The organism is Mesorhizobium sp. M1365, from assembly GCF_040317865.1.
Taxonomy (GTDB): Bacteria; Pseudomonadota; Alphaproteobacteria; order Rhizobiales; family Rhizobiaceae; genus Mesorhizobium.
Genome location: NZ_JAMYLG010000015.1, coordinates 56777 through 113579, shown reverse-complemented (window position 1 = coordinate 113579; position 56803 = coordinate 56777). Strand labels below are relative to the sequence as shown.

Sequence of the window (56803 nt, the reverse complement as noted above, 5' to 3'; positions counted from 1 at the left end):
CCAAGACGGCTCGGCCTGACAGCAGGACAGGCACATGACAGTCAGATCGCTGATCGGCTTCTCGATCATCTTGGCCAACGCACCATTGTGCTGGCCGACAAGGCCTACGACGCCGACCGCATCCGGGAATTGATCCAGGAGCAGGGTGCCACGCCCAACATCCCGGCCAAGAGCAACCGGAAATGGAAGCCCTGCTTCAGCAAGCGGCTCTACCGCGAGCGCAACCTGATCGAACGCTTCTTCTCCAAGTTGAAGCATTTCCGTCGCGTCTCAACCCGCTATGACAAGCTCGCCGACAACTTCCTCGCCATGGTCCAGCTCGCGTCAATGCGCCTGTGGCTGCGCGTTTATGAGTCTACGACCTAGAAGTCATCCACGAAATAGAAAACCTCGCCTCACCGCAACGAAGTTGCTGTAGTGGAAAAACTCTCGAAATTTGTCATAACGGAATTCCCGCAGCCCATCAGGGAGAAGAACGGACACATCGTAGCCATGGCGCTGAAGCAGAGAAATTGCCCCTCCCAATGTCGATCCGGCATCTGCCCACGGATAATTATACTCAAACTGGATGACGTCAATTGCCCCACGAGCGATGTAGCCGATGGCGCCGCGCAGGACATGATAATCAAACCCCTCCGCGTCGATTTTTAACAGATCGACATGCGGTATACGCCTTTTTCCTAGCTCTTGATCCAAGGTGGAAACTTGGACTTGCACGCAATTCGCGTCACTTCGAGCATGGCCGACGATCAGGCTGGAAGTCTCGCCCGTGTCAGGCTCCGCGAAGAAGCTCGCTTCCCCGGGGGCGTCGCTTACGGCGATCTCGACCACTTCCAATCCAGGATACTGACTCAAATTTTCACGCAGCACTGCCGCCGTTGCTGGGGACGGCTCAAATATCATCCCCCGCGGATTCGACATGCGGCCAGCCATTGCGAGTGACCAGGCCCCGACGTTGCCGCCCACATCGACGAAATAACTGCACGTTGGGGCAAGTCGCTCAACGAGCCATCCTTCCCCGTTGCGCTCGTGATCAATGCCGGCGCTCAAGCTCAGTCCGATTATTCTCTCGCACTGATGGCGGACTTTATTCGCCACAGAAATCAGCGTTGGGCGGCGGGACGCCCAGAGCGCGACCAAGCCCACGACCTTGTCTAAACGCATTTGCATCCTCTCAGCTTTGGAACAAAAGACCGCGGCAGTAAGCGGGTTGGGTTGCATATAACATAAATCACCCAGAGCAACACAATCACCCGAGCCGACGCCCCGACGCTCAGGGCGCGCGGTCGTCGCGTGGGAGGACGCATCAAATCGGCGTGTATGGACCACGCCGACGGTCTGCCCCTCAAACATCCGCTAGAGCGGCTCGCGCTCTGGTTGAATGTCGTCCTTAAGAATGAGGAAATCAGACTCGATATTCTGACCGTTGCGATCGAGAGATATCGCGAAGCCTCGTTCGACAGATTTGCGGTAACTGGCGACGGCCGGACTTGGACCAGGCAAGTCGAGTTTTGAGGGTGTGCCAGCCTTTGAAGATGGCAGGGCGGTGTGCGGGCGTGCAGCTGCACAGTTCTTCTTGCTAACTTCGGCCGATGCCGCCAGGTCCAGGTCCAGGCGCTTTCCGTCCGTCTCCCGCCTTGGTGATGCCGCCCATGCTAACTTTCTCGCCAGTTGACTGCTCTCCAGAAAAACGGGGCCGAGATACCCAAAACTGGCGCGGCTTTCGAATCTGCAATCGCCAGTCTCGGTAGCGAATTTCAAGACTACAATTGGTCTACACTGTTCAAGTTGAACAACTCTTCGACCACGCATTCAGCCGCTCGACCCGTTCTGTCGAACTCCCAATGCTTCGGCCACTTGCTAAAGCGTGATCTGGTCCGCAGGACGATCGGCATTGCCAATCGCTCGCTCGCCTGCTCCAGATAAGCCAAGGTCGCACGGGCGATTGCGATCGGCTCGCGGTAGAGTTGGACCCGATTGGGTTGACCGCGCGTGAACTGGATCTTGCGAGCCCGCTTCTTGGCTGCGCGGCAATGATTGCGCCATGCCGAGCCGACACTGCCGACTAAGATGTCAGCCCGCTTCAGCAGGCGCACCATGACCCGCACGGCCCCAAAGCAGGCTGCTGTCGCTCGGCTCGTGCATAAGTGCCGAGGTCACGTGCTGTCCAGCCGCACGACTGCGCCGTCTTCGAGCTTCGCCTGCCGAGCGCTCGACAGCAGTACCCGATTGACCTGCTCCCAAGTCTCGGACCGGATCTCACTGATGGTCCTTTGCAGCACCGCCTTGTGCGGGCTCCATGGCAAAGGCAGGCGAGCAAAGGCGCGAAACGAGGCGGAGTCCTCAAGATGGAACGCCAGCTCGTTGCGGTACTGCTTGAGGATCGCACAGCGCAACGCCGCTTCGGCAGGCAGGCCCTGCCGTCCGGTGGCATTGACGTCGACCGCACGAGATCGCGCGCCACCAAGCCAAGCAGGCCCCGACACTCATCCAGCCACTGCGACATCGCCTTCAACTCGTGACCGATCTCGTGCGTGGCGAAAAGATCGAATATGCTGGCTTGGACGGTGCGTTCTTGGCGCATTCTCGGCTCCGACGATGGCAAGGCCTTGGACACAGTCGTATGATCCAAGACATCTGAAACCGCCGGGCCTTGCTCGCGCACAGCCACGATTTACCCGACAGGATCAAGCGTTTGCCGCTTATGGATGGAAACTAGGCTCGGCTAGCCTCACTCTCTGAAAAAACGGCTGATCACGACACCAATTCAGGGCCAAGATTGACAAGCCCCTGCGCGGAACATAAGCACGAGCAAATTGCGTTGGTGGAGAACGAACTTTTAGGAGAATTCATTGAAGGGCATCATCCTGGCCGGGGGCAGCGGAACCCGGCTCTATCCGCTGACACTGGCGGTTTCCAAGCAGATCTTGCCGATATATGACAAGCCGATGATCTATTACCCGCTAAGCGTGCTGATGCTCGCCGGCATTCGTGAAATTCTGGTCATCTCGACCCCGCGCGACCTGCCGGTTTTTCAAGCCTTGCTCGGCGACGGCTCGGTATTCGGGCTCGATCTGTCTTACGCGGAGCAGTCGCATCCGAACGGCCTCGCGGAAGCCTTCATTATCGGCCGCGATTTCATCGGCAGTGACGGCGTCTCGATGATCCTGGGCGACAACATCTATTTCGGCGAAGGGCTGTCGCAGCTTTGCCGCAGTGCCTCATCGCGCCAATGCGGTGCATCGGTGTTCGCTTATCATGTCGAGGATCCGGAACGGTATGGCGTGGTCTCGTTCGATAAGACCACCGGCGCGGCCTTGACCATCGAGGAAAAGCCGCCGCAGCCCAGATCCAACTGGGCCATCACCGGCCTTTATTTCTACGACAATGACGTGGTGAATATCGCCCCTACCATCCGCCCCTCGGCGCGTGGCGAGCTCGAGATCACGGCCATCAACAACGTCTACCTCGAACGCGGGCAGCTGCAGGTTCATCAACTCGGCCGCGGCTATGCCTGGCTCGACACCGGCACACATGACAGCCTGCATGAAGCCTCTTCCTTCGTCCGTACGATCGAGCACCGTCAGGGTATCAAAGTGGCCTGCCCGGAAGAAATCGCTTTCGAACAGGGCTGGCTGACGGCGGACAAGGTCTTGCTGCGCGCCACCCACCTGGGGAAAAACGAATATGCCACCTATCTGCGCAGGCGCGTTGCCGAGTTGACGGAGAACAGGTAGGTGCTTGAGATCAGACCGCTCAGTCTCGCAGGCGTGCTGGAAATCATGCCAAAACGCATCGGAGATGCGCGGGGATTCTTCGTCGAAACCTACAATGAACAATGGTTTTCGGACGCAGGGATAGAAGTGCGTTTCGTTCAGGACAATCACTCTTATTCCGCCGCCACCGGTGTGTTGAGGGGGCTTCATTATCAAGTTCCGCCCCGTGCTCAAGACAAGCTGTTGCGCGTCGTCCGAGGCAAGGTGCTTGATGTAGCGGTCGATATTCGCCGCAGTTCAAAGACATTCGGAAGATGGGTGGCGCTTGAGATCTCTGCCGAAAAGGGCAATCAGGTCCTGGTGCCGAAGGGCTTTGCCCACGGTTTCCTCACGCTCGTACCCGAGACGGAGGTGCTGTATAAGGTCAGCGACACCTATTCACCGGAGCATGATCGATCAATTCGGTTCGACGACCCCGTCATCGGCATTGAATGGCCCTCAACGGTCGGTGGATTTCAGCTTTCGGACAGGGACCTTAAAGCGCCAATTCTCGCCGCTGCCGAGGTGTTCGCATGACGATCTCTGTCCAAGGTGATTGTGTCAGGAGAGTGGTATGAACTTTCTGGTGACGGGAGGAGCGGGCTTCATCGGCTCGGCGGTGTGCCGGCATTTGTGCGGCAACCCGGCTTACCGAGTGACCAACTTGGACAAGCTCACCTATGCCGGTAATCTCGCGTCGCTGCGAGCGATTGAGAATTCCCACAATTACAGGTTCGAGCACGCCGACATTTGCAACGACAAGGCAGTCCTCGAGGTGTTGCATCGCGATGAGATAGACATCGTCATTCATTTGGCTGCTGAAAGTCACGTTGACCGGTCGATCGACAAGCCTGATGTCTTTGTCGAGACCAACATCGTTGGAACCTACCGAATGCTCAATTCGGCGCTGGAATACTGGCGCAGGCTGCCCGGCGAGAGAAAAAGCCGGTTTCGTTTTCATCATGTCTCCACCGACGAGGTGTTCGGCGATCTGCCTTTCGACAGCAGTGTCTTCACCGAGCAGACACCCTATGCGCCATCCTCGCCCTATTCGGCATCGAAAGCGGCCTCGGATCACCTGGTGCGTGCATGGCATGACACTTACGGTCTGCCGGTGGTGCTATCGAACTGTTCGAACAATTACGGGCCTTTCCATTTTCCCGAAAAGCTGATCCCGCTCGTCATTTTGAACGCGCTCGAGGAGAAGCCGGTGCCGGTATACGGCGCCGGCAGCAACGTACGGGACTGGCTCTTCGTCGAAGACCACGCTCGCGCCCTGGCCATGGTCGGGACCCGAGGCGTGGTCGGAGAGAGCTATAATGTCGGCGGCGGCTCGGAACGCACTAATCTGCAGGTGGTCGAGTCGATCTGCAACGTTCTCGACAACAAGCGGCCGCGTTCCGGTGCTCGGCGCTATCGCGATCTCATCGCCTTTGTCGCCGACCGCCCGGGCCACGATCGCCGGTATGCGATCGACGCCTCCAAGATCGGGCGCGATCTTGGTTGGGCTCCGCGCGAGAGCTTCGATAGTGGCTTGGCGAGGACGATCGACTGGTATCTCGAGAACGAATGGTGGTGGGGGCCGATCCGCCGCGAGCGCTATGCGGGCGAGCGGTTGGGCGAAGTATACGAGGGAGCAGCATGAGACTTGTCGTCACGGGGCGCGACGGTCAAGTCGTTAAGAGCCTCGTGGAACGAGCGGGTGCCTGGCCGGGCTTCGAGGTCATAGCGGTCGGCCGGCCTGAGCTTGATCTGGCGAAGCCGGAATCAATCGCCCCAGCGCTGGCAGCCGCCCGGCCGGATCTCGTCGTTTCCGCTGCAGCGTACACCGCCGTCGACCGGGCCGAGGACGAACCCGACCTTGCCTTCGCCGTCAACGGAGCCGGAGCTGGTCATGTCGCCGCTGCCGCTGCAAGGCTCGGCGCGCCGGTGATCCACCTGTCGACCGATTATGTTTTCGACGGCAGCGGTGAGGGCGCCTATACGGAAGCAGACGAGCCTCGCCCGCATAGCGTCTATGGCGTCTCGAAGCTCGCCGGCGAGCAGGCGGTCGCCCACGCCAACCCGCGCCATCTGATCCTGCGCACGGCGTGGGTCTACAGCCCGTTCGGAAGGAATTTCGTCAAGACGATGCTGGGCCTGGCAGCCGGTCGAGACGAGGTAGCGGTGGTCGCCGACCAGTGGGGAAATCCAACTTCGGCATTGGATCTTGCCGACGGGATTTTGCAAGCTGCTCTGAAGCTCCGCGACAACAGCTTTGCGCCTTTTGGCGTCTACAATTTGGCCGGAACCGGCGAAACCAACTGGGCCGATTTTGCCCGCGATATACTGGACACGAGCCGGGCGCTGGGTGGCCCCTATGCACGAGTGCGGGATATCCCCACCGCCGTTTATCCGACCAAGGCGAAGCGCCCGGGCAATTCTCGTCTGTCGACGGCAAAATTTACCGCCACCTTCAAATGGATGGCGCCGGACTGGCGGAAGTCAACGAGAGAATCGGTACGCCGTCTCCTGAGCTGAAAGACGAGACGGGAGTTGACAACATGACCAGAGGTGCTCCACCGGAACATGTTGCGGAGTGCCAGACCGACTCCGCGCTCGCCGGTGAGGTGGCACTGAAGCACAAAGCAAGATAGCCATCACGAAACCTGTTCTTGTGGTACTCGGCTGCATCGCGACAGATTTGGCCGGCAGGCAATCCGTTGCGCTCAGCGAAGACATACACATACAACGGCTCAGGCGGTCGTCTTCCCTTGTCCGGGCAATATTTTCCTGTCCTTAAAAGACGCAACTTGTCTCTGAGCAGGAATTTCCCGATTTTGCCGGCTGTATGGAAAATTCATTCCCGAACCATTCGGCCGCTGGCTTGTCTTGCATTGTTCTGGGCGGGAACGATCTGCTAGAACGCCCGCACGAGAATAGATTGTCCAGAAGTGCAGCTTGAACCGGCGGCTGACGATCGCGCCCGTTGATGATACAGGCCCTTCCGTGGATCGGTACGAAAGAACGCTTACAGTCCATGAACATCGCACTTACGCACCTTCAGCGGCTTGAGGCTGAATCCGTCCATATCTTTCGCGAGGTGGCCGCGGCGTTCGCCAAGCCGGTGATGCTCTATTCGGTCGGCAAGGATTCGTCCGTGCTCATGCACCTGGCGATGAAGGCATTCTATCCGGCCAAGCCGCCCTTTCCCTTTCTCCATGTCGACACGACCTGGAAATTCCGCGAGATGATCGCCTTTCGCGACCAGATGCAGCAAAAGCTCGGCTTCGACCTCCTGGTCCATGTCAATGAAGACGGTGTGCGCGACAACATCAACCCTTTCGACCACGGCTCCAACACGCACACGCATGTGATGAAAACGGTGGCGCTGCGGCAGGCACTCGACAAATACGGGTTTGACGCAGCCTTCGGCGGCGCGCGGCGCGACGAGGAGAAGTCGCGCGCCAAGGAGCGCATCTTCTCGTTCCGCAACGCCCAGCACGTCTGGGATCCGAAGAACCAGCGGCCGGAGATGTGGAAGATTTTCAACACCCGCGTCGCTGCCGGTGAATCGATCAGGGTGTTCCCGTTGTCGAACTGGACCGAGCTCGACATCTGGCAGTACATTCTCCAGGAAGACATCCCGATCGTGCCGCTGTATCTGGCCAAGGAGCGGCCGGTCGTAGAGCGCGATGGCATGCTCATCCTGAGGGATGATGAGCGCATGCAGCTGCGGCCCGGCGAAGCAGTGGAGAACCGGATGGTGCGGTTCCGCACGCTCGGCTGCTATCCGCTGACCGGCGCGATCGACTCGGAGGCCGACACTCTGGAGGCGATAGTCGGCGAAATGCTCACGGCGCGTACTTCCGAGCGGCAAGGTCGCCTGATCGACCGCGACGAAGCCGGCTCGATGGAAAAGAAGAAGCGCGAGGGGTATTTCTGAGTATGCGCCATATCATGGCCAAGAGCCTCGCCCCGACCGACGGCGTCCGCGACTATCTGGCGGCGCAGGAACGAAAGTCGCTGCTGCGCTTCCTGACCTGCGGCTCGGTCGACGACGGTAAGTCGACGCTGATCGGGCGCCTGCTTTCCGATACCAAGCAGATTTTCGAGGACCAGCTGGCCACGCTCGAGCGCGATTCGCGCAAGCACGGCACCACCGGCGACGACGTCGACTTCGCGCTGCTGGTCGACGGCCTCGAGGCCGAGCGCGAGCAAGGCATCACCATCGACGTCGCCTATCGCTTCTTCGCCACGCCAAAGCGCAAGTTCATCGTCGCCGACACGCCCGGCCACGAACAATACACGCGTAACATGGCGACGGGTGCATCGACCGCAGATCTCGCCATCGTACTGATCGATGCCCGCCAGGGCGTGTTGCGCCAGACCAGGCGGCATTCGATCATTGCCTCGCTGCTTGGCATCCGCCACATCGTGCTCGCCGTCAACAAGATCGATCTTGTCGGTTTCGACGAGGCGGTTTTTGAACGGATCGTCGCCGATTACGCACAGTTCTCACGTGAACTCGGCTTCCAGACGATCGTCCCCATCCCTATGTCGGCCCGCTATGGCGACAACGTTACCGGCCGTTCCGACAGGACGGACTGGTATTCCGGCCCGACGCTGATCGAACATCTCGAAACCGTGTCGGTTGACGAGGCCGCGGTCGAATTGCCGTTCCGGTTTCCTGTCCAATATGTGAACCGCCCCAATCTCGATTTCCGCGGTTTCGCCGGCACCATAGCCTCCGGGTCGGTTGCGCCGGGCGACGAGGTGGTCGTCGCCAAATCCGGCAAATCCTCCCGTGTCAGGCGCATCGTTTCGCATGGCGGCGATCTTCAGCAGGCTATTGCCGGCCAGGCCATCACTCTTGTCCTCGACGACGAGGTGGAAGTCTCGCGCGGCAATATGCTGGTGTCGCCGGCAGCGCGGCCGCAGGTGGCCGACCAGTTCGCCGCCAACATCGTCTGGTTCGACGAACACGCGCTGCTGCCCGGCCGCTCCTACATCCTGCGCACCGAGACCGACCAGACCAGCGCCACCGTCACCGACCTGAAATACCGCGTCAACGTCAACGACTTTGCCCATGAGGCGGCCAAGTCGCTTGAAATGAACGAAGTCGGCATCTGCAACATCTCGACCCGGTCGCCGATCGCCTTCGATCCGTTTGCCGAGAACCGCACCACCGGCGCCTTCATCCTGATCGACCGCATCACCAATGCAACGGTCGGCGCCGGCATGATCCTGCATTCGTTGCGCCGCGCCGAAAACATCCACTGGCAGTCGCTCGATGTCGGCAAGCGCGCCCGCGCCGATATGAAGAACCAGCGGCCGGCCGTGTTCTGGTTCACCGGGCTTTCGGGCTCGGGCAAGTCGACCATCGCCAATTTGTTCGAAAAGAAGCTGTTCGCAACTGGGCGCCATACCTACATTCTGGATGGCGACAACGTCCGTCACGGCCTCAACCGCGATCTCGGTTTCACCGACGCCGATCGTGTCGAAAACATTCGCCGCGTCGCCGAAGTGGCACGCCTGATGGCCGACGCCGGGCTGATCGTCATCGTGTCGTTCATTTCGCCGTTCAGCGCCGAGCGGCGCATGGCGCGCGAACTGATGGCCGACGGCGAATTCGTCGAGGTGTTTGTCGATACCCCCTTCGAGGAATGCGCCAGGCGCGATCCGAAGGGTCTCTATGCGCGGGCGTTGAACGGCGAGATCAAGAATTTCACCGGCGTCGATTCACCGTATGAGGTGCCGGAAAAACCCGAAATTCACCTCAAGACACTCGGCAAATCGGCCGAGGAGATGGTGGACGCCCTGGAACACTGGCTGAACGAGCGGGACATTGCCGAAGACCAATATGACAGCGGCGGCGGTATCTGACGACGAAGCGATGCTCGCCGTCTTCGAGCACCTTGCCTTGGCGGCAGGGCGCGAGGTGATGCGTGTCTTTCGTGCCGGCTGTGCGGTCGACCAAAAGTCGGACAGTTCGCCAGTGACGGAGGCGGATCGCGAGAGCGAAAAGATCATCCTTGCCGGGCTGCGCGCCGCATTTCCAGAGATTCCATGCGTGGCAGAGGAGGAAGCCTCTGCCGGCATCATGGCGCCGGATCTCGGCGACGCCTTTTTCCTGATCGATCCGCTCGACGGCACCAAAGAGTTCGTCAACCGCAGGACCGATTTCACTGTCAACATTGCGCTGGTTCGCCATGGCGTGCCTGAGATCGGCGTTGTCTTCGCGCCTTGCACCGGCCGCTTCTTTTCCGGCCGGCCGGGCAAAGCGGAAACGATCGAGATCAATGAGGACTATGAAATCGTCGATCGCCAGCCGATTTCGGCAAGGGCCGGTATGGTGCCGCTGACCGTCGTTGCCAGCCGGTCCCACAACACGCCGGAAACTGAAGCCTATATCCGCGCGCTTGGCACCGCCGAGATCGTCTCGGTTGGCTCGTCGCTGAAATTCTGTCTCGTTGCCAGCGCCGAGGCGGACGTCTATCCGCGCTTCGGCCGCACCATGGAGTGGGATACGGCCGCGGGTGACGCGGTGCTGCGCGCGGCCGGCGGCATGACGCGCACGCTGGATGGTGAGCCGCTCGCCTACGGCAAGCGCAACCAGAGTGACGACGAGGATTTCGCTAACCCGCATTTCGTCGCCAGCGGCAAGGCTGCTCAATCCCCATAGACCTTGGTTGCGCAAACCAAAGGACCGCGTCAGACCTGACCGGCGTTCTTCGGATGCACGACCTATCGCCTCCGGTAAGCGCAGTTCCAGACCGGTGTGAAAGCGCAGGTGTGACGGTGTGACAGTAACTGCTGGCCGCGATCAGAGCTTCTCGGATCGATGATCGAATAGGGAAATTGGCTGTCGGAATGTGCAGCGTGACGCGATCCGCGATGCGCTTGCCCACAATAGCGATGATCGGCACCAAGGATGGCGTCGGGAACTTCGCGCTCTCAATCCGAATTGTGTTGCTCGGGCCGTTCGGCGATAAAGAGAGTATCGGGGAGAAGCCCAAGACGCTCGCGATCGGCGGCAGGTATACGGTCTGAATCTATTCGAGCGACCGTAAAACCCACGTCCTCGATACGTTCCTTGATATCGGGTCCGTAGGCTCGCACGTGATCTGATCCGCCGAAGCGCTCGTCGCGCTCGCTCCGTGACATGGATGGCGTGGCTTCGAGCGTTTGACGATAGATAAGCGGTACTTGGATCCAGACCTGTCCTCGAGGCTTAAGGGATGACCAAACTTGCCGAAAAACGTGCCGATCGTCAGGTACGTGCTCCATGACATGACACAAGACGACAACATCGAGATCGCTGATGCCGTTCATGTTCATTAGGTCAACCTGCACGGTATCGGGGCCGTACCGTCCGGGCTCGATATCGCCTTTAATGAGGTTGCCCGCCTGAGATAGTCTCTTTGAAAGCCCCTTCTCGCTCGGCGCAATCTGGAGAATTCTAAGCGGTCCCGCCGGAAGCCCGAGAAGCTTACGGTCTAGAGCACAAATCAAAAACCGCTCACGATCCAGAGCATGACAAAGCGGGCAAATAAGCGTGTATCCCCCGAAACGGTAAAAAGCCGCCACACCGCGATCGCAGGCATTGCAGTGATGAGCCTTCCTCGTCGGGAGTAGTGTCAGGGTAAGGGCTCTCAGCCAATCTCCGTACGAATCAAGTTTGCGTGTGACCCGCCGCGTTGTGATACGATCAGCATAGCTGCGAAAAAGAGATAGAAGTCGGCTTCCTCGAGCGTTGTTCCACGATGGTTTCAGCATGTCGGCCTTCTAAGGTTTTTGACCCGAGGACCGATAATTAGCGCCCCCTGATATAACGTCGAGTCAGCGGAGCAGCAGGAGATTCGCCCCGTCATGGCATCGACCGTGATATCGAGCAGACCGGCCATCTCAGCCAGCGACTCGTCGAGCCCCGGTCAAATCCAGACCCAAGCCGATCTCCCATCCCAACACAGGATCGGCAACCTCACAGATCGCGGCCACTCCCGAAAGGTATCCGGAAACGCCGCTTACCATCACATATGCTCGGGGTCTGTAAACAACAGGGTTACGGTCCCCATCCAGCCTGCGGCAAGCGAGGCGCAGCCACCAACTCGGTCGGTTGGCGTGGCCGATTCCGTTGGTGCCCCTTCCGGTTCGACGCTCCCCGGACCTTCACACGGTGTGCCATATACCGATACACTTGAACGGCTATACGAGGCAGTGATGGCGTTCCACATCAAAAATCCCGAGACCGACGCACTGGCCCGCCGGCTCGCCGCACTTAAGAGGACTGGTCTGACAGAGGCCGTCCATGCCGCGCTCAAGCATGAGCTTGAGCGCGAACAGGCTAGACCGTCCCTCGTAGAGATCGGCGTCAGGCTCTGCCGTGATCTGCGAGCCCGGGGCAAGCCTGATCACGGCAGGCCCGCCGACAAGGCGTTTCGCGACAGCCTGTACGACTGATGTTCATCGACGCCTCGGCCCTGACGGCGCTGATGACCAACGAGGATGATGCGCGCGAACTCCTGGCCGGGACCCGGCGCGCCTGAACGGTGTTGAACCGGACTTTACTTGGCTGGCCACGGTCCAGACTGCATCACGTTCAAGAACCTAAAGTGCGGCGGGCTTGCTTCGGATGGTTAAAGCCAGGAGCGCCTCCGAAAGTCGTTTCTTCGCCCGCTCCACCCCGTTCTCGTCGATTGCCTCAACATCGAGGAACAAGTCGAGACCAGTCGCATGCTCGCTGATGACCTGAGGGCGCTGGGCGAGTTCACCCAGGAGGCCCTCGACTTCGTAGGGGACAACCTCTCGGCTGATCCCCTTCATGGCTATCGGTGCCAATGGACGCGCCCGGACAAGGTCGCGCACGAGCGCGTAAGTCTCATAGCTGAGGCAGATGCCGCCGGGCTCGGCAATCGACTGCAGCCGGGCCGCCAAGTTCGCCTCGGCTCCAATGATCGTGTAGTCCATCCGATCATCGGAACCGAAGTTCCCAACATTGCAATAGCCCGTATTGATGCCCATGCGAGCTCGGAAGGGCCGTTCAACTCCGCGGTCATGCCACACCCTGTTCAACTGCTCCAGCCGACGCTGCATGTCGACAGCCATGCGCAAGCAGGCTCTCGCGTCTTCCTCGACGCCTTGCGTCTCGGGGTCTCCGAAGAACACAAGAAGCGCGTCGCCGATGAACTTGTCGACGGTGCCGCCTTGTTTGAGCGCGATCGTCGACATCTCGGTGAAGTACTCGTTGAGGAGAAGCGTCAGGTCCTCGGGCTGGAGCCGTTCCACGATCGCGGTGAAATCCTTGACGTCGGAGAAAAAGATTGTGAGCTTCTTGCGCTCGGTTGCGATGGTGACGTCCTTCTGGCCGCTGAAGATGCTTTTGTAGATTTGAGGCGAAAGGTATTTGGCGATCTTCAATGAAATTGCGGCCAAGAAGTCGTTTGCCTCCGAAAGCTCCTTGTTGATGCCCTGAATCAACGCGGACTGCCGACGCTGCAGGAGAATGAACGTCAGGCCCGCCGCCGCCGCGAAACCGAAATATAGGAGCAGATACTTGAAGGTCAGCACGTTCGCAGCGATAGGCTGATTGATTGATATCTCCTGGATCCCTCGGACATCCCCTACCTTCCAGTCCGTCTTGGGGCTGTCCGGGTGCGAGTTATGGCAGGTCACGCAGACTTGTCCCATTATGACAGGGGCCGCGGCGCGGACCTGCCGGTCAAACAGTGAACCCGAGACCTCGATGATCGGCTCCTTCGGGTTGGCGCGCAAAGCCAAGATTGCATTCCGCTCGAACGCATCGAGCTGGTGTGGCGCGCGGCCTTTGAAAGGCAGATCCGAGACGAACCGATATTTGACCGAGCCGTCGTGAGCGCTGATGCGCTTGCCGAGTTCGATCGAGAGGGTTGCTGGAATAGGGATCGCGCCTGGCACGTCCCGGTAGTTGTGCGTCGCAGTCACGGCGCCGTTAGCTTGCAGCACGCGTCCCACGACGTCGCTGCCGTAAAATCCGCGCATTTCGTCGATGATGCGGCTGATTTCGCTGGCTTGCCTGCGCAGCATCCGTTCCGATAGGTCTCGGAGGTCGAGCCAGGCTGCGACGGGCAGACCGATAAGGCCGATGACCACTGCCGCCACCAGGAGCGGTCCCATGGTGCGCTGCTGACGCGCAATCTGTTCACCCAGTCCAGCCATTGTGCAAGCGCCCGGCCGTCTTAGTATGTGAACTATAGCTCATTCCCGGCACGGTACCAGAGTCAGTCTTGGCTCGATGAAAACACGTCAGCCCTGCAATGTCGGAACGACCTTGAGCGGTGTTGCTAAGCCCCGACCCTCACAGCGGATTTCACATTCTGGTGCTAGACGGGCAGTGAATCAGTGAAGGGATGTCGCAAAGTCGGTTGTGGCCAGGGAATGCGCTCCGCGATAACCGCTCAGGGCCCAAAAATTCACCTCTTGCAAGGTTGAGACTTCTGCGGTCGGAGAGCGGGTCAGAAAAGAAAGCGTCCCGCAAAACGTATCCGCGCGTCGGCCGCACTATGGAATGGGACCCTGCGGCGGGTGACGCGGTACTGCGCGCTGCCGGCGGCATGACGCGTACGCTGGACGGTCAGCCGCTCGCCTGCAGCGCAACCAGAGCGACGACGAGGATTTCGCCAATCCGCATTTCATTGCCAGCGGCAAGGACTGCCAGGCCGCTTAGGCACCATGATGAACTCGGATCCCGTCCCGGCTCGTCCCCAAATGACGCCGTCGCGCATGCGACGCCTAGGTGAAGCATTTATTTTCAGGCGAACCGTTGCGCGAGGAATAACCCTACGGTGTGGATCGTGGCAGCGTGGCAGCGGCGCTTTCGCGTGTTAAACTGCTTGCATGGAGATCGACACCGACAAGATCGACGATGCCGTTATGGGCCTGCTTTGGCTGACGCTGCATGAAGAGAGGCGCGCCTGGAAGGGGTTGGATTGGAATGCTCTGGATCGCTTGCACGAGAAGGGGCTGATTGCGAAGCCGGCAAACAAGGCGAAGTCAGTGGCTCTGACAGATGAAGGACTGCGGCGTGCTGAGGAGCTATTCCGAACCCTGTTCACTCGCCCGGCGCTCTGAGCCAGAGCGCTGGACGGGCGCCTAGGAGCTGAAAGCGCACATGGCTGAATTTCGACACCGGCAGCGCGCTGACCGCAGGCGGGACGGGCAGTGCTATCGCCGTGGCGGCCAAACTCGTCTTCGTCACCTACGCCCAACGGGCGCATCCAGTCTGTTAAGGCAGTGGCAGGGAAGACCGCAGCCGCGACATGCTTCTCCCGTCGAATGGGCGCTCCCGGGCCGAGTTGCAGCCAGCAGCGGGTCGGCGCCGCTGCTGACACATGGGATGTTAGTGGGGCAGATTGCCACTGGCGATGCGAAATCTCTATGGCTGCGGATTTCCAAGGGTGGGTTTCTCAAGCACCAGCACATGACTGCCAAGAGGCGATGTGTGAGTGCTCTTAACCTGGAACCCCTCGTCAGAAAGCGTTTCGATGAATTCGCCATCCGTTCCAGGCGGAACGCGGGCAACGACGTTCGAGGTGCGCCTCACAATATTGGAAAGCACCCTTCGCGCCTTGCCTGGGCCGATGTTGCGCTGCATGTGCTGATAGACGGCCAGCAGCAGGACGATATCGTATTTCGGTAGAAGGATATTGCCGAGGCGCCGGCTGCCAAGATTCAGGCGATCGAACCTGGCATGCACCGGGGAGCCACTCAACAACATCTTTGCAGTCTCGATATGCGGCTTGGCAATGTCGATCCCGTGGATCGAACTGGGTTTCAGCTTGGATATCTCATAGGCGACCACACCCATATTGCAGCCAACATCGAGAATGGATTTTCCGGCGTAGTCGACCTTTGCGGAGAATAGCCCGTCAAGTCTGTCGTCCCACGTTCCGGCAAAACCCCTTTTGAATCTTGACCACCACAAATCATCAGCTCCTTTGAGAAGAGCCCCCTTGAGCGCCTCCTACCACGAGAGAATTAACGGTCGATACCCGTTCAACTGGAATTGATGACATTGTCGAACCACGGCAGGGACGTGTGCGGCGGCGTCACAATCCCATCACCTTGAGTGCCGCGGGAACCGGATAGCGGCTGCCGTCATAGCGCATCCGGTAGGTCCGCTTCACAGGCTTGCCAGGATGGGACTGGCATTCGCCATTCTGGTCGGGGGAGGGATTATCGGTATTCGTCCGCTCAACCGCGGTGATATCGTGATAGCCATGATGGCTCGCCGGATTTATTGCCAGGCTGACCTGGCTGGAATGAAAGTATCCGGCGCAACTACCATCGCTATCGCCGCCAGAGCCGGCCACCACGAGACCGTCGAGCGCCACGCGTAGCGTATCGCCTGTGAGAGCGTATAGCCGCAGGTCGGTTTCAGTGAACGGAGCGGTCAGCGAATGGTGTGCCAGTTCGATGCTCAGGCCGAAGGCGGTTACCTCAGGGGCCAGTGCATAGCGGCCGGTATCGAATTCCACCTTCTCGATGACAATCGCGTCATCGGTCATCAGACCGGGCTGGAGCAGGCGCTGGCGCACACGCAGCGTATTCCTGTCGACGACCAGAAGCTCGATATCGCCGACATGCAGGTGGTCGCCGTTAGCCCTGTCAATCAGCGGCACTGCGACCAACAGCAGGTCGGCATCGGCGGGCCAGATCTTGCAGACCAGGCCGAACGGCGCATCGCTCCCCGGGAGCGTCGAGGCGATGCTGGTATGAGGTTCAAGCGTGAACGAGGTGCCGTCGGCGCTCTTTCGGGCCTTGGGATAGGCCTGCTGCACCAGCGCGGCGGCATCGCCGCAATCGCCGGGCGCGGCCTTGGCGGGCGACAGGCTGGCGAGGGCGGCGCCGAGCAACAGGACAGGCAACACTATTCGCATGGAATTCTCGCCTCGCAGGGCCGGGTTCGGTCAGGGCCCTTCTACGCGAGATTGGTGGCGGCGCACAGGGTGTAGGGAAGTGACGGATAGCTCCACCCGCTGCGTCAGGACCATAGATCCTGGAAAGTCGTAAAGCCCGAGCTCGCTTAGGGACGGTGATCATGAGAACGCCGCCCGAGCGGCCAATTTTTGCCAATGCTGTTCGGGCTACCTGAAACAGATACTGACAATGTGATCTCGATTGCCTTGTCGCGCTCCGATTAGAAAAGAAGCGCTCCGACAAGAAACCTCTACAAAACCGGACCTCGCCGATCCGTCAAGCGCACCTTCTAGGGAGTACATCCCAAAATTACCTCGGCATGACCTCCGTTTCTGACCCTCTGAGCCGGGCGGGTTCGCTGTCGGCGCGCTATCAAAGCAGAACCAATGCCGCGCCTGCTTCGGCTTTCGAAACCGCAGCGTGTCTTTCCTTTAGACTTGGCAGCACGGCGCGTTCAATCGGAACCGTGCTGCCTTCAATGTACAGCCAGTTCTCCAATCATCCGGCGAGCTTGTAACGCCGGCAGCCTTTTTGGCAGCTGCGAGCGGCGCATTCATCTCGAGTTCTTCGACGACAACCAGGTCCTTTATCCAGCCGCTTGCCCGGACTGCCAATGCTAGGTCCATCCCATCGGCCTGGTCCGGAACCTCAGCATTGATGACAATATCGTAGGCGCCGCGAGTAAACATCATACCGGATACCTTGCTACCAACGCTTTCCAAAACCGCCTTGATTGCAGCTTCTCGGTCTGAACTTTGCATCAATCCCTTGTAGGCATGGGGCGGACAGTTTCCCAGGATTGTCACTTTCATGGGTATTCCTCCCGATCTTGTACGAGTTTCGTTATTGGTCGTTTGACCAACACGGAGCAATGGCGGACAGTTGGGTCAGCCGTAACCCTGTATCGCAACGCTTTTGCTCGCCTCTAAAGCTGGCAGCGGGAAAGGTTCGATCTGCCCTCCGGTCTTCGCGCGAGAGCGGCCACAGCCGTGACCCGACGCCCCCGCTCATGACAAAACTTACGATCCGCTCCGGCATGGCCCAGTCCTCTAAGAATGTCTAGGCTCCGACCTCTGGATTGCGGCGCAGCACGGCATCGACAGCCTCGAACATCTCGCGACGTCGTTCCGGCGAGACAGGGCTTTCCGCGACGACGACAATTTCCGCCTTGTTCGACGAGGCCCTGACCAGACCCCCCGTGCCGTCTTGGTCAACGACACGCACCCCATTCATGGTGACGAGAATGGCTAGCGGCTGGCCAGCGAACTCGATCCCGTCCGCCTGAAAGCCACAGCGGTGCCGTTGCCGCAGGCAGCCACCACCTTCAGTTTTCGGCCGACGTTCTTTCCGGCAGTCAGGTCCAAGCCAGTGGTCTTGATGAGAGCACTGGTTTCGAAGGCGAATGTGTTTGGCCTGGCTTGGCCGACTACGTTCAGGGTCACGGTTTCCGCTCCACATCTGTAGGGCACAATCCTAGCACGCTGCCGTGCCCAACGCCCCTTCATGATGGGGTAGCCCTAACGCCCCGGTTCGCACCCCTAGTCAGCCTCGCTTTAGAACGGTGAGATTTTGGTTCCTACGAGTTACCTGCGATGGGCGGCGTGCGGAGTGAGGGTGGATGGAAATCGCTGCCCCATGCGCTTTGCAAAGGCCGATCGACGCTCTTGACGGAGCCTGCGCCGCGGGTCAAGAAGGCCATCTTGGAGACTTTCCGTCTCGGACAAACCGGCTTCCCTGCAATCCCCGCATCGGCGTCGGCTATGCTCTCCAGACTCGGACCCGCGATAGCAAATGCTGTGACAAAGCTTCGGCCGCCCCGCCGAGGCGAGTCATGGCGTAGGCAAACGCAGTAATGGCAAAGCCGGCCATAATCGCCCCGGCCCGCCGGGCGGCACCGACCTTGCCTCGCATGGCCGCCCTCAGCTCGGTTGCCACGGCGCGCGGCAGCACCTCCCGGACGTAGAGCCATTCGGGTCCAAGGCCGCCTTTGGACCTTGCGAGGCCCGTCAACACTGCCTTGGCGGTGCCCTCGACGAGACAGCGGTGGACGAAGTATTTCCAGGTGGTGCGCTGGATCGGCACAGCATGGAGCACACGCGCCGCTGGCCGATACGCCCAGTGGGCCCCAGGGTATAGGCCGCTGGCCCGGATGCAGAATTCCGTCTCCTCGCAGCTCTCAGCCTTGCCGCCGATCCTTGCCCGGCCGCTGACGGAGAATCCGAGCTTGCGGCGCCCGAGGTCCGGCGCGAAGCCACCGGCGCGCCGCAGCACGTCGGCGCGCACCGACATGTTGGCCCCGATCGGGTTGCGGATGCGCCCGTCCCGTACGGCCATACCGGCGTAGGTGCAGCCCACGACCCAATGGAACTCGCCGGGAAACCAAGAGGGCGGCGGCACTTGCCACAGCGGCTCAACCGGGCCTCCGGTGCCCAACACAGCTGGATCCCGATAAGCGTCCAACAGCTCCTCCAGCCAGTGCCGATCGGCGACGGCGTCATCATCGAGGAAGGCAATCACCGGGGCGGTGGTGTGTTCTGCTCCTGTCATGCGTCCGCCGGACAAGCCCGGTTGCCTGCCATTGGCAAGGACGGTGACACCCGCAATCTCGCGCGCGGCGCGCCCTAGCAAGGCCTCGTTGTAGTCGACGACCACGACAATTTCACGTGGGGCATGCGTTTGGGTGCGGACGGACCCGACCGCACGCTTCAACTCGTCCCAGCGGTCGAGAGTGTGCGCGCAGATCACAACGGAGGCTTCGGTCATGGGGCTTCTTGGACGGTTTCTGAGGCCCGGTGGGTCTCGCGGGTCTGCGTCGCCCGGGCCGTCGCGGCTTGAAGGATGTTCCAGATCGCGCTTCCGTCATGGTGGACATCGAACTGGGCGTGTTCGTCGACAGGATAACGTCCGCTGTCCTGCCGGGAGACCAGCAGCCACACCATCCAGCCGGCGCAGCTGGGATCGCGGGTAAGCGTATCGAGCCACATGGCGTAAGCCTTGGCGGAGTCCCGATTGGAGCGGGCATAGCCGAATTCCTCCAGAAGGACCGGCTTCTTGGCGCGGGCCGCCAGCCGGCAGAACTCGGTGATCATGTCGTTGAATTGCTGGACCGTGAGGTTGTAGTAGAGCGGGTAGCCATGCCAGGTCCCGAAATCGAGAGTTGGGATCGTCAAATCGGTTAGCTTCGGGTCGAGAATATTGGCATTCCCTGAGCTGACAAGGTGATTGGAATCGAGGGACTTGACGTAAGCCGACATTTCGCCAGTCCAGGCCGACCGCAAAGCCTCCGGCTGCGCATTGCCTTCGTTCATCAGCTCCCAGGCCATGATGGTCGGGTCGTCCCGGTAGGCAAGCCCGGTGAGCGGGTTGACGCGTTGCACGACGTGGCGGACCCAGGCCCTGTAGTCCCGCTTCGTGCGTGGGTCATCGAAGAAAAACGTCGACTCGTCTTGGCTCCCGTACCAAGCCCGCATCTGCTGGGCGCCACCCGTGTAGGCCCAGAAATCCAGGAAGGCGATGATGAGCCTGAGGTGTCGCTTGCCGGCCTCGGCGATGAGGAAATCAACCTTCTGCATGCCGTCGGCGCCGTCATTGATCGCCATCCTGTTTTGGCTCGGGTCCCAGTAGAGCAGGTACGTGCCCTTGACTGCGAGATTGCTGGCTTCGCCTTGAAGCCGCCAATCCCAGATCGTAGACTTGCTTCCGTCGAGCGACCCGATCACCGGCTGGAGGAAGGTGCGGACCGCATTGGCCCCCATGGCCACCGCGTCATCGAGGACGCGGATGACCTCGTCCTGCGACCCGAAAGTTACATAGTGGTTGTTCACGCCGGTCACAAAGAATGGCCTGCCGTCGACCGTAAACTCCGTGCCGGAAGTCTTGATGAAAGACGCTGGCGACAAGTTGTCCGCGGCGCTCACGGCTGCCGGAACAGATAGCAACGCGAACACCAGCACGCGCAATCCGGCATTGCGCAGCCCGTATTTCGCCCGTTGCCAGCCGACTGTCATCCTTGCATGTGGCTCTTGCCCGGCGCCGACTGCAATGGCCCCTAAGGATTACCCCCTCTGGGCTCGCACAGCCTGGCGTCAATCGGCCATAGTGGTGCTTGGCCGATTACGGTCGCATGGCACGGCATGTCACCGGGAAAACCGTGGTAGAATAATGTTAACGACATGGGTCCTTCGCGCCTCGACCCGTTGCTCCGGCGCGTGAAGTGGCAAGGCGCCACAGAAATGGTAGCCGTCCCAAACTAACACTGGTCCGAAGAAAGACAGGTCAGGAGCGGTTAATGACTTATGGAAAGCTATTGCTGAGCTGTGTATCGGGTGGGGAATCGCTGCGGCTCTGGCTTTTGGACCAGAGGTGGTTCTCAGGATATCTGCTGCCGGCATTACCACGTCAAGTTCGCTGGTTCCTGAGAAAGTTATACCTTGCGCCGCTTGATCTGGTCGAGCAATTGGCACACGGTCGGAAAAGTTCATCACCAAAACGGGCGTCCAATTTTTCAGGTGCCGTAACCGGGGTGGTCCATACTTACGAGGGCAGCGGCGATGCTCTTCTGGGCCGGTTGGTTGAGAGCGCTGGATTGACACCGAACTCGCGGGTTCTGGATATCGGTTGTGGGTTCGGGCGCCTGGGTGCCGCCATGGGCACTTATCTTAATGCCAACGGGTATTATGAAGGTCTCGACATCGTCAAGGGCTGCATCAACTGGTGCGGCGAGAACGTCAAGAGCCCTAACGGCAATGTCAAGTTCAGGCACGCTGACGTATATAATCGCGAGTACAATCCTTCGGGTATGGTGAAGGCCAAGGATTACCGTTTTCCCTTCGCGGATCGTTCGTTTGATGTCGTTGTTCTGATCAGCGTGTTTACGCACATGAACTACGAGGATACTGCTAATTACATGCGTGAAATTTCGCGTATGCTTCGGCCCGGCGGGATGTGCTACGCGAGTTACTACTTCCTCACGCCGGTTTCTCTGGCAGCGATGAAGCTACCGAAATCCACGTTCAACTTTAGATATTCGTTCGGCTCGTATTTCACAGCGAGCAGGCAGACGCCAGAGTTCGCCATTGCCTTCAATGAGACGCTCATTCGCGAATTATATAAAGCATGTGGTTTAGCACCCGAGTTTCGCCCCGGCGAATGGTACCAGGGCAAAATTGGGTCCCAAGATTATATGATTGGGCGCAAAGTTTAGTTTGGCCACCTGGAGCGCCTGAGCCAGTCGGGAGATGATCAGAAGCGCGCGTCCTTGTTTTGTCTTGGCACGAAAAAGAAGTCACCGACGTTCTCGACGATGCGGTCGCTATGCGTTCCACCGTAAAGAGCGGGTAGCCATCCCAGGTCCCGAAATCGAGAGTTGGGATCGTCAAATCGGCTAGCTTCGGGTCGAGAATATTGGCATTCCCTGAGCTGACAAGGTGATTGGAATCGAGGGACTTGACGTAAGCCGACATTTCGCCAGTCCAGGCCGACCGCAAAGCCTCCGGCTGCGCATTGCCTTCGTTCATCAGCTCCCAGGCCATGATGGTCGGGTCGTCCCGGCAGGCAAGCCCGGTGAGCGGGTTGACGCGTTGCACGACGTGGCGGACCCAGGCCCTGTAGTCCCGCTTCGTGCGTGGGTCATCGAAGAAAAACGTCGACTCGTCTTGGCTCCCGCACCAGGCCCGCATCTGCTGGGCGCCACCCGACAAGTTGTCCGCGGCGCTCACGGCTGCCGGAACAGATAGCAACGCGAACACTGACACACGCGATCCGGCATTGCGCAGCGTGTATTTCGTCCGCTGCCAGCCGATTGTCATCCCTGCATGTGGCTCTCGCCTGGGGGCCGAGTGCAATGGTTCCGAGGGATTACCCCCTCTGCCCTCGCACGGCCCGGCGCCGTTCGGGCATAGTGGTGCTAGGCCGATAGCGGTCGCTCGAGTATGGAACCCATGCTGTCAGACACCGCTCCCAACCAAGAGTTTAGCTCTTCGCATCGGGGAGTCCCTGCAGTCGTAGTAGGTGGGGAGCTGAATGGACTCGGGGTTTGCCGCAGCCTCGCCCTGGGCGGAATGCCCGTTTGGGTGGTCGACCGCAAGCGATCGAACCCCGCGTTGTGGTCGCGCTACGCCCAGCCCGTCCTGGCAGACGCCCTGCATGGCCATAGCTTCGTGGTCTTCCTCCGCGATCTTCGGAGACGAATCGGCGAGCGGCCCTTCCTGGTCGTCACGGATGAGCTGGCACTTCTTACGATCTCGGAGTACCGCAAAGAGCTGGAGGGGCTTTACCACTTCCGCCTCCCAACTCACGATACAGTTATTATGCTGCACGACAAAGCCAGGTTCCACGAGAGCGCCGGTGAGCACGGCTGGCCAGTGCCGAACGGCGTGGTCGTGCGGGACCTCGCGGGCGTTCGCGAGATCGCGTCGCTCCGCCTGCCGATGATCCTGAAACCCGCCGACAAGCGCCATTTCCACGAGGGACATGCTCCTCGCCTGATCACCGCGGAGAGCTACGCTGACGCATTCTCGGCCGCCGAGAGGCTGCTGGCTCAGACCGGCGAGGTCTTGGTGCAGGAGACGATCGAGGGACCCGACGACAACATCTATTTCTGCCTGTTCTACCGGGGACGCAACGGCGAGACGCTCGGCATGTTCACCGGGCAAAAACTAGCCAGCACGCCGCCGGGCACCGGGAGCACGGCGTTCTGTACGGCCGCAGCAAACGAGGAGTTGGAACGCACCACGAAAAACCTTCTCGATCAGGTTAACTACTTCGGATTTGGCGGCGTCGAGTACAAGCGAGATACGAGGAGCGGACGCTTTCTGATAATAGAGCCGACGGTCGGGCGCACCGACTGGCAGGAGGAGTCGGCGACGCTCGTCGGCGTCAATATCCCGCTGATAGCCTATCGGCATGAACTCAACCTGCAACCATTGCCGGCCGGCCCGGTTGACGGCCGCGTGGTCTGGCAGGGCTCATGGATCGAGCGGATCCGCTTTGGCGCGAAGCCGATCCCGCCTCGCTCTGTAGTGGTGGATGGCTTCTGGCGCCGGGACGATCCGCTGCCGGCCCTAGTGCATTACCCGTGCGATGTGGCGCGCGCTGTGGCTTTTTATCTGCCTCCCTGGCTCGCAGGTCCGCGGCGGACAGTTGGCAAGGCGCATCGCTCGAGGTGGTTCTCGTCAAAGCCGTCGTCTTTTTGAAATCCGCCGTGAGAACAACAATGCGCATTTGCTTGAGTCTCGATCCGTCGCGTCCGATGCGCTGGCATCTGTGGCTGGCAGAGGCGCTTGCTGAAGTGCCAGGCAACGATATCTCCTGCGCCTTCGCGGCCGGCTGCCGCCCGATGCCGTTGATCTTCCGTCTGCTGCTCGAACTCGAACGACTACTCTATGGCTTTCGTGTCAACGGCGCCATCGACTTCGTCGAGGCGGCGCTGCGATGCCTGCCGCCGCCTCCGGTCGACCAAGTGGATGTCGTGATCGATTTGAGCGGTGCGGAATCGCTCCCGTCGGGACGGCGCGTGCTGACGCCGCTCTTCAACGGCATACCGGGCGAGATCGGAGTCATGGCGGCCTTGGCGAATGACCAGGACTCTCTTGTCGACCTGCACGACACGGCGCGCCCGTCGCAGCCGTGGATGGCGCGTCCGGCCAGTGTGGACCGTGAAGTGTTCGCAGCGAGTCTCGATAGCGTCCTCTCCTGCGCTGTGGCGCTGATCCTAAAAGCCTTGCGCGAGGAAACCAGTTCAGCTGCGTCCGTTGTCGCCGGCCCACGGACGGCCGTGCCTTCGCCCGGCGCGCTTTCGGCCATTGCATGGGAGACTGGCACGGTGGCGTCGAAGGCAATCAAGTTGTTGGACAGCTTGGCGAGAGGCGGCAGGACGTGGGGGATTGGCTGGCGCTTCGACCATGCGGCGAGTCTGCTCGACAAAGGCGGAGCGTCCTTCACGGTGCTCACCGGGGAAACCGGCAGCTACCTTGCCGACCCGTTCCCGTTCCGGCACCAGGGGCAGGATTTCATCTTCGTCGAACAGTACCTCTACTCAAAGAACCGGGGGTGCATTGCGGTCGTGAAAGTGGACCCGCGCGGGACCGCCGGCGAACCCCAGATCGTCGTGGAGGAGCCGCACCACCTCTCGTACCCGTTCGTGTTCGAGCAGGACGGGCAGGTCTGGATGATCCCCGAATCGGGGGCGGCCAGGAATGTCAGTCTCTACAGGGCAGTCGAATTCCCGTACCGGTGGACGCGGGAGGCCTGCCTGATCGACGGCATCGAGGGCTACGACACCACACCGCTTTACCATGAAGGCGGCTTCTGGTTTTTCGTCAGCCCCAGGCTGTGGAGGTCCACGTCCTGGGATGTCCTCAGTCTCTACCGTGCCGAGAGCTTGACCGGGTCCTGGACGCCTCATGCCGCAAACCCCGTCCTGATCGATGCCGCGCTCAGCCGCCCTGCAGGCGCTGTCATCCGACACGGCGGACGGACGCTGCGCCCGGTCCAAGACTGCGCGCGCGGCTATGGCGGTGCGGTGACGTTCTGCCGGATTGATGCCCTCGGTGAGTCGGAATTTCTCCAAACCCCCGTCGGTCGTATTCGATCCGGAGCATTCGGTTGCCACACCTACAATCGGCGGTCCGGTCTGGAGGTGATCGACTTGTTCGGTCATATCCGTGGATTGCAAGAGGTCACCACCTCGTATCGATTGCTTATACCCGACGCGCCGGTCGCAGTACCGCGTAGGCAGCCCCTCTCTTGACCGGTCTGCGGGCAGCTGCTCGAGCGCAACATACGCCGCCCGCAAAGGGCAGGGTGCTCTCGACCCTTCTCGGGGACACAACAAACTCGGAAAATCACGGCTGAGCGACGGAGCGAGCTCATCTGCGCTCGCCGTCCGAACAATCGGCGCGCTCTGGTAAGCTATCGGCGTAGTCTGTCTTCTCGCCGACCGAATACATCAAATTCCTTTCGCCAAAGCGACTCCGATGCTCTAGAGGCGGCCGCCGGTCGATGCATGTCCGTGCTGGCGTCGAAGGGGCCTGAAGTCTAACGGGCTTGGCAAAGCTGCCAACACAGCTGCTGAAGACGATCGTTGCCTCCGCCGCAGATGGGCATGGTTCGAAACAACCTTATGGGATACCCCAAGAGAGTTACTCACCTATTGTTTTGTTACAACCATATATTGTTCTTCCATTTCGAGTATGCATCAGCAATGCTCCCGCGTCAAAGATTAGATCGCCACAAGCGTACTAAATATTCTTGATATTATCTCCATTTAGTATGATCGGGAGTCCGCACTATGGTTGGATCAAGCACATCCGTGGATGTGGCGGTCATTGGAGCTGGCCCCTACGGCTTGTCGCTGGCCGCGCATTTGCGTGGGAACGGTGTGGAGCACCGGATTTTCGGGGAGCTCATGGGGTCATGGAAGCACAACATGCCGCCCGGTATGCTGCTCAAATCCTATCCCTGGGCGTCGAGCCTGTCGGATCCGTGGTCCCAATTCGCACTGAAGACGTTCTGCGCCGAGCGGGCTCTGGACTATCATGACGAACTCATTCCCTTTTCGCTCAGCCGGTTTATTGAGTACGGCGAAACCTTTCAGAGGCGTTACGTCCCCTTAGTTGAGCGCAAGACCCTGATGGCGCTGGAGCCCGGCGCTGGCTGCTTTCGCGCCACTTTCGATGACGGCGAGATAGTCCATGCGCGCCGCGTAGTGGTCGCGGTCGGCCTACATCCGTTCAAACGGCTGCCGTACCAGGCGGCGCATCTGCCCGCCGACCTATGCTCGCATAGCGGTGAGTACGGCACTCTGGAGCCGCTGGACGGCAAGGAAATCATCGTGGTCGGATCCGGATCATCGGCGTCCGATCTGGCGGCGCTGCTCTACGAACGCGGGGTCTCGGTTTCACTCGTTGTGCGCCGACGGCAGCTGGATTTCGCCGGTCGCCCTCGCCCCCGAACCCTGTTCGAGCGCACCGTCGCCCCAATGAGCGGCATCGGCCCCGGCTGGACCTTGGCGACCTGCGCCAAATATCCGCAATTGATCCAGCTTCTGTCGAAGGATTTGCGAGTCTGGCTTGCCAACATCAGGACGCTCGGACCCATTGGCGGCGCCTTTATGAAGGACCGGGTTATCGGGAAATTGCCGGTGTGGGTCGGTCACACGCTTCAAAGCATCGAGACACGCGACGGCAAAGTGCTACTCGATGTGATGGACGCCAGTGGCGCGCGGCGTTCGATGCCGGCCGACCACGTCATCTTCGCGACCGGCTACAAGATCGATGTGGGGCGGCTAGGTTTCCTGAACCCAACGCTGTTGCGCCAGATCCGCGTGGTTGAGGGCGCGCCGCAGTTGTCGGCTCATTACGAGACCTCGGTGCCCGGCCTGCATTTCATTGGTCCCGCCGCCGCGAACAGCTTCGGCCCAGTGTGTCGATTCGTATACGGGACCTACCACCCGGCCCATCATCTCGCCAAACACCTATCGGCAGTCTTGGCGCGCTGCCAGTCCGCCTCCTGGGTCCCATCGTACGACCTCAAAGCGCTGTCATGAACGCGCGTCTCGCCAGCATTCTCGCCCCTGCCGGTGCCGTATCGCCGCCTGACCCAATTAATTTCGCGCTGCAGCGATCGCTGACTCTGCCCCGGGTCAGCTTCGTCGTCCCGACGCTCAATGAAGCCGAGAACCTCCCTTGGCTTCTGCCGCGCATCCCGAACTGGGCCCATGAGGTCATTATCGTGGATGGTCGTTCGACTGACGACACGGTCGCCGTCGCGCGCCGCCTGCGCGAGGACGTGAAGATTGTCATGGAACCGCGGCGGGGCAAGGGCGCTGCGCTGCAAGCGGGATTCCTGGCCGCCACAGGCGACATCATCGTCATGCTGGACGCTGACGGCTCGATGGTCCCGGAGGAGGCGATCGTCTTTGTCAGTGCGCTGATGGCCGGCGCGGATCTTGTGAAGGGTTCACGCTTCATCCAGGGCGCCGGCACCGACGACATGTCGCTGTTCCGGATGTTCGGCAACAGGGGGCTGACCCTGTTCGTGCGACTGCTCTACGGCGGTTGGTTCTCCGATCTATGCTACGGATACATAGCCTTCTGGACCAGGCACGTCGCCACGCTTGACTGCGATTGCGACGGGTTCGAGATCGAGACCCTCATCAACGTGCGGGCCTTGAAGAACCATCTCAATATCGTGGAGGTGGCGAGTTTCGAGGCTTCGCGCATCAGCGGTGTGAGCCATCTGCGCGCCATGCCGGACGGCTGGCGCGTCCTGAAAACCATCCTGCGCGAGAGGGTGCACCAACAGCGCAGGCGGAGCGCGACAGCCTGTGTTGTCGGTGGACAGACCTGATGCGAATTCTGATGGTTGCCGCTCGCTGCTATCCGCTCATAGGCGGCATCGAAACTCACATCCAGGAAGTCGGTCCCCGCTTGGTGGCGCGCGGCCACGTGGTCGACGTGCTCACCACCGATCCCTCGGGGGAGTTGCCGGTTGAGGAGGAGGTGCGCGGCATGCGCGTGCGGCGCGTGCCGGCTTGGCCGAGGGAGCTGGACCTCTATTTTGCGCCCGGCATTTATACCGCGATCCGGCGCGGGACTTGGGATCTGATCCATTTCCAAGGTTACAACACCTTCGTGGCGCCGATCGGACTGCTCGCGGCCGTGCGCGGGGACCTGCCGTTCATCCTGACCTTCCATAGCGGCGGGCATTCCTCCCCGCTGCGCAACACCATGCGCGGCACGCAGCACGCGCTGCTCCGGCCGCTGGTGGCCCAGGCCGCGCGGCTGATTGGCGTCTCCGAATTTGAAGCCAGCTTCTTCAGCAGGAGGATGGGCGTGCCGCCAGAACGGTTTGTCGTCATCCCGAACGGCGCCGCGATGCCGGCTGCGAGCCCCGGCATCAAGGTCGATCCGCACCTGATCGTCTCGGGCGGCAGGCTCGAGCGCTATAAGGGCCACCACCGGGTGATTGGGGCTTTGCCCGAACTGATCCGCAGGGTGCCAGACGCGCGGCTGCACGTCGTCGGTACAGGCCCCTATGAGGGAGAGTTGCGGCGCCTCGTCGCGACGCTCGGCCTTGAGAAGCAGGTCGCTATCGAAGCCATCCCCGGATCCGAGCGGCAGAAAATGGCAGACCTTCTGGCGGGGGCTGCGCTGTTCGTGCTGGTCAGCGACTACGAAGCCCATCCGATCGCCGTAATGGAAGCCCTGTCGCTGCGCCGTCCGGTCCTTGTTAGCGACACGGCCGGGCTGCGGGAGCTGGCCGCCAAGGGCCTGTGCAGGGCGATTCCGCCCAACGCCGGCCCGAAAGAACTGGCCGCTGCCATGGCCGATGAGCTGAAGGCCCATCGGGAGGTCCCGGATTTGGCGCTACCGGACTGGGATGCCTGCGCTCAAGCGCTGAGCGACGTTTATTGTGATGTTCTGAGCAGCCGATCCAGGGTCCGCTTGCCCCCCGGTGGCGTGATGTCTTGGCCTCCTGCTACAGAGGTATGAGCCTGATGGTGCCAGCTCATTTCACCGCGGGAGCTCGGATCAGCCCACTCCGGGCCGGGATACGGTTCGTCTCGGCCGTTATCGGCCCCGACCTTCGCGGCGGCAGCGTCGAGACCCCGCCGCAACGGGCCAACGTCGGATGGATCGCGGTTCTGTGCCTGACGATTGCCACGGCTCTGCTCCTGGTCGTGGCCGGGCACGCCGCCGGGCGTCGGGCCTATGACGTTGCGCCGCTTTTCTTCTGGTCCGGAGTCGTCCTCCTGGTCGTCCCTACCAGCCTGCGCATAGCTTGGCCGATGCTAGCCCGGGGTGAGCGCCTCTTCCTCCTGTTTCTGCTTGCCGAAGCCCTGTTCTATTACAAGGCGGTCTATTCCCCGACGAGCTTCATCAATCATGACGAGTTCTTGCACTGGATCGCAGCCGACGATCTTATGACGGCCCGCCGCCTATTTCTATCCAACCCGCTTCTCCCGATCGGGCCAACGTATCCCGCCTTGGAAATCCTTTCGACGGCGATCGTCAATCTGACGGGATTGCCATTGTTTGTCGCGGGGACGCTATTGTTGATCGTCCTCAGGGGCACGTTCATCGGTGCTCTGTTTGTGTTCTTCGAAAGCATCACCGGATCGCCGCGGATCTCGGCCATAGCCTGTCTGGCCTATATGGGCTGCTCAACCTTCGTCCTGTTCGAGTCGATGTTCTCCTACGAGAGCCTCGGCATCGTGCTGTGCGTGCTGACCTTCGCCGTCGAGGCAGCGTCCAAGGATCTCGTTGGGCGACCGAGGCTGAAGGCGCTCGGGCTGATTGCCTTGCTGTTGGCGAGCCTCGCGGTCACGCACCACCTTTCGGCCGCTTTCACCGCCAGCTACTTCGGAGCACTGGCGGCCCTTGAGGCTTTGCGCCGACACGGCCCCTCGCGGATCAAGGCCAGGACCGCCGCAGGCGTCACCGCGCTGTTGGCTATAGCCCTGCCTCTCCTTTGGATACTGGCCCATGGCAATCCTCTCACAAGCTATCTCGGTCCTGTGGTCGAAACCGGCTTCAACACATTGCTCGGAAAGATCCTGGGCGCGCCTACTCCACGCTCGGAGCACCTCGGAGCGCCGACCCAACCCCTGAGCATGCACCTGACCACCTTGCTCGCGATCCTGCTGTTGGCGCTCGGGCTGGCGACGGGCTTCTTTCGGTCGCTGGCCATGGCAGCGCCGAGTGATGCGCGGACAGGTTGGCGTTCGATCCACGACGTTCTGAAGCGCCGCTGGCGCGACAGCCGCATAACGCTCCTCACCTTTATTACCTTACTGTTTCCGGTCTCGCTGGCCTTCCGGTTGACCAACGCTGGATGGGAAATCGGCAACCGCCTGGGAACATTCGTGTTCATCGGCGTCGGGTTGGTCGTCGCGGTGAGTGTCGTCCAGTTCTGGGAGGGACGCACGCCGCGCGAGTGGCGCAGCGTCGCACCGGCCGTTGCGCTGGCGGCCATCGTCCTGGGCGGCGTCACGAGCGCTACGCTCGACCCCTTGCGTGGACGCTACAGGGTGGCGGCCGACCAGCAATCGATCGAATCCATGGGGATCGAAACCGCTCTCTGGACCAAGGAATGGCTCAAGCCCGGCAATCGCTTCACCGCCGACCGCACCAATCGCCTGCTGCTCGCCGGCTACGGGCGGCAGGATGCCAGGGTCAACATCGTCCAAGGCGTCGATGCAGCGCGCATTTTCGAGGCCAAGGAATTGGTGCCTGACGATCTTTACGCCTTGGCGAGGGGCGACGTCGATTTCCTGCTGGTGGATCTGCGCCTGTCCACAGCCATCCCGGTGCTCGGCTTCTACTTCGAGCCGTGGCAAGCGCAGCAGGGAACGCCGCTCTCGGGCGCACAGCTGCTCAAGTTCAACAACATCAAGGGTATCACGCGCATCTACGACAACGGCTGGATCGTCATCTACGATGTGAGGGGATTACATGGGAATTCCTAGCAACCGGGACCTTGCGGCCGCCTGCCTGTGGGCAGCGGCCACGATGGCGGCCGTTGCGGTCAGCGACAGCTTGCTCCTCCGTACCTCCCTGGGCGCGCCGATGGTATTGCTCGTCTCGGGCCACGCGGTGCTGCGGGCTCTTGGCGTGAGAACCACCTCCGCGTCGGAACATCTCGTCTACGCGGTCGGAGCAAGCCTCGCTGCCGGCATCGCGGGGGGCTTTGCCCTGAATGCCGTAGGCTTCCTCACGCCGCTCGGCTGGGCGGTGTGGTTCGGGACCGTGACGGCCGCCGCGGCGCTGGTGGCGGTCCGCTGCGACGCTCCCGATCGGCCAGCCTGGCCGGCTCCGCCGCGGCTCCGGCTCTGGCAGGGTGCCGCACTGATGCTGGCGGTGCTGGTGGCGACCGGAGCCTATGCGCTGGCCGTCCGGGACGAAGCGGCCTACCGGGAATTCAAATACACCGAGTTCTGGATGTTGCCATCGCCCAATGGCGAGCCCGACCTGCTCACCGTCGGCATCAGAAGCGCCGAGACCCGAGCTCAGCGATTCGACTTGGAAATCACCCTCGACGGGCAACCGTTCGCCATCTTCCAATCGCTCACCATCGCGCCGGGCGACACCTGGGCCCGGGAAATCTTGGTGCCCGTCTCGGCAACTCGCCAGACGGCGGAGGCGCGGCTCTATGGGCCGGAACACGACCGACTCTATCGCCGCGTTTCGACGCTGGTGCCGCCCATCTGAAACGAGGCTTGCCATGCGCATCCTGCTACTGTCGCAGTTCTATCCTCCGGTGATCGGGGGAGAGGAGCGGCACGTCCGCAACCTCGGCACGGCGTTGGCGCAGCGGGGCCATCATGTCAGCGTCGGGACCTTGATGCATCCCGGATCGCCCGCAACCGAGCTGGACGGCGCGGTCCGCGTGCACCGCTTGCGCGGCACGCTCCAGCGTCTGTCAGGCCTCCACACCGATCCCGAGCGCCGCCACGCACCACCTTTCCCGGATCCCGAACTGGTGCTAGCCCTGAAGCGGCTGGTCGCTCAGGAGAGGCCGGACATCGTCCACGCCCATAACTGGATTTACGCGTCCTTCCTGCCGGTCAAAGTTCTCAGTGGGGCACGCCTCGTGGTCACGCTGCACGACTACGGCCTTGTCTGCGCCAAGAAGAACTTCATGCACTTGGGGACCCATCTCTGCAGTGGCCCAGCACCGGCCAAGTGCTTACCTTGCGCCACCGGGCATTACGGAGCCGTAAAGGGAGCCGCGACAACGTTGAGCAACTGGGCGTCGAGCTTCGCCGCTCAGCGCCTGGTGGACCGCTTCATCGCGGTGAGCCACGCCGTGGCGCGTCACACCGGACTCACCCGAGGCCGCGCCCGCTATGAGGTCATCCCCAACTTCGTGCCCGACGACATCGGGGTGCTTGGCCCGGAAGATCCCTGGCTGCGGGAGGAGCTGCCTGTGGATGGGTTCATCCTGTTCGTCGGCGACATGATGCGCCTCAAGGGCATTGGCGTTCTCCTGCAAGCCTATGCCAGCCTGGAGCGGCCGCCGCAACTGGTCCTGATTGGGCGGCGGGCCCCCGATACGCCAACCGAGTTTCCGCCAAACGTTCACGTCTTCAGTACGTGGCCGCATTCCGCCATCATGCACGCATGGCGGCGCTCGCTGTTCGGCGTGCTGCCATCGCTGGGACCCGAAGCCTGCGCGACGGTCATCATGGAAGCGATGGCGTCCGGCAAGGCAGTCATCGCAACCGATGTCGGCGGCATGCCGGATATCGTCGATCATAGCGAAACAGGGCTTCTCGTGCCGCCCGGTGACGCGCATGCCCTGGCGCAGGCGATGCAAACACTTCTGGAAGACCGCGCCCTGCTGGCCCGCCTAGAGGCGACAGGCCTCGCCAGGGTGGGGCGCCTCAAAGCCGGAGTGATTGTGACCCGGATCGAGCAGGTCTACCGGGACGTCCTGCGCCCAGCCGCCGGCACGTCCGCGGTGCGGGCGCGCCAACTCTCGAAAGACCCATCATGCCGGTAGATCTCGCCGTGACCGCACTTAATGGCGTGCGCCGGGCGCTTCAAAAGAACGCCACACTCCTAACGAATTCCGGCGCTCTGGCAATCGGAACGATGGCGGCGGCCGGTCTTGGGTTAATCTATTGGTTGCTCGCCGCCCGGCTGTTTCCGCCGGAGGTGATAGGCAAGGCCTCTGCCCTCCTGTCCGTGATGGGGCTGGTCGGTCTGTTGGGGGAGGCCGGGCTCGGGACCCTGCTGATGGGCGAAATCGTTCTGCACCCCGGCAAGGAGCGCGGCCTCGTGGCCGCGGCAGCGTCCGTCGGGGTGGCGCTGGCGATTGGCTTCGCCTTGTTGTTTGTCTTCGGGGAGGCGTATCTCAACATCTCGGCCGGGCCGATCGACGGTTGGTTCGAGGGCGTTGCGTTCGTCGTCGGCTGCTGCCTGACCGTTCTCAGTGCGGTGGTCGATCAGGCGCTCGTGGGCAACTTGCGCAGCACCGGCAGGATGATCCGGCAAGTGCTGTTCTCCACGTTCAAGCTGATCCTGATCGCCGCCGCCGCAGCCGCTGGCTACGCCTCCAATGCCGCGATTCTTCTGACCTGGGTGGCCGGTATGCTGGCCTCCTGGATCGGCGTCGATCTCTTGACCCGGGGTGGCGCGCGTCACCTCGTTGGGCTCCCCGATTTCCCGCTGCTGCATACGCTCCGACGCAAGGTCTTCGACCACTACACGCTCGATGTGGCCGTGCAGACCTCGGCTCTCATCATGCCGTACCTTGTGCTAATTCTCCTGTCGCCGGCCATCAATGCCGCCTTCGTATCGTTGTGGATGCTGGTGTCCATGGCCTCGATCATTCCCGCAGCCATGGCTACGGCCCTGTTCCCCGTGGTTAGAGCAAGCCCGAAACAATCCAGGCACTACATCCTTTTGTCGCTAATGGCGTCATTGCTCTTCTCAGTGGTCTTCGCCGCCTTCATCTTAACCTATTCGCAGCAGATCCTTGCGGTCTTCAATCCGGCCTATCCTGAGATCGCTGGTCCGAGCCTGCGCTTTCTCGGCTTTAGCCTGCTGGGATTAACGCTCAAATTTCATGCCTGCACGCTGGCGCGGCTGAGCGATACGATGCGCAAGGCATCTCGCTGGTTCACGCTTGGGGGATTACTGGAACTGTGCTTCGTGGTCGCGGGGGCGAAGCTTGATGGGCTTCAAGGCCTGGTCATAGGCTGGACGCTTGCCGTCAGCGTCGAGGGTGCATGTGCGGCCCTGATTTTGGCCTTCGCGATGAAACTGGATACTGCCGCCGGCCCTATGCACCAAGGGCCGCCGCCGGTTGCGTCGCCATCTGAGACATGAGGAGACACCGGTTATGGCGCAAGGTTACCGACCGCAATTGGATGGCCTGCGGGCCATCCCGACAAGCGAGAATTCTTTATCGCGCGCGCGTACTGCGCCACGCTATCCCCATCCCGGCAGCTCGACCGCGATTGGAAGCAATCTTGCTTACAGGCTCGGCAAGTTGAAAGACCTCGGACTGCTGCAGGGAGTCTGGCTCGACTGCGGCTGTGCCGACGGCGGCTACACCGAGGCCCTGGTCGCCTGGGGTGCCCGGAAAGCCATTGGTGTCGATCCTGAACGATCGAGGATCGACGAGGCCATCGCTCGCAAGCTGGCGAATGATGAGAGGCTTAATCGGCGGCCAAATGCGATCGAATACCACTGCTGCACCGACGACTTCCCATTACCGGATGCCTCTGTCGATGCGACATTGTTGAATGAGGTTCTTGAGCACGTCGCCGACGAGGCGGCCACGCTGCGCGAAATTTGGCGGGTCCTGCGGCCCGGTGGTCATCTGGTCGTGATGAGTCCAAATCGCTGGTTTCCATTCGAGGGCCATGGGATGCGGTTTCTAGGCCGCAATTTCGGGTTCCCTATCCCACTGCTTCCTTGGCTACCGAGTTCGTGGTCGGCTCGCGTTATGGCGGCACGGAACTACTGGCCCCATGAATTGCGCAATATCGTGGCCGCGGCGGGTTTCGAGATACAGAAGGTCGACTATGTGCTGCCGGTATTCGAGCTTTATCAATGGCTGCCGGCTGGCGTGATATCGACCTATCGGCAGCTCATCCCACGGATCGAAAAAACGCCTTTGCGGAAATTCGGCGTTTCAACCCTGGTCGTAGCGACCCGCCCCGTCACTTGAGTGGCGACACCCAGCTTCGAAGACCGGCGCTCCACTCCGCCAGCCATGACGAATTGAATTCGAGTTGAAACGAACTGGAGAGCAGGATGGCTTCACGACATCTCCCGGCTGGGATGCTGCGTGCGCGACTGATCGCGGGGGCGAAGCTTGCCGGATTTCAAGGCCTTGGTCCTGGGCTGGACGCTCGCGTCAGCGTCGACGCTCCATGTGCGGCCCTAACGCGATGAAACTGGATTCTGCCGCCGGCCCTGTGCACGGAGGCCGTCGGTTGTGTCGCCACCTGAGACTTAAGGAGACACCGGTCATGGCGCAAGGTTATCGACCGCAATTGGATGGCCTGCGAGCCATCGCGATCGGACTCGTCGGCGTCGAGCACTTCGGCGGGCCGTGGGTCAGAACGCACTTCCCCATCGGGGCGGGAGCGCTGGGCGTCCACCTGTTCTTCGTCCTGAGTGGCTTCCTAATCACGCGCAACTTGCTGTTCAGACTGGAGCAAGCCCCTGCGGGCGAAGTCATCCGCAGGTTCTACATCGGCCGCGCGGTACGGCTCATGCCAGCCTACTATCTGACCCTGCTGGTCCTGTTCGTGCTGGGCGTGCCCGAGGTTCACGACTTCATTCTCTGGCATCTCACGTACACGAGCAATTACCTCGCGGCTTCCGGCGGTCCCCTGCTGGTGTTCTGGTCCCTAGCCGTGGAGGAGCAGTTCTACCTGTTGCTGCCCATGCTGGTTCTGCTGTCCGGGCGCGATGCCGTGCGAGTGGCGGTATTCCTGATCGGCACCGGCTTCCTGTTGCGCACGTTGGTTCTGGCCACCCCGATCGATCGGTTTGCCTTCGAGCTCTCGATCTTCGGCAAATTCGAGATCCTAGGGTTTGGTGTGCTCATCGGCGCGTTATCCTATGCCGCGTCGAGGGAAGGACGCCGTCTCCGAGCCGGTCTGGACTGGTGGTGCGCCGGCTTGGCATGCCTCGCGTTCCAGTGCGTCGCCTCGTACGTCGCGGGCAACGGCATCCTGCGGCACCTCACTTTCAATCTGACGGTTGGGATCTTTTTCGCGCGGCTGGTGGTGGACGCCGACGCGGAGCTGCCAGGCTTACTCGCGTGGTTCAGCAGCTTTAGGTTCGTGCGCTTCGTCGGCAAAATCTCTTATGGCATCTACCTGACGCACGTGTTTTTCCTGAAGATTTTTCAATCGAGCGCGGTCGTAGAGCGGTTCGGAACCATTCCCCTTTGGGCTCAAGGGCTGATCGCCATCGTGCTGAGTCTGTGCGTTCCGACCATCTCATGGTTCCTGATGGAGTCTCCGCTGCTCAGACTGAAGGAGCGGGTGCTGGAGGGACGCGACGCCGCTCGCCTTGAGTATGGCCAATCCGGCCGTCAGTCGCGTCGGCAGGGGCAGCCGGCTGGGATTGCCGTCAAAGCCCAGTCGGATGTCGGTCGGGAGCTGTGAACCGGCGTAATCTAATTTAGGTGTCCGATAGAGGGCGAAAACCAGCTAAGGCGACTCCAAGGCATCCTCTCGAACCGTGGCGGTCCTGAGCGTCGCGGTGCCGGCGACTTCGTGGTACCTGATGCTGTACGGAAGTCCCGCCCTGGTGGGCAAGTCCTGGAAGTCCCGGCGCCCACGTCCCGAGTCAGGCGCTATTATTTGGTGGCAACTGCCGTGATGCCCATCAGGATGCCGGCCAATTGAATGCGCCGCAACCGAGCCGGAAGCCGTTGCAGAGCCCGTTCGATGCCGTGCAGCAGCCGGTAGGGCGGCGTGGCGAGCCAATATCCGGCGACCACCAGCGGGAACTCGACTGGCCGAAAGCCGGCCTGGAGCATGAGGGCGCGCAGTGAGCGGTAGTCGTATTCCCGCATGTGCATGCCCGTCGCCACCTCGTCGAAAAAAACCGAGATATCGTGCGGCCCCGTAACTCCGCTCGGGGTCGTGCACACATAGTGCCCCCCGGGCCTGAGCACCCGGTGGATCTCCCGGAGCTGAGCCTCGGCGTCCTCCACGTGCAGATGCTCCATGACCTGGTCCGAATGCGCCAGATCGACGGAGTTGTCCGCGAGCGGGATCTCGACCCCGTCCGTCTTCAGGAAGCGGAAATTGGCCGGAGCGGCGGCGAAATCCACCAGGGCGTCCGTGACATCGAGGCCCAGCACCTCACGAGTGATCCCGGACATCGCGAGGGGCAGCGAGGCGTCACCGCAGCCGATCTCCAGGTACACGTCGCCGCGCCCCATCAGAGGCTTGAGGACCCTGACCTGTTTCGCGATCCGGTCCGGGCGCGAGCCGACGGCGGCTTTTTGCGGATGGTCCAGCAGGCTGTTGAACAGTTCCGAATAGACTTCGGGATAGAGTCGAGAGCGCTCGTCGCGGCAAGCGGCCCGCAGCCGATCCGCGAGCCGGCGTTCGAGTTCGTAATGCGCGATCAGGCGCTCAGGTTGCCGTGTATCCTTCCAGCGCCGCTGGATCGCAACATAGTCAGGCTTCAACTTTGTCAACACGTGCTCCCATTCGATTTGGCCGCTTCTTGGGGCCGAGTCCGATGAGATCCTGGCGACCCGGCCGGCGAGGTCGACCCGGCAGCTGAGCGGCCCAGCGCAAGGGCCCTCCCGTGCAGAACAATCACCCTTGCTGTGGGCATCAAATCGGACCGATCCTCTACTCTCTCACCACGCGGGCAGGCTCGACGTCGTTGGGGTTGGACGCGGCCGGCAAGCTCTCGCCAGTAGGCGACGGGGGTGGGACCGGTGAACCGGCCGGCTCTCTTGGCTCGTTTTCGCCCTCGATGATGTTGACGAGGTCGCCTGGCTGCAACAGGGTCATCCCGCCGGACTCGATGCTGACCGGCCCGGCTGCCGATTGCCGCACGATTCGATAGGTCAAGCTGTTCGCATCCTTCGCAAACTGGGCGCGGGTCACCGGCAACGCGTACAGGACGCCTTCGCTGACGTTCAACTCGCGCACATTGGCCGCGATCTGGCTCTGCGTGCTCTCGATCTCGATCTCCAGATCGTTCCTGAGGTCGGCTCGGGCTCGCAACACCTCAGACTCCAGCGAAGCGAGGCGCTGCTTGGCGCTTGCGTATTGGTTGAGGGCGTTCTGCCTACGCTGCTCCGCGTCGGACAACTCACTCTGGATCTGATCCATCACTGTTATGCTGAGAACTTTGCGGTCCACGAGCGTTCGCATGCTGTTGACACGCTGCTGGCGTAGCTTGACGAGTTCGTCGAGCGACCCCATGCGCCCATAAGCGACAACATCCTGCCTGGCCGCCTCCAGTGCACGCATGGTCGCGCGCTCGCGATCCTTGCGGGCCGTGGCGATGCCCTTGCGCCGGTCGCTCTGCTCGTCGACACGGTTCGCAGCTTCGGTCGCGCCGGCCAGCTCCAGCAACTGGCGCGGGATAGCGGGTGCCGTACCGTCGCGCTCGGCCTTCAGAACCGCCGCGCGCGCGAGCAAGTTCAACATGGCATCGATCGCCCCGCTCCGCTTCTGGGTCTCGCGCACAGCTTCGATCTTCTGCCACGGCTCGCTCTCGGCCCGATCGAGTCCGCCGGCCAGTGCGATCGCGTGCAGGATCGTCATGCCGGTCGCGTACTTGAACGAGCCTGGATTCTTGACCGGCCCCAGCACGTAAACGGGCGGGCGCTCCAGCGGCAGGATATTGACCAGTCCCTTGCGGCCCAGCAGTTGATTGAAGGTTTCCACTAGGTCGGCCTGTACCTGTTGCGTCGACCTGAGGGCGACCGGAATGGAGCCCAGCAAGGGCACGGAAATCGTGCCGTCCTCTTGGACAATATATTCGCCGCTCAGTTCCGGACGCTGCAGGATGCCGCGCAATCCCGAGGATGCGGCCCCCCACTTGTCTTCCTCGACGTCGACGCGCTCGTAGAACGCGACCTTAAGGCGGTCGCCGACGCCGAACACGGCTCCGGTTGGCACGTCTGGCGCCTTACTCAGGGCTTTGGGGCGCTCGGCATTGGTGGCGACGGCAGGGTCGGTGCTCTGCTCGACCATTGCCGCGGCCGATGCATCCGGCCCCTTGCCGAGGGTTTGGGGGTGCCCGGCAATGGTGGGGACGGCAGGGGCGGCGCTCCGTTCGACGAACGTCGCGGCCGACGCATCCGGTCCCGGCACGATCGCGCGGGCGCGGGAGGATTCGGCCGTGGTTTGAACCGGTTGTTCTTGCCAGCTATCGATGGCAGCAGACACCTTCTGCATCACGGCCCCGGAGATGTCCTCGAGCTTCTGTACCACGGGTCCGGAAGCATCCTCGGCCTTCTGCATCACGGCTCCGGAGGCATCCCCAACCCTCTGCGCCAGGGTTCCGGAGGCATCCTCGACCTTTTGCACCAGGGCTCCGGAGGCGTCCTCAACCTTCTGCACCAGGGCTCCGGAGGCATCCTCGACCTTCTGCACCAGGGCTCTGGAGGTGTCCTCAACCTTCTGCATCACGGCCCCGGAGGCGTTCTTGACCGGCTGTGCCGCGGCCCCAGAGGCATCCTCGACCTCCCGCACCACGGGTCCGGAGACATCGTTGACCTTCTGTGCCACGGCTCTGGAAAGAACTTCGATTGCTCCTACTGCTCCTGCCCCCCAGTTTTTGACCGCGGCCCCTCCCAGGGCGGCGAGCCCGGAGAGCCCGAAGACAAGCAGGACGACCTTCCATCCCCCGCGGTCGGCCGCCTGTGACGAGGGAGTGTATTTTGCATCCATGGCCATGGCGCGTGGCTTTCACTTTCAAGTGGCCAGCCCGTCCCGAACTGCCGAGCATCGGTCGACGAGGAAGGCTCTGCCTTATCGTGACCCTTCACCGCCAGCGGCACAACTATCCCTTTGTAGGCACTCCTTCCGGATAAACACCCCGCCGGCGAACTCGTCCAATGAGCAGATTGCTGTGCTGAAGGAGAACCTCTTTGATGGCAAACGCGACAAACGCGATCGAACGCAACGAAGAGCCGGAAATAGCGGTCCGACTTAGCGTCTCGAATCCCCTGCGGCCCCAACATGCGTTCGCAGAATGGCTGGGCCGTCTCCAACTTCGTCGTCCAGGCCTGGAGAACGAGCCGATCACGATCTCCGGCTCCTCGTCCCAAAGCCGATCATTCTGCTATGTCGATGACCTGATCGACGGCTTGACTCGCCTGATGAATGAAGAGGCGACCTCGACGAAGCCGCAATCTTGGCAACACTATCGAGGTAGCAATAGCAGAACTGGCCCGCCTTATCATTTCTCTCGCCGGATCTCACAAGGCTCGAATTCCAGCCCCTGCCAGAGGACTTCCCGGCAGCGCTGCCCCCGATATCGGCCGCCCCAGGGGCCGCGCCAGGCAACTCCTCTATTGCTCACCGCAGGTGCAAGGAGAGGCTCGGCAAACCACCGCCTATTTCGATGCCCGGAGGCATCCGTGCTGTTGTGCGCGCTGCGCCGCATCGCCTTGGCCGACACCCAGTTGCCACTGCCAGCTGTGGCACGTAGCTCGGGCGCTGCTCAGGATCAGCGCGCGCCGCGTCAAGATCGCCTTCTCCTCGGCCTGCGCCGTCATCCCAAAATGGCGGCTGGTCGCGGCGCGGCCCCTTCGCCCGCGGTTCTCCCGCCTGACACGCCGCGCCGCCCCGCGCCAGACCGGCGGCACCACCCACGCCCCACGGGAGACCAACCCCGGCAACTCTCGCGGCCCGCGCATCCGTCGCCTCGATGGTGCTGGCTGCCGCCCGGAGCGGCTGAAAGCCAGGGCTCGCATCCCTCACCAAGCCCTCAAACTTGAGAATCCGGGGTAGCCCTCGACGAAGCTACCCTACGCCTAAAGAGGGTGTTCTTGTCTAGGGTTTTCCTCGCGTAAGGTAACATGGTCAAGAAAGAACTATGCGAGGAGCACCTTGCGAGACGCGCGTTACCTCAATCGCGTCAGGAGAGGCCACGATGACAACGAAATCCTTGATAATCACAAAGTCTTTCACAACAGTGCTTGTCAGCCAAAGTGAGTTACTCCGAGAGGGCCTTGTTTTAATTCTGGATGCAGCAAAGTTTCGCATTATTTTCTCTGCGGCTTGTGTTCACGACCTTCTGCAGAAGCCGCTGCCCAAGCACCGGTCCATCTTGCTCATCATGGATGTCGACCGTATTGATGCAGATGCTGGATTTGCGCAAATTTCAGAATTTAAAGGGATTTATCCGACCAGCCATGTCGTTGCGCTAGCCGATCACTGTCGACCCAACGATATAGTTTCAGCCCTTCGCGCGGGGGCCGACGCGTATTTGACAAAAGTTGCCGCTCACGACACCTTCATCAAAGCTCTCGAATTGGTTATGCTGGGGCAGACGGTTCTACCTGCGGAAACTTCGACGTTTATTCAGGACATAAGACATGGTCTAAAATATGATGAATTAGCAGTACATGAGGTTACAAATGTGGCTCTTGCAATGGAGAACGCTGATCGAGAACCATCAATGCTGTCAGCTCGGGAAGATTGTATTATACGTTGCCTGATCGGAGGGGAGTCTAACAAGACAATCGCGCGCAAGATTAACATCGCCGAAGCGACGGTGAAGGTACACGTGAAGGCCATCCTTCGAAAGATTCGGGTCGGCAACCGTACCCAGGCTGCAGTTTGGGCGATGAACCATGGTATGCTCACTTCCGCTCCTGGCAAAGGCCCGTCAGGGACCGAAAACATGGCTACTCAGCCTTCTCACCATCCGCAAGAGCTACTTGAAGGACAAACCGAGTACCACCTTCTCAAGAACACTCATCCTGTGTGACCGCCTCCGGGTCTTGACAGCGACGGATCGCAATGGGGCGCTGAGGTGGACCCTCCAACCGGACCTCAACCCGGCCTTTAGTGATTGCCGTCGCGGATTTCGCAGACAGATGACGGGTTCATAGCGACGTGGTGCCAACCCAGGCCAAGTTCGATGCCCATCAGGCCCCCGGGAGGTTCAAACAACTGACCTAGAACGTCTTCCGCGATCATCTGGTGCTCGAATGCCGCCCTGAAATGGGACGGCGACCTTTGGCACCCCAGTGCCTACGTGCCGCTCACGGCCGACGTGCTGGAACGCAAGATCGAGCTCCTCGACAAGCACTTCGGAACGCGGCGCTCCAAGGACGGTTCGACCGCCAGACACTCGCTGGGCTTGCGAGGTTGCGCTGGATGGAATGGCACCCGAGCATTTCGCCGAGGCTTTCACGCTCCGGAAGGCAAAATACTTAGCAGTTTGCGAACATTCTCTCGCAAAACTTACGGGGCGATCGTCGAAAAATGGAGTTGGCCTTGAACTCACCGTGCGATCTGCTTAACTAGTTATTCTACAGCGGTCCGGCAACAAGACATCTACAAGCACAGATAGGTACAGAACTAGCACAGATAGTACAGGACTAGCCATGTGCAAGCCGATCGTTTCTACTATCCATTTTGAAGTTGAGGGATTCATCAAAGTGGACAAGACAAAAATTGCTCCTGGATTTTCGTTCAAGAAAGCGCGGATCGGGACGGTCGAGGGCGGAGAGTCCGGGGTTTTGGTGTGGCATTGGGATCAACTGGTCGCGGTCCTTACTCAGATCGACGAGGAAGCCTACTCCACGAAGGGCAAATGGTTCCTCGAGACAGGCTTCGGGCTGCTGAGCGGGCAGCACAAGAATTTCGATACGATCGAAGAAGCCATAAGATGGGTGGCCAGACACACTTTCCCTGACAGTGCAGATGGATCGGCGGATTCAGCGGCAGAAAGTTAACCCGATTTGCGGTCAGCTTCCCGCCTGGCGGAAGTCGCGCATTCCCTTCTCAATCGGTCGTCCGCGAGGCAAGTTTCCTGTCGGCGGGAATCGTCTTGGCTTTGCGTGCCGCCCTGTGCAGGTCTCCGCGAAGCCTTTCGGCGGGACCTAGACCCGTTTGTCAGACGGCCGTCACCTTATGACAGCCGCCTCGTCGCGGGTGAAGCTGACGACCAGAGCGGCATGAGCACTCCACGCCTGAATGTCCTACAGGAACACGGGACGGTATGTCTACGCCGGCTTGCCGTCGGGTCGAGCGCCGAGAGCTTCTGCGGCCGCATGCGGACCACTGCCTCTGACACTGCGCCCTTGGAACAGCTTTCAATAGGACTGCGGAACAACATCATCGCGACGAAGCCGGGCGCTTCGGAGCTCCCCGCCAAAATCCCCTACAGCATACTATCAGGAAGCTCGGGGCAACGAACCCCACTGGGGCGGGGGCCGCTGTATCTCGGGCGGCTCCCGGATGCCACTCACTGCAACGGAGATCCCCCGACTTTCACTAAGACCGCCCGCCGGGATTCACCCGAGGTGGCCGTCTTATTGCTTGGGATACGCTTCGGCAGGAGTTCCTTCCGCGAAGAGATCGTTGACTTTGTAGGCGACTTCCGTGCGGTTGGTCGCCTTCAGCTTCTTCATGATATTTCGGATGTGGACCTTCACAGTGCTTTCGCGCAGGTTCAGTTCGTAGGCGATGATCTTGTTCGCCTTTCCGCGCCGGAGCGCTTGGGCGACCTCGGCCTGCCTGAGCGTGAACATGCCTTTCAAAGGCTGCGTGTCGGGGCTATCCGAACCTATCAGGTGGCGCATGCAAAGGACACTGCTCGCAGGGACGAAGATGCCTCCCGCTGCCGCGAGGTTGATAGCCTCGACACAGACGTCGATTTCGACCGAGGTCGGAATGTAGCCGCGTGCGCCGCATTCGAGAGCGGTCAGTATGTGTGCAAGATCTTCAGTGTCGGCCAGGATAACCACAGGGACTGATTTGAATTCGGACGAAATATGCCTAATCTCGTCTGCGATGCCCTGATCGGTGATCTTTCGGCCGCCAAGGTTGAAGAGTATGGCTGCAAGAGGAGGTGCCGAGCCCTTCTTCACGCGCCATTCATCGATCGAACCCACGGCGGCGATCTCCATGCCGAGTTCGTGGTCCGCGAGAGCCGATGCGAGACACTCGCGGCCTAGAGCCCGTCCGTCCAGGATGAGGAGGCATCCTCTGCCTGCTTGGCCGTGGACACTTTCCGTTCCGCTGGACAGCACTCCTGACCGTTTGGCCGTGTGTTTACGCCGTCCTGCTGTGGAACCCATGTCACTCCCCAATCTTTTCGCACAGGCCGCGTTGCGGCTGCCAAAACACCCCTCATTCTTCGCAATCTGAAAGCTTGAATACGCTGCCCTGTGTTTGAATGCGCTTGTGATTGAACACCCAGCCCTTGTGAAAGCGTGAGCTCACCAGCAGTTTCAGCAGTTCTTCGCCCCTAGCCGAGAACAGCTTGTGCAGCCTATCGTCTATTTATAAGCGTTCTCTAACATAAGTTAATTTTTAGAAAATTTCGCCTCGACGGTCGCCTGAGGACATGTGTTGAGACCGCGTCACCCCCGCCTTGAAGCTCCGCGCGAGTTCGATCGTGACGCGCGGGTCCGGTCAGATTCAATCCCTTTGGCCATGTGCCAACCGTTGAAATGATTCCCGACCGCTTAAGGAATGCCAAGAGGTGGGATAGCTCTGCGAGGTTGACTAACCGGGTACGCGATGATGCCATTCTCAGGATGGGACCGCTCAGCCAAACCCCAAGCCCAGCAGCTATTCGAAGGGAGGATCGGTAGTTCCTCGCGATTGCGGACGAGAATTCCTGAAGGTGGATATTGGCATGACCAGGGCGCAGTTCGTGGCATCCGTGGCCAAGCGCTTTAGGTCCGAGAACACCCGGCTGTATCTGCCGCCGTTTATGGGCAGCTTACGCGCATTTCGGCAGCACCTTCTCCTCATGCGATAGGCCATGGTGCCGTCGGTCATGATAATCGGGCCTTTGCGGCTGCCCTCGTCAAGATAGACTGCGGCCAGGTAAGCCAACTGCCAGCCCGGACATCGTCTGGAACTGCCCGAGCGACGGCGCACTGTCGTCTTCCAGCAGAAATTTTGCTGATGGTCTATGCGCTGGTGCCCAGCACCGCGCCGCAGGGGGGCGACGCGAAAACCCCGCTAGAGACGGTTGAACCCGAGCTGAGGGAATAACCTTTACCTGAGATACTCGCTGTCGAATCCGGCTGTTTTGACCAGCTTCTTGCGGTTGATCACCTCTACATAACCTGCCTTGAAAGCGACGAGATCGGCCTTGCGGAGTTCCCTTAACGTCCGATTGAGGTGAACGGTGGTCATTCCGAGGATGTCGGCCAATTCGTGCTGGGTAAGCGGACACTCATATCGTCCATGGGCCGACAGGCCAACGATCGAGAGCCTCTCCTCCAACTCGAGCAGGAAATGGGCGGTGCGGCTCATCGCGTTCCGCCGCCCGGCATTCATGAGATGTTCGGTAAGGATGGCGTTCAGGCGGGCCAGGGAGCAGGCGATAGTCTTGCCGAGCCGGCCTTCCGACAAGATGGCCTCTACCAGTTTCTTGCTGGAAATTTCATAAACAGCTAGTTCGGTTATGGACGCCAGGGACGCTAAACGAGGTCCGTCCACGGAACGGAAACCGACAATGTCCCCCCGCAGAGGAGTGTCGATGATCTGCCGTTCTCCGTCCAGTAGTCCGCGGTAAAGGAGGGCCCAACCCGATTTTACGATGAATATCCCATCGTTATTGTCATCCTGGCGGCATATCACGGAATGGGGTTTGTAAATTCTTGCGGTAACACCGAGAAAATCGTTGTTACCCCAATCGTCCTTCGAGAATGTCCCCCCTACGGGATGCGAGTGTATGAACTGCAACAGTGTTTGCATGTTGCTTCAATTTCCGCACAACCTACAATAATTACTCCCGTACGAGTTCGACAGAAGGACCACCTACGGTAGAGGCAGGATGGCCTACTGTCCTCGTCTGTTTGAATGAAGTAGATTGACGGTCGGAAAAGCGCGGTCGCGCCAGTTGTCGCACCTCACTAGCAGGCTGTTGAAGAAGTCTGACGTATTGCCTTGAGGATGGCCTGGTCGCCGTTGTGGTAGGCGAATGTGATCTCGATCGAGCCGTCGTCGAGCAATGCGGCATAGCCATCGCCTGTGACTTCATCCATCTCGTCACACCCGGCCCATGTGAAGTGAACTATCGAGGGCCTGTAGCTCAGATCGAGACCCGCTTGCAGGGCGCCAAAGGCGATCTCGCCGTTGTTGTCGGGTCCGATGGCGATGGTTGCGGGCCCACCGAGGTTCAGGTAACCGCGATCCCACAGATCGGCTTCGATGATCCGCCAGCGGCCGATCAGTTGGCAGCCTGCGGGCGCGGTCATTTCGACGCCGCCAAGAGCTTGGGCAGCCGCACCAGATTGTAGGCGGCGGCCGCGAAGCTGAAGGCCCACCCAACGCGGTCGCGGCCGCGCAATTTGGTCTTCTCCTGCCCAGCGACGGTTTTGATCCAGCCGAACGCCTCTTCGATGCGCTTTCTGATGCGCTGGCTGACGGCATAGCCACCGTGGCGCGTGGTGCGGCGATCGATCGCCGAACGACGGCCGTTCGTGTTCTGCGCTACGTGGGGTGTCACCTTCATCGAGCGCAACTCGTTGACGAAGTCCTCTGCGTCATAGGCCTTGTCGGCACCGAGCGTGATCGCCCGCGGCCGGTCGGCACGAGGTTCGATCATGTGCAGGGTCGCCACCCGCTCGGCATGTCCGTCGGCCAGCGTCAGACAGGCTTCCACCAGCAGGCCGTGGCGGTTCTCCATCAACCCATGTCCCATGAAGCACAACCTGGCCTCCTTGCCCCGCTCTTTGCGGTAGAGCCTGGCGTCGGCGTCGGTAGTCGAGGTATGCGTCTCGTTCGATCGCCTCTCGCCGTGGAAGTCCACTTCCGCATTGCATCCGCCGCCGTCTGCCGGCGGTTCGCCATGACCGCCGCTTGGGCCGCCCTTTGGCTTGACGCTCTTCATCGAAGCCCAGGCCTCGATCAGCGTGCCGTCGACCGAGAAGTGATCCGTGGACAGGAGCTTCTTGACTTTGGGTTGCGCCAGCATGGCCGCCAGGAACTTCGCCGCGATATCGCCCTCCAGCAGCCGGTCACGGTTTTTGGAGAACACCGAATGGTCCCAGGGTGCGTCGTCGACGCCGATGCCGAGAACCAGCGGAACAGGAGGTCGTATTCCAACCGTTCCATCAAAAGCCGCTCCGAGCGGATCGAATAGAACGCCTGCAAAAGCATCGCCCGCAGCAGCTTCTCCGGCGGGATAGATGGCCGTCCGATCGGCGAATATAGCGCCGCGAACTCACGCTCCAGCTTCGACAGGGCTTCAGTCACGATCGTCCGGATCGCCCGCAATGGATGATTGCGCCGAACCCGGACCTCAAGGTCCACGTAGCTGAAAAGTTCGCCAGTTCGATCGCCGCCGCCGCGCACTCGTCATCTCCGAATCCCTTCGGAGCCAGTGAATCATTGCTGCGGTCCGGTGGCGAGGGCCTTTTTCAAAAGCCTGCTAGACGGTTTCGAGCCGGCTGAACCGAACCGGGATGAGTTTCCGGGTCTCGAGCTGTCCTGCCGCATCCTTGTCGATGACAGTCAGAAACTGTGCTTCTTTAGATCCCAAAGGCAGAACCAGCCGTCCCCCCGGCTTGAGTTGCTTCAGAAAAGCCGGCGGTGTCTGCTCAGCCGCCGCGGTGACCAGGATCTTGTCGAATGGGGCGTGCTCGGGCCAGCCGCGAGACCCGTCTCCGACACGAATGCCGACATTGGATAAGCCTAGCTCCTGCAGGAGAGCCTCCGCACGGCTTACGAATTCCTCGATGATTTCTACGCTCCAAACCTGCCCGGCGAGTTCCGCGAGGATTGCGGTTTGATAGCCCAGGCCAGTGCCGATCTCGAGCACCGCCTCGTGCGGTTGGGGAGCAAGGAGATCGGTCATGAGAGCGACGATGAATGGCTGCGAGATGGTTTTATCGAAGCCAATCGGCAGCGGCATATCCTGGTAGGCATAAGGTGCAACCGAGGCTGGCACGAAAAGATGCCGCGGCACTCGCCGCATCGCTGCCATCACCCGCTCATCGAGCGCCGCCTTGCCGAGTTCTTCGCTTGCAAGATCGGTATGGATTGCAATCATCTCGACCATGTGCCTGCGTAGGACCGCGAGGTGCTCTTCGTTCATTGGCTTCATGACGGTGGGGCTTTCCTCAACCAGTTTGCTGCCGGTGAGCATTATATCCCGTTCGTCACGGTAGCGCCCGCCATCGTTTCCATTACGGGTGCCAAGGGCAAGCGTGGGTGACCATCTTGGCAGGCCATCGCCGGCGGCGACCCTGGAGATTCTGGGCGCTATATCCCCATAGCGGTGTGTCCCACATGCGGCTATCTCGCGCATCAGCTTCGCCAGCACCGGCCGGGAGGGCGAGGCGCCGGAGCCGTGCTCCTGGTGGGCGAGGCGGCAGCCAGCCGCCTTGACCTCGTCGGGCGTCGGTCGCCCGATCCTCGGTCGAGACGCGGGGATCGCCAATGGGCGGCCGATCGGGAGAACTGGACGTTGTGCGTGCATTTGGCCGGTTTCGGGGGCGACATTGTCGATCTGAGGACGGCGCAAGGCCAGGCCGACGCCCAGTTCGAAGATATGGCTTGTGCCTGGATGGATTTTCTCGCCGATGGCAAACGGCCGCCGTCATGGAGCATCCACGACCGCTTGGTTGCTGAAGGCAAGTTCGGCATTCTCGTGCCCAGCTTCGCCCCAGGTGCCGGCACATCCGATCAGAACCTCGTGCTATGGAGCTGGGGCGAGGGGCTCCCGCACCAGGTCAAGGTGATCGATCCGGAAGGCCGGCTGCCTCGGAACCAATTGTCTGGAGCTAACGCCGCAAGGGTCGGATCGAATTGCGACTCAGGCGATTATCCGCGCCGCCCGCGCGAGCGTGCGTTCCGCGTCATTGTAATAGTTTGAGGCCTGCTGCGCGGAGCGATGCTGCGACTGCTGCATGGCTTCGGGCAGCGGAATACCGCGGCGTGCGATTTCGGTGAGATAGCCGGAGCGCAAGCTGTGGGCGGAGAAGGCTTCCGGATCGAGCGCCCGGCCTCGGCGGTGCGCCGCTTCAGGATCAGATTGACGGCCTGCGGCGTCAGGACGCGCGCTTCGAGATTGCCCAGTGGTCGATGCCGCCAAACACGACGCGGTCGCTGATCCTGGCGCGTTCCAGCCAGTCCTTCAAGACCAGCACAGGCCGGCCGACGAGCAGCACGAAAGCGTCGCTGTCGGCTTGCGTCGTCTCTGTGCGGCCGAGCCGTATCGACAGGCACGGCAATTTATCGTGCCGGGAGCGTTGGGATCGGCCGGAACTGGGTCTTCGTCACCAGCTGTTCGACGCGAAGAGCAGAAATTTCGCTGCGACGCCGGCCGCTGCAGGCGAAGGCCGTGATGAGAATCGCGCGATCCCTGACGTCGACGAGACGGTCACCGGCGCATGTTTCAAGAGGGCGGCCAGAATATCGGCGGTCACAGCCTTCCTGCTCTTGCGGCCGCGGACGGGCCTGGCGCGCACCGCCCGTTTGATCGCGCTCTGCAGGCCCCGGGGCTGCAAAATTTCCGCGCAAACCGCGCCATTGAATCACGTCGAACAGCTCGACAGCCGCCAGCGCACGGTGCACGGCGCATACGGACGGCTTTTACCCGCAACAGTCCCTCCGCCTTCGGCGCGGCCATGACCGCAACGGCACACTCTGATCAGACGGTTGCCGGAAGGCGCGGCTGGGGAGGTCAGCGACTACCTCGTTGCTGCCCCCAGAATTGCCATGATCTCCTGTCCCGCCATCAGAAGCTGATGCCTACGATCTTTACGCCGATACGATCGGCGAGTTCGAGCAATTCGGAATAGACGTCAGAATTCCCGGTCAAATCGAGCGACACGCCGGACTGCACCAACGTCCTTGCCGGAATTCGATCGCCAAACAGCATCACGGCGAGAGCCCGGTCGTCCTGCCGAGAAATCCAGCAAAGTCCCTGGATATCTGGGCATTGTACGTGAATGGCTTCAGCCCAGGGGCGTGTTGCTGGGTAGCGGTCCTTCTCGGTGTCGATGACCTGGCTGCGCTTGATGCCGAGTTTCCTCAGCGCTGTGACGCTCAGATCAGCCAAGACCAATTCGCCCTGCGGCGCCACCTGCGAATAGACTTGATCCGCCAGTTTCACCTTGTCGTAGGTCTTCAGGCCCGGCGCGAATGGCACATCGTGGAAGACGGTTTCCATCGCCGCGCAGTCAAAGGTCGTGCCGCCGTACAGAGTTGGGATATTGGCCCCAGTTGCATTCTTGATCGGGCTGAAACGGGCATCGCCTTTCAGGCCTGGATTGAACTCGACGCCGGCATAGAGATTCAAATGGATACGATGGATAACTTGGTCCGCCGGCCATATCGTTCGGGTGATGATATCCTGCAAATCGTGCGATGGAACGGGAACTGGAATCCCAGGTCCCCGTCCAATCTTTGATTTAGCCATGGAGTGCGCCTACCAACTCATCCTCGGCGGCCGCAAGAACGCGCTCGGGTTGCGCAGGGAGCACATCTTGCGGACGCTTGCCCCCAAGGAAGCTATTGACCGATGCAAACCAATAGGCGAGCCCCCAGTCGTCCTTTTTCTCGTGTAAGACGCTCAGAACCTTAGCGAGCGCTTTGATAGGCCGATATCCAGCGGCGGAATCCAGAGCATACCCAGGGAAATAGTCTACGCCCCGATGCCGAACTGCAAAGATCTGGCCTTCTTTCTTCCACTTGTTTGGCTGCGCACTCAGGTTGCTTGTGCTGAACCCAGCCATTTTGGCGATTTGGGGAGCGGTCAGCCAATCGCCGCTCTCCAGCACTGCCTTTCTCGCCTCGGCCGTCATCCGCGCCTCGACAAGCATGTACTGCGGGGGCGGCACCTGAGGGACCAGGGCCTCGATTATTGAGTTAATGGCTTCACGTTGGCGACTCATCAGGATGGTACGGACCAGAGGCGCGATGCTGACGACCGTGTCCGCAAGGGCGCGAACTGCAGGTTCACTCCCATGCTCGAACGTTAGTGCTATGACTTGCTCTGCAGTCAGCCGATCAAGTTGATCACCAACCTCCTTCGGAGTTCCGGTGAGCGCGCCAAATCCCGATAGCTCAATGGTGTCATTGGTATGTGCCATAATATTCCACTCCGCTGGGTTGGTGAGGATGATTACATATATAGCACGATAACCGATCTCATCAAGTGGTGTTGCTGCGATGCTCTCGGACGCCTGGGAAGACATCAGTCCACTCCAGCATCAACCCTGGCTCGGCACCCTTCTAGTCGCTCGCATGCTGCGGCAGCGCCGCAAGACCACGGCCCCACCTGCTGGCGCTCAACAGCGGCCTGCACGTTATCGGCCGTGAGCGCCGGCGTCACCGTGACCGGACCACACGCCTGCTGGCATTTGTCGACGCCTTTACTGAAGCCACCGCGCTCGGCCTAAAGGAACATGACCGGCCGGCGTTGGCGCGGGAACAGATGCTGCGCCGCACCAGGAGCCGGCGCGGCAACTCGAAGCTGCCTCCGCATAATCCATTCCAGCAAATCCGCATCGAGCGTTGCGTGCCTCCCCCCGTGCAGATACCTCGATACTGTCGCCTTACGCTTGAGCTGCTCAGACATCGCCGGCGTCAAATTCACCAATGGTGTCGCACAGTCCGCGACACCGGATCACCGCGCCGCCTGATCGGCCGCGTCACCCAATTCCGACCATAGCTCCTCGCGAGCCGGCCTCAAGCACAAGAGCCGCTCCGACACGCCTGTCGCCCGAATTGAGAAACTGACCCCCTGACGAGATGAAGAACTAACCCCCTCGGTTATGAGAGGAGGCATGAGGGGGTGGACGAAGCCCATCCTCACAATGTTCGCCTACCGGGACAAACGTGACGCAACGGAACGGATGGTTCACCGGTAAAGTCTTGGGGAGGTTTGCGAAAGGAGACCAGCATATGACCTGCGAACGAGATGTCGGCACGTTCGAAGAGCCCGTGACCGTTTTGCTGTCCTCGGGCAAAGTCAGTGGTTCGAGCACCCGCGAAGCCGCCGAAATGCTGCTTTACCGCTGGCCCATTGGAGAAACCGCGCGCCGCATCCAGGCTCGTATGCATGCATGAAGGTTCTCGGCGGCGGCAGCTCACCGGATGTAGCGCGCGTGGCATTTCTCAGCGCCGCCAAGGAAGCGAAAATCCTGAACGCCTGACATCGTCAATGCGTGCCCCACCACTGTCCATCATGCATCACTCTTGCAGCAAACATCCTGCGTCGATCATGCGGAGACGCCGAATCCTTGCGCGAGAAGGCTGGAGCCGCGGATCTGCACTCTACGTGGACATATCACCGCTCCGGGCAAAGCGGCCTACGGATCAAAAGTTACGTGGAAACCTGCCCCACCAAACTTTGTCTGGCAAACGCATGTCGGCCCTCCCGATTTCGTTGCGAGGGGCGAAGCTGGATCGCGCGCACTCGGTCTTCATCGCGTGTTTTCGAAAGAGTTCGTGAGAGAAGGCAACGGGTCAAGTAGTTCAGTGTTCGATCTGGAGGAATTGAAGCTGCTCGGCCTCGATCCGACAGGCAATCGATTACGGCCCAGGGGTGACTACCGATAAACCTCATTCCCGTTAATCTCCGGCCCCTGTTTCGAGGCAAGAGAATCGCATGCGCGGCCTCGTCGAGGAATTCCGCACGTATGGGCATGTATGGGGCCCTGTCGGGCCGCGACATCTACTTAGGACAGTCGCCGCGACCATAATTTTTGATAACAGGTCAGGGTCGCGGGATGCCGAGCCGCTTGAAATACCGAGTTGTGCGGGTGCTCGCGATCGTCCCGCCTCAACCGCGCAAGTGCGTCATCATCGCCGGCGAGCGCCATAGCCAAACCGGGAGCGCTTATTCTCGACGGAGCGCCGGGCATTGTCTGATCGTGAAGACGGTGCTTGATCACCAGCCGCCTGAGTGTGTCGTCGCTTGCGCTGTAGTCGTGCCTGAACAGATCAATGACCCTCTGGACCGTGATCGCCTTTGCCCGTGGCAGGTAGAGCGGCCGAAGCCGTTCGCCTGTTTCTGGCGCTGTTTTGCCAGGGAGTGCATTGGTCATTCGGCCCATAGCGATATTCTGCGGCCCGCCGTTTCGCCCGACATCACGGAACGATATCGCCCCTCATGTATTAGAAACCCATGGACACTATGGAACCCCACGGCCACGGGATGGCGGTCGATATTTTAACATCGGAAGTTGCCAATGCCAGGCAGCGCATCTACCGGACCGAGCTCGCGCTTCAACGCACTGAAGAAATGCTGGCCGAAAATCTCGCGCTGTGCAGCAGGATACGAACTGCGGTCGAGGCCGCAGACCGCTTGATGGAGATCGATCCCCCCAGCTTTGAACGACATCACGTGGGTTGAACTGGGCCGGCGTTCATTCGTCGCGACCTTGCGGCACCCTGCCGCAAGAGCTTGCCCTGTTGGCATCACAGCGTGAGCAAACATTGGACAGAAGCATTCCAACGTTCACGATGTGCCACGCGGACGCCAAACCGACACAAATCTTCAGTTCAAAGAGCGAGGATAATGCTGCGGCAAACGAAGGTGACACGGGGGGTCTTCGCGCGAGCCAGTTATGCGATCTCCCGCTCGGAAATTATACTAAATATTCCGACGTCCTGATGGAACCCTTTCGTTGCGGGCGAGTTGCGGCTCATTGGGAAGGGACTCCCCGAACATGGCAACCAGCAACAAAGCAGACCATCAGTCTGTCTCCGAAGCGTTTCGGAAACTGATCCGTTCCGATGGCTATCGTCATAACCTACAAACGTTCGTAAATCTGGGGGTCGAACCAGAACTGCCGCCACACCTTCAGTCATTACTTGCGGCTATTGATCGGGCCAAAGAGGGGCCGACCGAAGAAGTCCCTTAACTCCTCGGCAGCAAGCGTCATTACCTGCTGCATGTCAGCGCCGTAGCGACGGTAGTCCTTGTAGCGGAAGGTGACGCCGGCCTCATCGAAGCCGATCAGGCGGCGGTTCGAGATTGCCACGCGGTGGGTGTAGCGCGACAGATAGGCGAGCACCGCCTCCGGCCCGGCGAACGGCGCCTTGGCGGTAGACCACCCAACACTTCTTCCGAACAGGAGCAAGGTGGTGCAGGAATGCGCGTCGATCGGACAGGTGCACCAGCGATCCGAAGAAGGCGAGCCGCCCGGCGTCGTGCAGAGCGACCAGCCGGGCGAGGAAGAGCCGTCGGAACAGTTTGCCGAGCACGCGCACCGGGAGCAGGAAGGCCGGCCGCGAGGAGACCCATCGGCTATCGCCCAGTGCGATGCCGCCGCCCGGCACGATTATGTGCACGTGCGGATGGTGGGTCATCGCCGATCCCCAGGTGTGGAGCACGGCGGTGATGCCGATGCGCGCGCCGAGGTGTTTTGGATCGGCTGCGATCGTCAGCATCGTCTGTCATGATCACGGAATCGGGACCCGATATTTTCGCGCAAAAGGGACCCCGGTTTTGGGGCGGTGAAGGGCACGCCGGTAAGCGCCCGATCAGGCGGAGCTGGTCGGGGTTGCACAGCCTGATCGGGCGCGGCTGATTGGCTTTTCGGCTTTAGCTTTGAGATCGGCTCTTGAAGCGCCAGGATTCGTTGCCGGTCTCGGCGATCTCGCAGTGATGGGTGAGGCGGTCGAGCAGCGCGGTTATCATCTTGGCGTCGCCGAAGACGCTCGGCCATTTCCCCGAAGGCGAGATTGGTGGTGATGATGACACTGGTGCGTTCGTAAAGCTTCGAGACCAGATGGAAGAGCAATTGCCCGCCGGCCAGAGCGAAGGGCAGATAGCCGAGCTCATCGAGTACGACGAAGTCGAGCCGGGTCAGGTGATCGGCAATGCGGCCCTGGCGGCCGGAGCGGGTTCGGTCTCGATCCTGTTGACGAGGTCGACGGCATTGAAGAAGCGCCCGCGTGCGCCGTTGCGGATGAGAGAACGGGCAATTGGCTGGCCGAACCTCTGACAGAGGCACGCGGAAGGCCATCGATCTTCGCCCTCCAGCCATCATGCGCTATCGCACGACCGGTTCAATCGGGAACCGGAGCAAACCTGCGTCGGCATCGAGTTATGTTTAAAAATGAACAAAATCACTCTATAATTTAGATGAAGATAGACATATTGATGGACATGGCATATCGTCAGATGGAGGCTGACATCGGGAAGGGGCCTCGACACCCAGGGAGGAGATATAAAAATGAAATCGAAGCTGGTTTTGCACGCTTCCGTCGCGACCTTGCTTGCGGCAGGCTGCTGCGTTGCCTTTAGCGCTTTTGCAGGGGAAAAGCCCAAGGGGCTGATGCTCTTTTCGTACCTCGGCGATCAGGCCTATGTTCGCCAGTACAATGTCGCTAAAGGCCGGGCGGGCAAGATTGAAGATGTCCAGATCGACGTCAAATCGGGCACCTCGCGCGGCGACGTCAATTTCTTCATTCAGGAAATCGTCAACGCCCCCGCTGAAGGCTACAAGGTTATCGGCGTCAACACCGGTGCCACCTCCAAGGAACTGGTAAGCGCGCTCAACGATGCGACCAAGCAAGGTATCAAGGTGCTGTCCTTCGACGGCGCGCCACCCCCGATCGACGACCTGACGGCGCAGGTGAATTATGATCCGGTCGGGGCCGAGAAGGCAGTCGTGCAGGAGTTTGCCAAACAACTCCCTGCGGGAGGCGAGATTGGCGTCATCCGCTGTATTGCGGGCCTGGCGGATACCGACGCGTTCATCAATGCTTTCAAGGATGCGTTGAAGGGTACGAAGTTCAGCATCGTTGCCGAGGGCGACGCCCGTTGCGACCCCGAGAAATCGCGCACGATCGCCGAGGGCATGTTGAACGCGCATCCAAATCTGGTCGGCATCTACGATATCTTTGACGTCTCGGCACAGGGCACGCTGCAGGCGCTCGAGGCAGCCGGCTCCAATGTCATCGTTGGTTCGGTCGGCGGCCAGGAGTACGCGCTGAAGGCGATCGCTGCGGGCAACAAGAACTGGAAGTTCACGGTCCCTTACCCGTTCGAGGTGATCGCCAGAACAGCCACGGACACCACTGCTGACCTGGTGCGCGGTAAAAGCGTTGAAAAGCTTGTGGTGGTGCCGGCGCAGCCCGTCCAAACCTCGGAGAATGCGGGTGGCATGCTGAAGACGGTCTCCGACGTTGTGGCGGGCAACGTTGATGACGTCGTGAAATAGCGCCACCGATGGAAGCGCACGTCAACATTGCGGGGAAATCATCCGACCCGGCGGCGGGGCGCCGCGATCACCTCTCCATCCTGCTATGGCTTCTGCAGGCCGGGCCGATCATAATTCTCGTAACCCTGGTCGTGGCATTCGGCCTGCTTGCCCCGCATTTCATTTCGGTGCGCAATCTTCAGAACCTCCTGGCCCAAAGCGCGATTGTCTGCGCCTTGGGCCTGGGGCAATTCCTCGTGATCCTGGTTCGCGGCGTCGATGTCTCGGTCGGCAGCGTC

The 56803-nt window shown here is 60.8% G+C and carries 53 protein-coding genes and 7 pseudogenes (2 of these 60 cut by a window edge); 34 read left to right on the top strand and 26 right to left on the bottom strand.

Features of this window, described 5'->3' with window-relative positions; all coding sequences use genetic code 11:
- Window positions 1-366 (top strand): IS5 family transposase gene (locus NKH04_RS18515; RefSeq protein ID WP_353044743.1) (it extends 401 nt beyond the left edge of the window). Within the gene, window positions 1-366 belong to an annotated coding region that runs on past the window's edge; the region does not span the whole gene.
- A gap of 3 nt (window positions 367-369) precedes the next feature.
- On the opposite strand, the gene NKH04_RS18510 is transcribed toward NKH04_RS18515, so the two are convergent.
- The 3 genes and pseudogenes from NKH04_RS18510 to NKH04_RS18500 form a co-directional block, all read right to left on the bottom strand.
- Entirely contained in the window at window positions 370-1164 is a 795-nt protein-coding gene (locus NKH04_RS18510; protein ID WP_353044742.1) for an FkbM family methyltransferase, read from the bottom strand.
- Window positions 1165-1356: 192 nt separating this feature from the next.
- The gene (locus NKH04_RS18505) at window positions 1357-1761 is read right to left on the bottom strand and encodes a hypothetical protein (RefSeq protein WP_353044741.1); all 405 of its coding nucleotides are present in this window, start codon (window positions 1759-1761) and stop codon (window positions 1357-1359) included.
- A 131-nt stretch (window positions 1762-1892) separates the two neighbouring features.
- Window positions 1893-2584, bottom strand: a pseudogene (locus NKH04_RS18500) (ISNCY family transposase); the annotation flags it as partial.
- Between the two features lie 268 nt (window positions 2585-2852).
- Between NKH04_RS18500 and rfbA the strand changes: the two are divergent.
- The 7 genes from rfbA (at window position 2853) to cysQ (ending at window position 10419) form a co-directional block, all read left to right on the top strand.
- On the top strand, window positions 2853-3737 hold the full coding sequence (gene rfbA, locus NKH04_RS18495) for a glucose-1-phosphate thymidylyltransferase RfbA (RefSeq protein ID WP_353044740.1): 885 nt from the start codon (window positions 2853-2855) through the stop codon (window positions 3735-3737).
- Window positions 3738-4292 carry a dTDP-4-dehydrorhamnose 3,5-epimerase gene (rfbC, locus tag NKH04_RS18490; RefSeq protein ID WP_352996784.1) on the top strand — a complete coding sequence of 185 codons (555 nt, stop codon included), beginning with the start codon at window positions 3738-3740 and terminating at the stop codon, window positions 4290-4292.
- 37 nt (window positions 4293-4329) lie between these two features.
- Window positions 4330-5400: a dTDP-glucose 4,6-dehydratase gene (gene rfbB, locus NKH04_RS18485; protein WP_352996782.1), complete on the top strand. Its 1071-nt coding sequence runs from the start codon at window positions 4330-4332 to the stop codon at window positions 5398-5400.
- Window positions 5397-6275 carry a dTDP-4-dehydrorhamnose reductase gene (rfbD, locus tag NKH04_RS18480; RefSeq protein ID WP_352996780.1) on the top strand — a complete coding sequence of 293 codons (879 nt, stop codon included), beginning with the start codon at window positions 5397-5399 and terminating at the stop codon, window positions 6273-6275. The genes rfbB and rfbD overlap by 4 nt, the downstream gene beginning before the upstream one ends.
- 499 nt (window positions 6276-6774) lie before the next feature.
- Window positions 6775-7680 (top strand): sulfate adenylyltransferase subunit CysD, encoded by a 906-nt coding sequence (cysD, locus tag NKH04_RS18475; RefSeq protein ID WP_352996778.1) that lies wholly within the window; start codon window positions 6775-6777, stop codon window positions 7678-7680.
- A gap of 2 nt (window positions 7681-7682) precedes the next feature.
- On the top strand, window positions 7683-9620 hold the full coding sequence (gene cysN / locus NKH04_RS18470) for a sulfate adenylyltransferase subunit CysN (protein ID WP_353044739.1): 1938 nt from the start codon (window positions 7683-7685) through the stop codon (window positions 9618-9620).
- Between the two features lie 10 nt (window positions 9621-9630).
- Window positions 9631-10419, top strand: a complete 789-nt coding sequence (gene cysQ, locus NKH04_RS18465; protein WP_353044748.1) for a 3'(2'),5'-bisphosphate nucleotidase CysQ — start codon at window positions 9631-9633, stop codon at window positions 10417-10419.
- Window positions 10420-10691: 272 nt separating this feature from the next.
- On the opposite strand, the gene NKH04_RS18460 is transcribed toward cysQ, so the two are convergent.
- The gene (locus tag NKH04_RS18460) at window positions 10692-11513 is read right to left on the bottom strand and encodes a class I SAM-dependent methyltransferase (RefSeq protein WP_353044738.1); all 822 of its coding nucleotides are present in this window, start codon (window positions 11511-11513) and stop codon (window positions 10692-10694) included.
- Between the two features lie 444 nt (window positions 11514-11957).
- Between NKH04_RS18460 and NKH04_RS18455 the strand changes: the two genes are divergently transcribed.
- Window positions 11958-12197 carry a type II toxin-antitoxin system VapB family antitoxin gene (locus NKH04_RS18455; protein ID WP_353044737.1) on the top strand — a complete coding sequence of 80 codons (240 nt, stop codon included), beginning with the start codon at window positions 11958-11960 and terminating at the stop codon, window positions 12195-12197.
- Window positions 12198-12344: 147 nt separating this feature from the next.
- Here NKH04_RS18455 and NKH04_RS18450 read toward each other — a convergent pair whose 3' ends face one another.
- Window positions 12345-13931, bottom strand: a complete 1587-nt coding sequence (locus NKH04_RS18450; protein ID WP_353044736.1) for an adenylate/guanylate cyclase domain-containing protein — start codon at window positions 13929-13931, stop codon at window positions 12345-12347.
- 308 nt (window positions 13932-14239) lie between these two features.
- On the opposite strand from NKH04_RS18450, the pseudogene NKH04_RS18445 reads away from it, so the two are divergent.
- Together NKH04_RS18445 and NKH04_RS18440 are read left to right on the top strand one after the other, a co-directional pair.
- Window positions 14240-14439 (top strand): annotated as a pseudogene (locus tag NKH04_RS18445) (inositol monophosphatase family protein); the annotation flags it as partial.
- 170 nt (window positions 14440-14609) lie between these two features.
- On the top strand, window positions 14610-14843 hold the full coding sequence (locus NKH04_RS18440) for a DUF6429 family protein (RefSeq protein ID WP_353044735.1): 234 nt from the start codon (window positions 14610-14612) through the stop codon (window positions 14841-14843).
- A 304-nt stretch (window positions 14844-15147) separates the two neighbouring features.
- Here NKH04_RS18440 and NKH04_RS18435 read toward each other — a convergent pair whose 3' ends face one another.
- The 7 genes and pseudogenes from NKH04_RS18435 to NKH04_RS18405 all read right to left on the bottom strand — a co-directional run bounded on the left by NKH04_RS18435 (window position 15148) and on the right by NKH04_RS18405 (window position 20644).
- A complete protein-coding gene (locus tag NKH04_RS18435) occupies window positions 15148-15696 on the bottom strand; it encodes a class I SAM-dependent methyltransferase (protein WP_352464038.1) in 549 nt (182 codons plus the stop codon).
- 124 nt (window positions 15697-15820) lie between these two features.
- Window positions 15821-16627: a PA3715 family protein gene (locus NKH04_RS18430; RefSeq protein WP_353044734.1), complete on the bottom strand. Its 807-nt coding sequence runs from the start codon at window positions 16625-16627 to the stop codon at window positions 15821-15823.
- 495 nt (window positions 16628-17122) lie between these two features.
- Window positions 17123-17503: a GYD domain-containing protein gene (locus NKH04_RS18425; protein ID WP_353044733.1), complete on the bottom strand. Its 381-nt coding sequence runs from the start codon at window positions 17501-17503 to the stop codon at window positions 17123-17125.
- 247 nt (window positions 17504-17750) lie between these two features.
- Window positions 17751-17975 (bottom strand): annotated as a pseudogene (locus NKH04_RS18420) (phosphomannomutase/phosphoglucomutase); the annotation flags it as partial.
- Window positions 17939-18133, bottom strand: coding sequence for a hypothetical protein (locus tag NKH04_RS18415; protein WP_352780012.1), 195 nt, complete (start codon window positions 18131-18133; stop codon window positions 17939-17941). The gene NKH04_RS18415 and the pseudogene NKH04_RS18420, both read right to left, overlap by 37 nt.
- A gap of 316 nt (window positions 18134-18449) precedes the next feature.
- Window positions 18450-19454, bottom strand: a complete 1005-nt coding sequence (locus NKH04_RS18410) for a glycosyltransferase family 2 protein (protein ID WP_353044732.1) — start codon at window positions 19452-19454, stop codon at window positions 18450-18452.
- Window positions 19451-20644 carry a glycoside hydrolase 5 family protein gene (locus tag NKH04_RS18405; RefSeq protein WP_352933715.1) on the bottom strand — a complete coding sequence of 398 codons (1194 nt, stop codon included), beginning with the start codon at window positions 20642-20644 and terminating at the stop codon, window positions 19451-19453. Before NKH04_RS18405 ends, NKH04_RS18410 begins: the two co-directional genes overlap by 4 nt.
- A 335-nt stretch (window positions 20645-20979) precedes the next feature.
- Here NKH04_RS18405 and NKH04_RS18400 point away from each other — a divergent pair, with 335 nt between their 5' ends.
- Complete coding sequence (locus NKH04_RS18400; protein WP_353044731.1) at window positions 20980-21894, top strand: class I SAM-dependent methyltransferase; 915 nt, start codon at window positions 20980-20982, stop codon at window positions 21892-21894.
- Here NKH04_RS18400 and NKH04_RS33225 read toward each other — a convergent pair.
- Window positions 21785-22369 carry a hypothetical protein gene (locus NKH04_RS33225; protein ID WP_502913416.1) on the bottom strand — a complete coding sequence of 195 codons (585 nt, stop codon included), beginning with the start codon at window positions 22367-22369 and terminating at the stop codon, window positions 21785-21787. The two genes, NKH04_RS18400 and NKH04_RS33225, sit on opposite strands and share 110 nt — an antisense overlap.
- A 393-nt stretch (window positions 22370-22762) precedes the next feature.
- Here NKH04_RS33225 and NKH04_RS18395 point away from each other — a divergent pair, with 393 nt between their 5' ends.
- The 11 genes from NKH04_RS18395 to NKH04_RS18345 all read left to right on the top strand — a co-directional run bounded on the left by NKH04_RS18395 (window position 22763) and on the right by NKH04_RS18345 (window position 36828).
- Window positions 22763-23884, top strand: coding sequence for a carboxylate--amine ligase (locus NKH04_RS18395; RefSeq protein WP_353017182.1), 1122 nt, complete (start codon window positions 22763-22765; stop codon window positions 23882-23884).
- A 32-nt stretch (window positions 23885-23916) separates the two neighbouring features.
- Complete coding sequence (locus NKH04_RS18390) at window positions 23917-25440, top strand: glucosamine inositolphosphorylceramide transferase family protein (protein ID WP_353044730.1); 1524 nt, start codon at window positions 23917-23919, stop codon at window positions 25438-25440.
- A 561-nt stretch (window positions 25441-26001) separates the two neighbouring features.
- Window positions 26002-27237: an NAD(P)-binding domain-containing protein gene (locus NKH04_RS18385; RefSeq protein WP_353044729.1), complete on the top strand. Its 1236-nt coding sequence runs from the start codon at window positions 26002-26004 to the stop codon at window positions 27235-27237.
- The gene (locus NKH04_RS18380; RefSeq protein WP_352933699.1) at window positions 27234-28040 is read left to right on the top strand and encodes a glycosyltransferase family 2 protein; all 807 of its coding nucleotides are present in this window, start codon (window positions 27234-27236) and stop codon (window positions 28038-28040) included. Before NKH04_RS18385 ends, NKH04_RS18380 begins: the two co-directional genes overlap by 4 nt.
- Window positions 28040-29185 (top strand): glycosyltransferase family 4 protein, encoded by a 1146-nt coding sequence (locus NKH04_RS18375; RefSeq protein ID WP_353044728.1) that lies wholly within the window; start codon window positions 28040-28042, stop codon window positions 29183-29185. Before NKH04_RS18380 ends, NKH04_RS18375 begins: the two co-directional genes overlap by 1 nt.
- Window positions 29182-31161 (top strand): hypothetical protein, encoded by a 1980-nt coding sequence (locus tag NKH04_RS18370; protein WP_353044727.1) that lies wholly within the window; start codon window positions 29182-29184, stop codon window positions 31159-31161. The genes NKH04_RS18375 and NKH04_RS18370 overlap by 4 nt, the downstream gene beginning before the upstream one ends.
- A gap of 43 nt (window positions 31162-31204) precedes the next feature.
- The gene (locus NKH04_RS18365; protein ID WP_353017197.1) at window positions 31205-31903 is read left to right on the top strand and encodes a hypothetical protein; all 699 of its coding nucleotides are present in this window, start codon (window positions 31205-31207) and stop codon (window positions 31901-31903) included.
- Between the two features lie 13 nt (window positions 31904-31916).
- A complete protein-coding gene (locus NKH04_RS18360; RefSeq protein ID WP_353017200.1) occupies window positions 31917-33197 on the top strand; it encodes a glycosyltransferase family 4 protein in 1281 nt (426 codons plus the stop codon).
- Entirely contained in the window at window positions 33188-34528 is a 1341-nt protein-coding gene (locus NKH04_RS18355; RefSeq protein ID WP_353044726.1) for a lipopolysaccharide biosynthesis protein, read from the top strand. The genes NKH04_RS18360 and NKH04_RS18355 overlap by 10 nt, the downstream gene beginning before the upstream one ends.
- Before the next feature lie 13 nt (window positions 34529-34541).
- The gene (locus NKH04_RS18350) at window positions 34542-35375 is read left to right on the top strand and encodes a class I SAM-dependent methyltransferase (RefSeq protein ID WP_353044725.1); all 834 of its coding nucleotides are present in this window, start codon (window positions 34542-34544) and stop codon (window positions 35373-35375) included.
- Window positions 35376-35679: 304 nt separating this feature from the next.
- Window positions 35680-36828 carry an acyltransferase family protein gene (locus NKH04_RS18345; RefSeq protein WP_353044724.1) on the top strand — a complete coding sequence of 383 codons (1149 nt, stop codon included), beginning with the start codon at window positions 35680-35682 and terminating at the stop codon, window positions 36826-36828.
- Between the two features lie 194 nt (window positions 36829-37022).
- Here the strand turns inward: NKH04_RS18345 and NKH04_RS18340 are convergent, their stop codons facing one another.
- Window positions 37023-37874 carry a class I SAM-dependent methyltransferase gene (locus NKH04_RS18340; RefSeq protein ID WP_352933677.1) on the bottom strand — a complete coding sequence of 284 codons (852 nt, stop codon included), beginning with the start codon at window positions 37872-37874 and terminating at the stop codon, window positions 37023-37025.
- Between the two features lie 160 nt (window positions 37875-38034).
- Window positions 38035-40098 carry a polysaccharide biosynthesis/export family protein gene (locus tag NKH04_RS18335; protein WP_353044723.1) on the bottom strand — a complete coding sequence of 688 codons (2064 nt, stop codon included), beginning with the start codon at window positions 40096-40098 and terminating at the stop codon, window positions 38035-38037.
- A 197-nt stretch (window positions 40099-40295) separates the two neighbouring features.
- Here NKH04_RS18335 and NKH04_RS18330 point away from each other — a divergent pair, with 197 nt between their 5' ends.
- The 3 genes from NKH04_RS18330 (at window position 40296) to NKH04_RS18315 (ending at window position 43112) form a co-directional block, all read left to right on the top strand.
- Window positions 40296-41144 carry an NAD-dependent epimerase/dehydratase family protein gene (locus NKH04_RS18330; protein ID WP_353044722.1) on the top strand — a complete coding sequence of 283 codons (849 nt, stop codon included), beginning with the start codon at window positions 40296-40298 and terminating at the stop codon, window positions 41142-41144.
- A gap of 155 nt (window positions 41145-41299) precedes the next feature.
- Complete coding sequence (locus NKH04_RS18325) at window positions 41300-42139, top strand: LuxR C-terminal-related transcriptional regulator (protein ID WP_353044721.1); 840 nt, start codon at window positions 41300-41302, stop codon at window positions 42137-42139.
- A gap of 622 nt (window positions 42140-42761) precedes the next feature.
- A complete protein-coding gene (locus NKH04_RS18315) occupies window positions 42762-43112 on the top strand; it encodes a hypothetical protein (protein ID WP_353044720.1) in 351 nt (116 codons plus the stop codon).
- 579 nt (window positions 43113-43691) lie between these two features.
- Here the strand turns inward: NKH04_RS18315 and NKH04_RS18310 are convergent.
- The 5 genes and pseudogenes from NKH04_RS18310 to NKH04_RS18290 all read right to left on the bottom strand — a co-directional run bounded on the left by NKH04_RS18310 (window position 43692) and on the right by NKH04_RS18290 (window position 48448).
- The gene (locus NKH04_RS18310; protein ID WP_352933663.1) at window positions 43692-44459 is read right to left on the bottom strand and encodes a response regulator transcription factor; all 768 of its coding nucleotides are present in this window, start codon (window positions 44457-44459) and stop codon (window positions 43692-43694) included.
- Between the two features lie 931 nt (window positions 44460-45390).
- Window positions 45391-46095: a Crp/Fnr family transcriptional regulator gene (locus NKH04_RS18305; RefSeq protein ID WP_352933660.1), complete on the bottom strand. Its 705-nt coding sequence runs from the start codon at window positions 46093-46095 to the stop codon at window positions 45391-45393.
- A 158-nt stretch (window positions 46096-46253) separates the two neighbouring features.
- Window positions 46254-46598: a hypothetical protein gene (locus NKH04_RS18300; RefSeq protein WP_353044719.1), complete on the bottom strand. Its 345-nt coding sequence runs from the start codon at window positions 46596-46598 to the stop codon at window positions 46254-46256.
- Window positions 46595-47697 (bottom strand): annotated as a pseudogene (locus NKH04_RS18295) (IS5 family transposase). The gene NKH04_RS18300 and the pseudogene NKH04_RS18295 overlap by 4 nt, the downstream one beginning before the upstream one ends.
- 76 nt (window positions 47698-47773) lie before the next feature.
- Complete coding sequence (locus tag NKH04_RS18290; protein ID WP_352933758.1) at window positions 47774-48448, bottom strand: protein-L-isoaspartate(D-aspartate) O-methyltransferase; 675 nt, start codon at window positions 48446-48448, stop codon at window positions 47774-47776.
- A 369-nt stretch (window positions 48449-48817) separates the two neighbouring features.
- On the opposite strand from NKH04_RS18290, the gene NKH04_RS18285 reads away from it, so the two are divergent.
- Entirely contained in the window at window positions 48818-49219 is a 402-nt protein-coding gene (locus tag NKH04_RS18285; RefSeq protein ID WP_502893851.1) for an RES domain-containing protein, read from the top strand.
- Here NKH04_RS18285 and NKH04_RS18280 read toward each other — a convergent pair.
- The 3 genes and pseudogenes from NKH04_RS18280 to NKH04_RS18270 form a co-directional block, all read right to left on the bottom strand.
- Window positions 49160-49931 (bottom strand): annotated as a pseudogene (locus NKH04_RS18280) (tyrosine-type recombinase/integrase); the annotation flags it as partial. The gene NKH04_RS18285 and the pseudogene NKH04_RS18280 overlap by 60 nt on opposite strands.
- Before the next feature lie 152 nt (window positions 49932-50083).
- Entirely contained in the window at window positions 50084-50647 is a 564-nt protein-coding gene (locus NKH04_RS18275; protein ID WP_353044718.1) for an RES family NAD+ phosphorylase, read from the bottom strand.
- Between the two features lie 112 nt (window positions 50648-50759).
- The gene (locus tag NKH04_RS18270; RefSeq protein ID WP_353044717.1) at window positions 50760-51545 is read right to left on the bottom strand and encodes a hypothetical protein; all 786 of its coding nucleotides are present in this window, start codon (window positions 51543-51545) and stop codon (window positions 50760-50762) included.
- Here NKH04_RS18270 and NKH04_RS18265 point away from each other — a divergent pair.
- The 4 genes from NKH04_RS18265 (at window position 51520) to NKH04_RS18250 (ending at window position 52505) form a co-directional block, all read left to right on the top strand.
- The gene (locus NKH04_RS18265) at window positions 51520-51669 is read left to right on the top strand and encodes a DUF1612 domain-containing protein (protein ID WP_353044716.1); all 150 of its coding nucleotides are present in this window, start codon (window positions 51520-51522) and stop codon (window positions 51667-51669) included. The two genes, NKH04_RS18270 and NKH04_RS18265, sit on opposite strands and share 26 nt — an antisense overlap.
- Complete coding sequence (locus NKH04_RS18260; protein WP_353044747.1) at window positions 51629-52021, top strand: DUF1612 domain-containing protein; 393 nt, start codon at window positions 51629-51631, stop codon at window positions 52019-52021. The genes NKH04_RS18265 and NKH04_RS18260 overlap by 41 nt, the downstream gene beginning before the upstream one ends.
- 233 nt (window positions 52022-52254) lie before the next feature.
- Window positions 52255-52419 carry a hypothetical protein gene (locus NKH04_RS18255; RefSeq protein ID WP_353044715.1) on the top strand — a complete coding sequence of 55 codons (165 nt, stop codon included), beginning with the start codon at window positions 52255-52257 and terminating at the stop codon, window positions 52417-52419.
- Window positions 52368-52505, top strand: coding sequence for a DUF982 domain-containing protein (locus tag NKH04_RS18250; RefSeq protein ID WP_502913415.1), 138 nt, complete (start codon window positions 52368-52370; stop codon window positions 52503-52505). The genes NKH04_RS18255 and NKH04_RS18250 overlap by 52 nt, the downstream gene beginning before the upstream one ends.
- A 525-nt stretch (window positions 52506-53030) precedes the next feature.
- Here NKH04_RS18250 and NKH04_RS18245 read toward each other — a convergent pair.
- On the bottom strand, window positions 53031-53399 hold the full coding sequence (locus tag NKH04_RS18245; protein WP_353044713.1) for a hypothetical protein: 369 nt from the start codon (window positions 53397-53399) through the stop codon (window positions 53031-53033).
- Window positions 53400-53509: 110 nt separating this feature from the next.
- Between NKH04_RS18245 and NKH04_RS18240 the strand changes: the two genes are divergently transcribed.
- Window positions 53510-53707 carry a hypothetical protein gene (locus NKH04_RS18240; RefSeq protein WP_353044712.1) on the top strand — a complete coding sequence of 66 codons (198 nt, stop codon included), beginning with the start codon at window positions 53510-53512 and terminating at the stop codon, window positions 53705-53707.
- A gap of 511 nt (window positions 53708-54218) precedes the next feature.
- On the opposite strand, the pseudogene NKH04_RS18235 reads toward NKH04_RS18240, so the two are convergent.
- Window positions 54219-54750, bottom strand: a pseudogene (locus NKH04_RS18235) (IS91 family transposase); the annotation flags it as partial.
- Window positions 54751-54901: 151 nt separating this feature from the next.
- Window positions 54902-55285 (bottom strand): annotated as a pseudogene (locus NKH04_RS18230) (ATP-binding protein); the annotation flags it as partial.
- A 250-nt stretch (window positions 55286-55535) separates the two neighbouring features.
- Here NKH04_RS18230 and NKH04_RS18225 point away from each other — a divergent pair.
- Entirely contained in the window at window positions 55536-56525 is a 990-nt protein-coding gene (locus tag NKH04_RS18225) for a sugar ABC transporter substrate-binding protein (RefSeq protein ID WP_352774054.1), read from the top strand.
- A gap of 8 nt (window positions 56526-56533) precedes the next feature.
- Window positions 56534-56803 carry the beginning of an ABC transporter permease gene (locus tag NKH04_RS18220; protein WP_353044711.1) on the top strand. Its footprint extends 768 nt past the window's final position, so only the first 270 of its 1038 coding nucleotides appear in the window; it begins with the start codon at window positions 56534-56536; the stop codon falls past the right edge of the window.

Excerpts from the sequence above, each read along its gene's own strand:
- NKH04_RS18510 (WP_353044742.1), bottom strand. The coding sequence starts at position 1,164 with ATGCGTTTAGACAAGGTCGTGGGCTTGGTCGCGCTCTGGGCGTCCCGC.
- rfbB (WP_352996782.1), top strand. The coding sequence starts at position 4,330 with ATGAACTTTCTGGTGACGGGAGGAGCGGGCTTCATCGGCTCGGCGGTG.
- rfbD (WP_352996780.1), top strand. The coding sequence starts at position 5,397 with ATGAGACTTGTCGTCACGGGGCGCGACGGTCAAGTCGTTAAGAGCCTC.
- cysD (WP_352996778.1), top strand. The coding sequence starts at position 6,775 with ATGAACATCGCACTTACGCACCTTCAGCGGCTTGAGGCTGAATCCGTC.
- cysN (WP_353044739.1), top strand. The coding sequence starts at position 7,683 with ATGCGCCATATCATGGCCAAGAGCCTCGCCCCGACCGACGGCGTCCGC.
- cysQ (WP_353044748.1), top strand. The coding sequence starts at position 9,631 with ATGCTCGCCGTCTTCGAGCACCTTGCCTTGGCGGCAGGGCGCGAGGTG.
- NKH04_RS18460 (WP_353044738.1), bottom strand. The coding sequence starts at position 11,513 with ATGCTGAAACCATCGTGGAACAACGCTCGAGGAAGCCGACTTCTATCT.
- NKH04_RS18455 (WP_353044737.1), top strand. The coding sequence starts at position 11,958 with ATGGCGTTCCACATCAAAAATCCCGAGACCGACGCACTGGCCCGCCGG.
- NKH04_RS18450 (WP_353044736.1), bottom strand. The coding sequence starts at position 13,931 with ATGGCTGGACTGGGTGAACAGATTGCGCGTCAGCAGCGCACCATGGGA.
- NKH04_RS18440 (WP_353044735.1), top strand. The coding sequence starts at position 14,610 with ATGGAGATCGACACCGACAAGATCGACGATGCCGTTATGGGCCTGCTT.
- NKH04_RS18425 (WP_353044733.1), bottom strand. The coding sequence starts at position 17,503 with ATGAAAGTGACAATCCTGGGAAACTGTCCGCCCCATGCCTACAAGGGA.
- NKH04_RS18410 (WP_353044732.1), bottom strand. The coding sequence starts at position 19,454 with ATGACCGAAGCCTCCGTTGTGATCTGCGCGCACACTCTCGACCGCTGG.
- NKH04_RS18400 (WP_353044731.1), top strand. The coding sequence starts at position 20,980 with ATGACTTATGGAAAGCTATTGCTGAGCTGTGTATCGGGTGGGGAATCG.
- NKH04_RS33225 (WP_502913416.1), bottom strand. The coding sequence starts at position 22,369 with ATGCGGGCCTGGTGCGGGAGCCAAGACGAGTCGACGTTTTTCTTCGAT.
- NKH04_RS18380 (WP_352933699.1), top strand. The coding sequence starts at position 27,234 with ATGAACGCGCGTCTCGCCAGCATTCTCGCCCCTGCCGGTGCCGTATCG.
- NKH04_RS18375 (WP_353044728.1), top strand. The coding sequence starts at position 28,040 with ATGCGAATTCTGATGGTTGCCGCTCGCTGCTATCCGCTCATAGGCGGC.
- NKH04_RS18370 (WP_353044727.1), top strand. The coding sequence starts at position 29,182 with ATGAGCCTGATGGTGCCAGCTCATTTCACCGCGGGAGCTCGGATCAGC.
- NKH04_RS18365 (WP_353017197.1), top strand. The coding sequence starts at position 31,205 with ATGGCGGCCGTTGCGGTCAGCGACAGCTTGCTCCTCCGTACCTCCCTG.
- NKH04_RS18360 (WP_353017200.1), top strand. The coding sequence starts at position 31,917 with ATGCGCATCCTGCTACTGTCGCAGTTCTATCCTCCGGTGATCGGGGGA.
- NKH04_RS18355 (WP_353044726.1), top strand. The coding sequence starts at position 33,188 with ATGCCGGTAGATCTCGCCGTGACCGCACTTAATGGCGTGCGCCGGGCG.
- NKH04_RS18350 (WP_353044725.1), top strand. The coding sequence starts at position 34,542 with ATGGCGCAAGGTTACCGACCGCAATTGGATGGCCTGCGGGCCATCCCG.
- NKH04_RS18345 (WP_353044724.1), top strand. The coding sequence starts at position 35,680 with ATGGCGCAAGGTTATCGACCGCAATTGGATGGCCTGCGAGCCATCGCG.
- NKH04_RS18335 (WP_353044723.1), bottom strand. The coding sequence starts at position 40,098 with ATGGCCATGGATGCAAAATACACTCCCTCGTCACAGGCGGCCGACCGC.
- NKH04_RS18330 (WP_353044722.1), top strand. The coding sequence starts at position 40,296 with ATGGCAAACGCGACAAACGCGATCGAACGCAACGAAGAGCCGGAAATA.
- NKH04_RS18325 (WP_353044721.1), top strand. The coding sequence starts at position 41,300 with ATGACAACGAAATCCTTGATAATCACAAAGTCTTTCACAACAGTGCTT.
- NKH04_RS18315 (WP_353044720.1), top strand. The coding sequence starts at position 42,762 with ATGTGCAAGCCGATCGTTTCTACTATCCATTTTGAAGTTGAGGGATTC.
- NKH04_RS18310 (WP_352933663.1), bottom strand. The coding sequence starts at position 44,459 with ATGGGTTCCACAGCAGGACGGCGTAAACACACGGCCAAACGGTCAGGA.
- NKH04_RS18305 (WP_352933660.1), bottom strand. The coding sequence starts at position 46,095 with ATGCAAACACTGTTGCAGTTCATACACTCGCATCCCGTAGGGGGGACA.
- NKH04_RS18300 (WP_353044719.1), bottom strand. The coding sequence starts at position 46,598 with ATGACCGCGCCCGCAGGCTGCCAACTGATCGGCCGCTGGCGGATCATC.
- NKH04_RS18290 (WP_352933758.1), bottom strand. The coding sequence starts at position 48,448 with ATGAAGCCAATGAACGAAGAGCACCTCGCGGTCCTACGCAGGCACATG.
- NKH04_RS18265 (WP_353044716.1), top strand. The coding sequence starts at position 51,520 with ATGCTCTCGGACGCCTGGGAAGACATCAGTCCACTCCAGCATCAACCC.
- NKH04_RS18270 (WP_353044717.1), bottom strand. The coding sequence starts at position 51,545 with ATGTCTTCCCAGGCGTCCGAGAGCATCGCAGCAACACCACTTGATGAG.
- NKH04_RS18255 (WP_353044715.1), top strand. The coding sequence starts at position 52,255 with ATGACCTGCGAACGAGATGTCGGCACGTTCGAAGAGCCCGTGACCGTT.
- NKH04_RS18245 (WP_353044713.1), bottom strand. The coding sequence starts at position 53,399 with ATGACCAATGCACTCCCTGGCAAAACAGCGCCAGAAACAGGCGAACGG.
- NKH04_RS18240 (WP_353044712.1), top strand. The coding sequence starts at position 53,510 with ATGGCGGTCGATATTTTAACATCGGAAGTTGCCAATGCCAGGCAGCGC.
- NKH04_RS18225 (WP_352774054.1), top strand. The coding sequence starts at position 55,536 with ATGAAATCGAAGCTGGTTTTGCACGCTTCCGTCGCGACCTTGCTTGCG.